The organism is Desulfosporosinus sp., from assembly GCF_014237355.1.
GTDB lineage: Bacteria > Bacillota > Desulfitobacteriia > Desulfitobacteriales > Desulfitobacteriaceae > Desulfosporosinus.
In genome coordinates this window covers 1-53,454 of sequence record NZ_JABZFS010000044.1, presented here as the reverse complement: position 1 = coordinate 53,454, position 53,454 = coordinate 1, and the positions used below count along the sequence as shown (strand labels likewise).

The 53,454-nt window shown below is 41.4% G+C and carries 57 protein-coding genes; 49 read left to right on the top strand and 8 right to left on the bottom strand.

Annotated features, from left to right (window positions below):
* The 19 genes from HGJ98_RS09735 to HGJ98_RS09645 all read left to right on the top strand — a co-directional run.
* On the top strand, positions 1 to 168 hold a 168-nt coding region (locus tag HGJ98_RS09735; protein WP_291350161.1), incomplete at its 5' end, for a DbpA RNA binding domain-containing protein.
* A gap of 182 nt (positions 169 to 350) precedes the next feature.
* Positions 351 to 1,343, top strand: a complete 993-nt coding sequence (locus HGJ98_RS09730; RefSeq protein ID WP_291350880.1) for an NADH:flavin oxidoreductase — start codon at positions 351 to 353, stop codon at positions 1,341 to 1,343.
* Positions 1,344 to 1,357: 14 nt separating this feature from the next.
* Positions 1,358 to 2,206: an amidohydrolase family protein gene (locus HGJ98_RS09725; RefSeq protein WP_291350876.1), complete on the top strand. Its 849-nt coding sequence runs from the start codon at positions 1,358 to 1,360 to the stop codon at positions 2,204 to 2,206.
* A gap of 406 nt (positions 2,207 to 2,612) precedes the next feature.
* Complete coding sequence (locus HGJ98_RS09720) at positions 2,613 to 3,161, top strand: sigma-70 family RNA polymerase sigma factor (RefSeq protein WP_291350875.1); 549 nt, start codon at positions 2,613 to 2,615, stop codon at positions 3,159 to 3,161.
* Positions 3,154 to 4,698: a DUF4179 domain-containing protein gene (locus HGJ98_RS09715; RefSeq protein ID WP_291350874.1), complete on the top strand. Its 1,545-nt coding sequence runs from the start codon at positions 3,154 to 3,156 to the stop codon at positions 4,696 to 4,698. The genes HGJ98_RS09720 and HGJ98_RS09715 overlap by 8 nt, the downstream gene beginning before the upstream one ends.
* A 176-nt stretch (positions 4,699 to 4,874) precedes the next feature.
* On the top strand, positions 4,875 to 5,066 hold the full coding sequence (locus HGJ98_RS09710) for a hypothetical protein (RefSeq protein WP_291350872.1): 192 nt from the start codon (positions 4,875 to 4,877) through the stop codon (positions 5,064 to 5,066).
* Between the two features lie 67 nt (positions 5,067 to 5,133).
* On the top strand, positions 5,134 to 5,988 hold the full coding sequence (locus tag HGJ98_RS09705) for a hypothetical protein (protein ID WP_291350871.1): 855 nt from the start codon (positions 5,134 to 5,136) through the stop codon (positions 5,986 to 5,988).
* A 209-nt stretch (positions 5,989 to 6,197) separates the two neighbouring features.
* Complete coding sequence (locus HGJ98_RS09700) at positions 6,198 to 6,842, top strand: class I SAM-dependent methyltransferase (protein WP_291350870.1); 645 nt, start codon at positions 6,198 to 6,200, stop codon at positions 6,840 to 6,842.
* Positions 6,843 to 7,046: 204 nt separating this feature from the next.
* Complete coding sequence (locus HGJ98_RS09695; protein WP_291350869.1) at positions 7,047 to 7,265, top strand: hypothetical protein; 219 nt, start codon at positions 7,047 to 7,049, stop codon at positions 7,263 to 7,265.
* A 1,191-nt stretch (positions 7,266 to 8,456) separates the two neighbouring features.
* Complete coding sequence (locus HGJ98_RS09690; protein ID WP_291350868.1) at positions 8,457 to 10,439, top strand: DUF2339 domain-containing protein; 1,983 nt, start codon at positions 8,457 to 8,459, stop codon at positions 10,437 to 10,439.
* On the top strand, positions 10,436 to 11,695 hold the full coding sequence (locus HGJ98_RS09685; protein ID WP_291350867.1) for a hypothetical protein: 1,260 nt from the start codon (positions 10,436 to 10,438) through the stop codon (positions 11,693 to 11,695). The genes HGJ98_RS09690 and HGJ98_RS09685 overlap by 4 nt, the downstream gene beginning before the upstream one ends.
* A gap of 936 nt (positions 11,696 to 12,631) precedes the next feature.
* Positions 12,632 to 13,783: a Xaa-Pro peptidase family protein gene (locus HGJ98_RS09680; RefSeq protein ID WP_291350866.1), complete on the top strand. Its 1,152-nt coding sequence runs from the start codon at positions 12,632 to 12,634 to the stop codon at positions 13,781 to 13,783.
* Between the two features lie 87 nt (positions 13,784 to 13,870).
* Positions 13,871 to 14,866 (top strand): dipeptidase, encoded by a 996-nt coding sequence (locus HGJ98_RS09675; protein ID WP_291350865.1) that lies wholly within the window; start codon positions 13,871 to 13,873, stop codon positions 14,864 to 14,866.
* A 580-nt stretch (positions 14,867 to 15,446) separates the two neighbouring features.
* Positions 15,447 to 16,088, top strand: coding sequence for a LysE family transporter (locus HGJ98_RS09670; RefSeq protein ID WP_291350864.1), 642 nt, complete (start codon positions 15,447 to 15,449; stop codon positions 16,086 to 16,088).
* A complete protein-coding gene (locus tag HGJ98_RS09665; RefSeq protein WP_291350863.1) occupies positions 16,085 to 16,492 on the top strand; it encodes an acylphosphatase in 408 nt (135 codons plus the stop codon). Before HGJ98_RS09670 ends, HGJ98_RS09665 begins: the two co-directional genes overlap by 4 nt.
* A 28-nt stretch (positions 16,493 to 16,520) precedes the next feature.
* On the top strand, positions 16,521 to 17,270 hold the full coding sequence (locus HGJ98_RS09660; protein WP_291350862.1) for a hypothetical protein: 750 nt from the start codon (positions 16,521 to 16,523) through the stop codon (positions 17,268 to 17,270).
* A gap of 120 nt (positions 17,271 to 17,390) precedes the next feature.
* Entirely contained in the window at positions 17,391 to 18,077 is a 687-nt protein-coding gene (locus HGJ98_RS09655) for a hypothetical protein (protein ID WP_291350861.1), read from the top strand.
* A gap of 18 nt (positions 18,078 to 18,095) precedes the next feature.
* A complete protein-coding gene (locus HGJ98_RS09650; RefSeq protein WP_291350860.1) occupies positions 18,096 to 18,224 on the top strand; it encodes a hypothetical protein in 129 nt (42 codons plus the stop codon).
* A gap of 112 nt (positions 18,225 to 18,336) precedes the next feature.
* The gene (locus tag HGJ98_RS09645) at positions 18,337 to 18,783 is read left to right on the top strand and encodes an N-acetyltransferase (protein WP_291350859.1); all 447 of its coding nucleotides are present in this window, start codon (positions 18,337 to 18,339) and stop codon (positions 18,781 to 18,783) included.
* Between the two features lie 126 nt (positions 18,784 to 18,909).
* Here the strand turns inward: HGJ98_RS09645 and HGJ98_RS09640 are convergent, their stop codons facing one another.
* Both HGJ98_RS09640 and HGJ98_RS09635 read right to left on the bottom strand, forming a co-directional pair.
* On the bottom strand, positions 18,910 to 19,578 hold the full coding sequence (locus HGJ98_RS09640) for a GNAT family N-acetyltransferase (RefSeq protein WP_291350858.1): 669 nt from the start codon (positions 19,576 to 19,578) through the stop codon (positions 18,910 to 18,912).
* Positions 19,579 to 19,804: 226 nt separating this feature from the next.
* Positions 19,805 to 20,620, bottom strand: coding sequence for a MerR family transcriptional regulator (locus tag HGJ98_RS09635; RefSeq protein WP_291350857.1), 816 nt, complete (start codon positions 20,618 to 20,620; stop codon positions 19,805 to 19,807).
* 161 nt (positions 20,621 to 20,781) lie between these two features.
* Here HGJ98_RS09635 and HGJ98_RS09630 point away from each other — a divergent pair, with 161 nt between their 5' ends.
* Both HGJ98_RS09630 and HGJ98_RS09625 read left to right on the top strand, forming a co-directional pair.
* The gene (locus HGJ98_RS09630; RefSeq protein ID WP_291350856.1) at positions 20,782 to 20,925 is read left to right on the top strand and encodes a hypothetical protein; all 144 of its coding nucleotides are present in this window, start codon (positions 20,782 to 20,784) and stop codon (positions 20,923 to 20,925) included.
* Between the two features lie 181 nt (positions 20,926 to 21,106).
* Positions 21,107 to 21,244: a hypothetical protein gene (locus HGJ98_RS09625; RefSeq protein WP_291350855.1), complete on the top strand. Its 138-nt coding sequence runs from the start codon at positions 21,107 to 21,109 to the stop codon at positions 21,242 to 21,244.
* 172 nt (positions 21,245 to 21,416) lie between these two features.
* Here the strand turns inward: HGJ98_RS09625 and HGJ98_RS09620 are convergent, their stop codons facing one another.
* Positions 21,417 to 22,172 carry an IclR family transcriptional regulator gene (locus HGJ98_RS09620; protein WP_291350854.1) on the bottom strand — a complete coding sequence of 252 codons (756 nt, stop codon included), beginning with the start codon at positions 22,170 to 22,172 and terminating at the stop codon, positions 21,417 to 21,419.
* Between the two features lie 499 nt (positions 22,173 to 22,671).
* On the opposite strand from HGJ98_RS09620, the gene HGJ98_RS09615 reads away from it, so the two are divergent.
* From HGJ98_RS09615 to HGJ98_RS09585, 7 genes are all read left to right on the top strand, one after another.
* On the top strand, positions 22,672 to 23,673 hold the full coding sequence (locus tag HGJ98_RS09615) for a D-cysteine desulfhydrase (protein ID WP_291350853.1): 1,002 nt from the start codon (positions 22,672 to 22,674) through the stop codon (positions 23,671 to 23,673).
* Between the two features lie 217 nt (positions 23,674 to 23,890).
* On the top strand, positions 23,891 to 25,333 hold the full coding sequence (locus HGJ98_RS09610) for a Na+/H+ antiporter NhaC family protein (protein WP_291350852.1): 1,443 nt from the start codon (positions 23,891 to 23,893) through the stop codon (positions 25,331 to 25,333).
* Between the two features lie 271 nt (positions 25,334 to 25,604).
* A complete protein-coding gene (locus HGJ98_RS09605) occupies positions 25,605 to 25,883 on the top strand; it encodes a hypothetical protein (RefSeq protein ID WP_291350851.1) in 279 nt (92 codons plus the stop codon).
* A gap of 279 nt (positions 25,884 to 26,162) precedes the next feature.
* Positions 26,163 to 26,453: a topoisomerase DNA-binding C4 zinc finger domain-containing protein gene (locus HGJ98_RS09600; RefSeq protein ID WP_291350850.1), complete on the top strand. Its 291-nt coding sequence runs from the start codon at positions 26,163 to 26,165 to the stop codon at positions 26,451 to 26,453.
* A 100-nt stretch (positions 26,454 to 26,553) separates the two neighbouring features.
* On the top strand, positions 26,554 to 27,489 hold the full coding sequence (locus tag HGJ98_RS09595; RefSeq protein ID WP_291350849.1) for a cellulase family glycosylhydrolase: 936 nt from the start codon (positions 26,554 to 26,556) through the stop codon (positions 27,487 to 27,489).
* A gap of 249 nt (positions 27,490 to 27,738) precedes the next feature.
* Positions 27,739 to 28,509 (top strand): transposase, encoded by a 771-nt coding sequence (locus HGJ98_RS09590; RefSeq protein WP_291350848.1) that lies wholly within the window; start codon positions 27,739 to 27,741, stop codon positions 28,507 to 28,509.
* Positions 28,510 to 28,603: 94 nt separating this feature from the next.
* Positions 28,604 to 28,840: a phosphopantetheine-binding protein gene (locus HGJ98_RS09585; RefSeq protein ID WP_291350847.1), complete on the top strand. Its 237-nt coding sequence runs from the start codon at positions 28,604 to 28,606 to the stop codon at positions 28,838 to 28,840.
* Positions 28,841 to 28,905: 65 nt separating this feature from the next.
* Here HGJ98_RS09585 and HGJ98_RS09580 read toward each other — a convergent pair whose 3' ends face one another.
* Positions 28,906 to 29,706 carry an EFR1 family ferrodoxin gene (locus HGJ98_RS09580; protein WP_291350846.1) on the bottom strand — a complete coding sequence of 267 codons (801 nt, stop codon included), beginning with the start codon at positions 29,704 to 29,706 and terminating at the stop codon, positions 28,906 to 28,908.
* Between the two features lie 153 nt (positions 29,707 to 29,859).
* Between HGJ98_RS09580 and HGJ98_RS09575 the strand changes: the two genes are divergently transcribed.
* The 3 genes from HGJ98_RS09575 to HGJ98_RS09565 all read left to right on the top strand — a co-directional run bounded on the left by HGJ98_RS09575 (position 29,860) and on the right by HGJ98_RS09565 (position 32,574).
* Entirely contained in the window at positions 29,860 to 30,777 is a 918-nt protein-coding gene (locus tag HGJ98_RS09575) for a helix-turn-helix transcriptional regulator (protein ID WP_291350845.1), read from the top strand.
* A gap of 4 nt (positions 30,778 to 30,781) precedes the next feature.
* Positions 30,782 to 30,979, top strand: a complete 198-nt coding sequence (locus tag HGJ98_RS09570; RefSeq protein ID WP_291350844.1) for a hypothetical protein — start codon at positions 30,782 to 30,784, stop codon at positions 30,977 to 30,979.
* 89 nt (positions 30,980 to 31,068) lie between these two features.
* Positions 31,069 to 32,574 (top strand): hypothetical protein, encoded by a 1,506-nt coding sequence (locus HGJ98_RS09565; protein WP_291350843.1) that lies wholly within the window; start codon positions 31,069 to 31,071, stop codon positions 32,572 to 32,574.
* 312 nt (positions 32,575 to 32,886) lie between these two features.
* Here the strand turns inward: HGJ98_RS09565 and HGJ98_RS09560 are convergent, their stop codons facing one another.
* Positions 32,887 to 33,159: a hypothetical protein gene (locus tag HGJ98_RS09560; RefSeq protein ID WP_291350842.1), complete on the bottom strand. Its 273-nt coding sequence runs from the start codon at positions 33,157 to 33,159 to the stop codon at positions 32,887 to 32,889.
* 338 nt (positions 33,160 to 33,497) lie between these two features.
* Between HGJ98_RS09560 and HGJ98_RS09555 the strand changes: the two genes are divergently transcribed.
* From HGJ98_RS09555 to HGJ98_RS09525, 7 genes are all read left to right on the top strand, one after another.
* Positions 33,498 to 34,130 carry a class I SAM-dependent methyltransferase gene (locus HGJ98_RS09555; RefSeq protein WP_291350841.1) on the top strand — a complete coding sequence of 211 codons (633 nt, stop codon included), beginning with the start codon at positions 33,498 to 33,500 and terminating at the stop codon, positions 34,128 to 34,130.
* 106 nt (positions 34,131 to 34,236) lie between these two features.
* A complete protein-coding gene (locus tag HGJ98_RS09550) occupies positions 34,237 to 35,142 on the top strand; it encodes an AraC family transcriptional regulator (protein WP_291350840.1) in 906 nt (301 codons plus the stop codon).
* 142 nt (positions 35,143 to 35,284) lie between these two features.
* The gene (locus HGJ98_RS09545) at positions 35,285 to 35,569 is read left to right on the top strand and encodes a hypothetical protein (RefSeq protein ID WP_291350839.1); all 285 of its coding nucleotides are present in this window, start codon (positions 35,285 to 35,287) and stop codon (positions 35,567 to 35,569) included.
* A 515-nt stretch (positions 35,570 to 36,084) separates the two neighbouring features.
* Positions 36,085 to 37,518, top strand: a complete 1,434-nt coding sequence (nhaC, locus tag HGJ98_RS09540; protein WP_367142708.1) for a Na+/H+ antiporter NhaC — start codon at positions 36,085 to 36,087, stop codon at positions 37,516 to 37,518.
* A gap of 233 nt (positions 37,519 to 37,751) precedes the next feature.
* Positions 37,752 to 38,006, top strand: a complete 255-nt coding sequence (locus HGJ98_RS09535; protein ID WP_291350838.1) for a hypothetical protein — start codon at positions 37,752 to 37,754, stop codon at positions 38,004 to 38,006.
* Positions 38,007 to 38,303: 297 nt separating this feature from the next.
* Entirely contained in the window at positions 38,304 to 39,212 is a 909-nt protein-coding gene (locus HGJ98_RS09530) for a hypothetical protein (RefSeq protein ID WP_291350837.1), read from the top strand.
* 24 nt (positions 39,213 to 39,236) lie between these two features.
* On the top strand, positions 39,237 to 40,277 hold the full coding sequence (locus HGJ98_RS09525) for a U32 family peptidase (protein ID WP_291350836.1): 1,041 nt from the start codon (positions 39,237 to 39,239) through the stop codon (positions 40,275 to 40,277).
* 123 nt (positions 40,278 to 40,400) lie between these two features.
* Here HGJ98_RS09525 and HGJ98_RS09520 read toward each other — a convergent pair whose 3' ends face one another.
* A complete protein-coding gene (locus HGJ98_RS09520) occupies positions 40,401 to 41,198 on the bottom strand; it encodes a DUF2268 domain-containing putative Zn-dependent protease (protein ID WP_291350835.1) in 798 nt (265 codons plus the stop codon).
* Between the two features lie 166 nt (positions 41,199 to 41,364).
* Here HGJ98_RS09520 and HGJ98_RS09515 point away from each other — a divergent pair, with 166 nt between their 5' ends.
* The 5 genes from HGJ98_RS09515 (at position 41,365) to HGJ98_RS09495 (ending at position 44,893) form a co-directional block, all read left to right on the top strand.
* Complete coding sequence (locus tag HGJ98_RS09515) at positions 41,365 to 42,054, top strand: class I SAM-dependent methyltransferase (RefSeq protein WP_291350834.1); 690 nt, start codon at positions 41,365 to 41,367, stop codon at positions 42,052 to 42,054.
* Between the two features lie 113 nt (positions 42,055 to 42,167).
* Positions 42,168 to 42,335: a Fic family protein gene (locus HGJ98_RS09510; RefSeq protein WP_291350833.1), complete on the top strand. Its 168-nt coding sequence runs from the start codon at positions 42,168 to 42,170 to the stop codon at positions 42,333 to 42,335.
* Entirely contained in the window at positions 42,332 to 42,679 is a 348-nt protein-coding gene (locus HGJ98_RS09505) for a DsrE family protein (RefSeq protein WP_291350832.1), read from the top strand. The genes HGJ98_RS09510 and HGJ98_RS09505 overlap by 4 nt, the downstream gene beginning before the upstream one ends.
* Before the next feature lie 330 nt (positions 42,680 to 43,009).
* Positions 43,010 to 43,402 (top strand): DUF4440 domain-containing protein, encoded by a 393-nt coding sequence (locus HGJ98_RS09500; protein ID WP_291350831.1) that lies wholly within the window; start codon positions 43,010 to 43,012, stop codon positions 43,400 to 43,402.
* Positions 43,403 to 43,591: 189 nt separating this feature from the next.
* Positions 43,592 to 44,893 carry a VWA domain-containing protein gene (locus HGJ98_RS09495; protein WP_291350830.1) on the top strand — a complete coding sequence of 434 codons (1,302 nt, stop codon included), beginning with the start codon at positions 43,592 to 43,594 and terminating at the stop codon, positions 44,891 to 44,893.
* Between the two features lie 803 nt (positions 44,894 to 45,696).
* Here the strand turns inward: HGJ98_RS09495 and HGJ98_RS09490 are convergent.
* Complete coding sequence (locus HGJ98_RS09490) at positions 45,697 to 46,956, bottom strand: hypothetical protein (protein ID WP_291350829.1); 1,260 nt, start codon at positions 46,954 to 46,956, stop codon at positions 45,697 to 45,699.
* Positions 46,957 to 47,027: 71 nt separating this feature from the next.
* Here HGJ98_RS09490 and HGJ98_RS09485 point away from each other — a divergent pair, with 71 nt between their 5' ends.
* The 4 genes from HGJ98_RS09485 (at position 47,028) to HGJ98_RS09470 (ending at position 49,987) form a co-directional block, all read left to right on the top strand.
* Positions 47,028 to 47,837, top strand: a complete 810-nt coding sequence (locus HGJ98_RS09485; protein WP_291350828.1) for a hypothetical protein — start codon at positions 47,028 to 47,030, stop codon at positions 47,835 to 47,837.
* 54 nt (positions 47,838 to 47,891) lie between these two features.
* Positions 47,892 to 48,140 (top strand): hypothetical protein, encoded by a 249-nt coding sequence (locus HGJ98_RS09480; protein WP_291350827.1) that lies wholly within the window; start codon positions 47,892 to 47,894, stop codon positions 48,138 to 48,140.
* Positions 48,141 to 48,347: 207 nt separating this feature from the next.
* On the top strand, positions 48,348 to 48,548 hold the full coding sequence (locus tag HGJ98_RS09475) for a hypothetical protein (protein WP_291350826.1): 201 nt from the start codon (positions 48,348 to 48,350) through the stop codon (positions 48,546 to 48,548).
* Between the two features lie 80 nt (positions 48,549 to 48,628).
* Entirely contained in the window at positions 48,629 to 49,987 is a 1,359-nt protein-coding gene (locus tag HGJ98_RS09470; protein WP_291350825.1) for a DUF4830 domain-containing protein, read from the top strand.
* 473 nt (positions 49,988 to 50,460) lie between these two features.
* On the opposite strand, the gene HGJ98_RS09465 is transcribed toward HGJ98_RS09470, so the two are convergent.
* Positions 50,461 to 51,462 (bottom strand): NADH:flavin oxidoreductase, encoded by a 1,002-nt coding sequence (locus HGJ98_RS09465; protein ID WP_291350824.1) that lies wholly within the window; start codon positions 51,460 to 51,462, stop codon positions 50,461 to 50,463.
* A gap of 132 nt (positions 51,463 to 51,594) precedes the next feature.
* Between HGJ98_RS09465 and HGJ98_RS09460 the strand changes: the two genes are divergently transcribed.
* Together HGJ98_RS09460 and HGJ98_RS09455 are read left to right on the top strand one after the other, a co-directional pair.
* Entirely contained in the window at positions 51,595 to 51,933 is a 339-nt protein-coding gene (locus HGJ98_RS09460) for a hypothetical protein (protein WP_291350823.1), read from the top strand.
* A 142-nt stretch (positions 51,934 to 52,075) separates the two neighbouring features.
* Positions 52,076 to 53,290 carry an FAD-binding oxidoreductase gene (locus HGJ98_RS09455; protein WP_291350822.1) on the top strand — a complete coding sequence of 405 codons (1,215 nt, stop codon included), beginning with the start codon at positions 52,076 to 52,078 and terminating at the stop codon, positions 53,288 to 53,290.
* Positions 53,291 to 53,454: the final 164 nt, after the last annotated feature.

Here is a 53,454-nt window from a genome sequence, read left to right as displayed (position 1 = left end):
CTTTGCAGTATTGAGGGCATAACCCCGGCAGATATCGGAATCATCAATATCCTGGATGTATCAACCTTTGTTGAAATCTTAAACAATAAGGGTGAGTTGGTGCTGCAGAATCTGCAGAATACTCCGATTAAGGGCCGGCTTCGGAAGGTAAGCAAAGCAGACCGGTAAACTCATGAACTAGGGGCTATAACAACGGTTCATACTGAATTAATAAACACTACTCATTCATATTAATTCCCGTTGCAGTCGGGAATATTAAAAAATGTATCAATCGTATTATCGAATACGAGATCAGATAAGACAGGCTTTTTCAATGGGATAACGTTTGAAACTTGAGGAGGGTTCCTTTTATGGCGCATTTACTAGATACATTGCAAGCGGGCTCGTTGACCCTGCATAATCGTCTGATTATGCCTCCCATGGCCACTGCCAAGTCCGAAGAGGACGGTGGTGTAAGCAAGGCGGTTCTCGACTATTATCAAGAAAAATCGAAGGGCGGCTGTTTCTCACTTATCATTGTTGAACATAGTTTCGTAAGTCCAAAAGGTAAAGCGAGCAAGAATCAACTCTCTGTCGCTAATGATCATCTGGTGGAAGGATTACGTAGTTTAGCCCAGGTTATTCACAGCAATGGTTCAAAAGCTGTAATGCAAATTAATCACGCAGGTAGTGCCACCTCTCAGGAAGTCATCGGAGAGATTCCGGTCGCTCCCTCTCCAGTTCCTCATCCTTGGAATGGAAATACTCCTAAAGAGCTTAGCAAACAGGAAATTACCGATATCGTCCAAGCCTTTCAGGATGCTGCCCGTCGTGTCAAGGAAGCAGGCTTTGACGGGGTGGAGATCCATTCTGCCCACGGCTACCTACTTAACCAATTTTTCTCCCCCTTGAGCAACCAGCGAACTGATGAGTACGGTGGAACGATTCATAATCGCCTTCGCCTCCATCTGCAGGTTATCGCAGCAGTCAAAGCTGTTGTGGGCAACGACTTTCCACTACTCTTACGGTTAGGGTCTTGCGATTATAAAGAAGGCGGCATCACGATTGAAGATAGCCAGATAGCAGCTAAAGAATTCGAGAAAGCAGGCATCACCATTCTCGATATTTCCGGGAGTTTCTTAGGATATAAATCTCCGGGGAGTTCCGAGCAAGGCTATTTCTCCCCTCTGTCAGAAGCAATTAAAAAGGTTGTATCCATCCCTGTCATTCTAACTGGCGGCATTACCGAACCCCAAGCGGCTGAGAGATTGCTGGTAGCAGAAAAAGCTGACCTCATCGGCGTCGGTCGGGCGGTATTACAGGATTCTCAATGGGCGAAACAGGCAATTGAAACATTGCGATGAGGGGGAATGGTACTTTGAAAATCATTGATGCGCATTTGCATTTTTCGTGTCGCCCTGGATTTAATGAAACGGCGAAAAATATATCACAAGTGGAATTTAGTGCTCAAGGGCTAAGACAAGAGTTTGAACAAGCCGGTGTTGTAGCTGGAATCATCATGTCAACCCCCAGTCGGGAGCCCAACCAACCTTCGGGGAGTCCGGAAGAATTTGTTTTGGCAGATGGGACTGTAGAAGGGTTACTTTCTTGTGTAGGCGTTAATCCTGAAAGGCTTAAGGAAGATCATAAAGAACTTGATTATATTGAAGGAGAACTTAAAAAAGAGGGAGTGACAGGGATTAAACTCTATCCCGGTTATTTTCCATATTACGTGTATGATTCGATCTATGATCCCATCTATGAGCTAGCTCGCAAATACCAAGTTCCCGTGGCGATTCATTGTGGGGATACACAATCCCCAAAAGGGCTTTTGAAATATTCCCATCCGTTAACGATTGATGAGTTAGCTGTAAAACAAGAGGACGTTACCTTTGTGATCTGTCATATGGGCGTCCCGTGGATGATTGATGCAGCAGAGGTCACCGCCAAGAATCATAATGTTTACACAGACTTATCCGGACTCATCGCAGGGAATAAAGAGCAGGTGATGAAAATTAAAGATAAAAGGCTTTACGTGGAGTATATCCAACAAGCCTTAGTCATTTCGAATTGCTATAATAAAGTTCTATTTGGATCAGATTGGCCACTTGTACCTATTAAACCTTATATAGAATTTATCAAGCATGTTATACCGGAAGAGTATCACGAAGCTGTATTTTATCGAAATGTGCTTACGGTTTACCCCAAACTTAATGAAATTTTGTAAGAGAATGCTACATTTAATTAAGAATATTGTTGAACATGTGCTTCGTCCTTCCAGTTTATTACCGATTAATATATTACACATCTGCAGCAGGCAGGAATGAGAAAAATAGTACAATATTCTTCTTTGAGCCCATATACGATTATATAATGGGACTGGAAGTTATTGTGAATCTGATGGGAATTTACTACTTAATATATACTGGTCTGCATCAAATAGTGATCGTCTCATTTGAGCCTAAGTATTATATGCTTAGGTTTTATATGCCCCACACCGGATCAGCAAGGTGTGGGGCATAGCGGTTATAACAAGATTATTTCTTTGAGTTAAAACTTTTTAGGGCTCAGTAAAGTCAAATAAGCGAAGTCTAAAATCGATCAAACGAGGAATCCGGACAGAGAGGTGAGCAATGGAAGCGCAAACTATTGTTGCAGCAATAAGAGGAGATGATGAGGCTTTTTACGAGCTTATAAATCTTCATAAGCAACAGCTATATCGGATCGCTTTTCGGTATTTGAAGAGTGAACATGATGCCCTGGAGGCTATTCAAGAAATGACCTATCGTGCTTACCGCAGCATACATAAACTTAAGGAACCTAAATACTTTCAGACCTGGCTTATTCGCATTCTTATTAATGTCTGTAACGACGAGTTAAAGCGGCTTAGAGTCCAACTTCCTCTGACTGGTGAGGTTATTCAATATAAACTGACAGCCTTAGATGACTCAACTGAACCGGGAGGAAGGGTAGATTTGCAACGTCTGGATATTCTAGAAGCCCTCGATCGTCTCGATCTCAGATATCGTCAGGTTATTGAACTGAAGTACTTTGAGGATTTAACGATTCAGCAAATTGCTGCTGTTTTAGAACGACCTGAAGGGACGATCAAGACCTGGTTATTCCAGTCATATAAACTGCTTAAAGAATTCCTTCAAGTGAGGGGGGACAGTCGTGTTTGAACGAAAAGAACCATATAAGAGCCATAAAGGGAAAAAAAGGACTTTAAGCCATTCAGAAACGATGGATGAATTAGTTAAGATGGATGAGTTAGATACAATCGACGACTTGGGAGAATTAATGAAGGAGTTTAAAGCTTTTCACGAACTTGATGGTGTTAATCAGGTTCATGATCAACTGATTCAAGCTAAGCCTCGGGTTGCTGACATGCCTATCCCCCATGAACTCGATGATCATATTCAAAAAGGTTTAACTAAGGGAATAAAAGCCCAAAAGGTATGGCGTTTCCGCAAATGGACTACTCTCGTGGCATGTTTTCTGCTGGTCGCCTTCATTACGACTGCTCGGGTTTCTCCCGCTGTTGCGGCTGTATTGCATCAAATACCGGGTCTGGGTTATATTGTTGAACTTATAAACTATGATAAAGGACTTCAATCCGCAGTGGAGAATGATTTTATCTTACCCATAGGGGTATCGGATGAACATGAAAATATCGTGTTTACCGTCGATGGAATCATTATGGATGAGGCAAGCCTAGTCATATTCTACACTGTGGAAAACAAAAGGGGAGAAGGAACCTTTGATTTTTTCGATGTTAGGCTCTTGGATGAAATGGGTGAGCCGCTGAAGGAGATTACTATCGGCCACAGTAGCGCTGGTGAGCCTGATAAGGATGGCGATGGCAAGATTCAGTCGCGAATTAATGTTAACTTTTATGACAATACTGTGATTCCAAATCGACTGTCCTTAAAAGTGAAGCTTCGTGAAATATTCCAAGATGTTCCCTTCGATCCTTCCTCTCAACTTCCTTCAACTTGGGAACTCACAATCCCTGTGGAGAAAGATAAGTTTGTTGGTATGAAGACGGTCTATGAAGTCAACCAGAGTGTAGTTATTGAAGGGCAAAGAATTACCTTTGAAAAGATTACTGTATACCCGACGCGCATGTCCCTGAATGTATCCTACGATCCGGCGAATAGCAAAAAGATCTTTGCCTTTGATGATCTAACTCTCGTCAATGAGGAAGGGGAAGAGTGGGGTAGTATCATAAACGGAGTGAGTGGCAGCTATCCAGATGAGAACCACGTAATCCTTTTCTTCCAGAGTAATTATTTTACCCAATCTAAAAAACTCTTTTTGAGAGGGAAAAGCATCCGAGCTATGGATAAGGAGAGTTTAAGAATTACTCTGGATCCAGAAAAAGAAAGAATCCTTGTTGGCCCGCCCAACCTTATGCTTGATCAGGTCATTAAGAATCCCTCAGAAAAGACAAAGGAACTAATCTTCTCCCTGAAAACTAATCCTTTGTACGATGAAAAACGTGGATTTAGTATATTTCCCTTTGAATTCATGGATGCGCAAGGAAATTCATTCGAGATTAAAGGGCAAAGTACAGCAACCGACTCTGACAAACCAGGGTATGATAAAACCTTAGGGCTAACACTACCGGATAACCAATCTTACCAATCTCCGATCACATTTCAAATTCAGGATTATCCAAGTCGGATTACGGGCGAGTTTGATATTAAAATTAAATAGTATAGTGGAAGTTTGGTGAAAAAGGGGTACAAATCAGACCGCCTCGTTTTTGGGGCGGCCTGAACCCAGGGGGCACATGGGGACGGTTCTCTTGGGGGGCACATGGGGACGGTTCTCTTGTGTCAAATTGAAATGAACGGTAGAATCTGAGAAAAGGGGAGAAGGGGCGTGAAGGGATGCCCAGGAAGCCAAGAAAGAAGAGTGAAACAGGAATCTACCATGTTATAGTACGGGGAATCGGCCAGCAGGATATTATTCACGAAGAAGATGATTTTCAGAGATACCTGTCTGCGTCAGAAACCCTCAATCCCGCGGTATTCGCTAAACCGCCCGACAATATGCAATGGTATCAGGGCAGGACGCATTAGGAAAGGATAAAGGTCCGGGGACAGCGAGTATGTTCCCGGACCTTGCCAACTGGCCGGGTTATGCCGGATGAAAATAGGTCGCTCGGGTCGGGCTGCTTCGCCAACATCCTGCAAGAAAGTTAATTCGTTCGAAGACAGTGTCTTCGTCACCGCAGCACTCCGAGGCTCGCCCACTCGCCGGTGCGGGACTTCGCCAAACCTCAGGGTAGTACCTGATGTGAACTCGTGGCTCCGTCTCCCCGCACCGTCTTGTGGGCTTTTACCGCCTCTCCATGCAATGGGTTCGCTATCTGTGGACGAAGCTGCCCTGCTTGCGGGTCTGGGGATTCTTCTGCATGTCTTTAGGGTCTTTTTTCAGAGCAGCTTTCCATGTCGCCGCTGCGGCACCCTGGTGCTGGCCGAAAGGTTGATGGATGGAGAAAACTATCCGGATCTTCATTTTGTCGATGACCAAAACCAGGTGACCCACCTCACACAGGGCAGCTATTGCTGGACCCTGAATTATACACAGTTTAGAGGACATTACATCTATTTCGGGCTGGCAGGGGTTGAAACACGCCAATACGGAGGTAACCCGGCTCTTGCGGAAAGAGTGGAGGCTTTTTTTCCGGATAGAACCATCAGTGTATCACCCGGCAATAGAGTCATTGAAAACAGAGACCCTAGTGAGAGGGGCAGCCGGATTGATAATCCGCAAGGGTATATAATGTCTGTTCCGGGCAGGGATATCCCGGAAAATTTATTGGTTGTTCTCAACAATGGGGAAAAGAAATCTCTTACAGAAATCCATGTCGATCGCAGTTCAGAGTATAGGCTGGATTATCTAAAGTCTGAGCAGGCGGAGGTCTATAATTCCTTTGCTTTTACTTTTACCCCGATGCTGACTCCCGGGGAATGGGATAAGGGTTATAAGGATGGGTAGATTTGCCTTGAGGGGCAGACGGATTGGAACGGCAATCGCAATGCTCTTTTTTTGCAGGCGGCCGGGCATATGAGTCCCTCGGACTCCTACATCCTTCCTCAGGATACAAAACCCTTGTATCTTTCAGATCATAGCCGCAGACTGGTACATTTCTCGGCAGGTGAGACAGTTACCGTAAAGTTTCCCGGGAAAAGAGCTTCTGGATTGCCATGGCTAGAGTTAAACAAATAAGAGACGATTGCCGGAAAAAATTAATTCCGTATACCCTCAAAGCCTTTGCCGAGCTGCCGGCAATGGAGGGTCCCCAAATTCTGGACATGGGCTGCGGAAGCGGGGTACCCGCCTTAGCATTGCTGGAAACTTATCCCGGCAGGCTTTGGGCTGTGGATACTGATTCAGAAAGCCTGGAATGGCTCAGGGAGAAAGCTCAAGCTCGAAACCTTGCCGGCAGAATAAACATCATCCAGGCATCCTTATTTGATGTCAGTTTGCCTGGGAAATCCTTTGATATCGTTTTAGCTGAAGGGGTGCTCAACGTGGCAGGCTTTGAGAAGGGGCTGACGGCTTTGGTCCGGTTTCTCAAGCCCGGAGGATATCTGATTCTCCATGATGAGTTAAAGGATGATGAAGCAAAGCAGAGGATTTTTGTGGAACATCATTTGGAACTGCTCCAAAGCTTTGAGTTGGATGACAATGTGTGGTGGAAGGATTATTATGCTTGCCTCGAAGATTTAATTCAAAGGGATGAGAATAGTTTGCTGTATGAAAAGGAACTAGGTGAAATCTCTGACATTAAAAACCATCCTGATCAGTTTTATTCCTTATATTATGTTTTGCGAAAATCATTTCTATAGGAATGCACCGGATAATACCTGCCCCAACGGCTGTGTTTATTGTTACGCTAATCATAGTTCGGCTGCCGCCCTGGAGGGTTAAAACTCTCACTGACCGGACAGCGGCATCCTTTGAGGTTCAATAGGGGAGGGGGAAAAATCACGGACAGAAAGGTCAAATCTCATAAGCGGCGGCAGCTCAGTTTGTTTTAGCAGGGATTCAGTTTGAAAAATCTGTTAAGAGGCAGGAAAAGAAAAAGGACCATCGCCTGGGATGATCCTCAAATAAACAAAAGAGATGCGGTGTCAGCCATTTTCGGACTGGATTACCTGAGAAGTATAAGGGACGGTAAAATCAGCTCGCCGCCGGCTGCAAAACAGATCGGCTATCAGCTCAAAGATGTTGACTATGGCTTTGAGAAGTGTCTTCAAGAGGGAATTTAGCAAACCAGACGTCGCCATTAACAATGATCATTTGTCCTTTAATTCCTTATACATTTCATCCCATTCATGTTCATCACGCCAAGGATCATCTTTTGGAATAACTGTAACGCCGGCGTCATTTTGAGTAGTATTAGATCTTGCGATTCTATTTATTAAATCTTTGTTTTTATTAACGAACTCGCAAAGTCTTTATCCACGCTCTTTTGAGGTAATGGCATATTATCCCTCTCCTCATGATCACATTTCTTATCCATATCATACCATCCTTTATATGCTTATATCAATAAGTATTATGCCCATTTAAAGGAAACTAGAAGGTATATATGGAATCGTTTATGTAAGTGATGATTGCAAGTACGGACACTACACATAACACGGCATTACCTCAACTTTGCCAAGATGCATGTGGTTGGGACGCTGCGGTAATGCCTAAACGTTCTACGACATATCGTGCAAAGGCCGCGCCGCGCATTAGACAGAACGGATTCGGAGGCGAAGGAAAAATACAGGGAGACTGCGAGTACGATTGTTGAAAACATGGCGAAGACGCTGAAAGTATGGCCCCCCGTTATCAGGACAAATTTATAAATAATAAGACCCAATCCGAGAGGAGTTAAATCCAGCGGCTACCTGGTCGTAATCCTCCCTACGGAAGAGAAGAGTTCATTGTGGAGAGTATTTTATATGGATAGAGAAACTCTCAAACAGGATGCTCAAGAGGGGAGAGATATGGAACAAATCTAAAAACTCCTGAATTATGCCAGCAAGCAGTTACAGATGTGGAACTGCAGCAGATCCTCGAGGAGCCGCGCAAGGAGCTCTCCTTTCTGTGTGGGGCACTGATATATCTTTGAGAAGCCCAAAATCTATAAAAGGTTTTTGGGCATTTTTTTAACCCACAATAACCATAAAATTTAAGTATTTTGGAGGCTACTGCGGGACCAAATTAGCAAGGAAAAAGGGTATAGCATTCTGACCTAAGTTAAGTAGGTTTGAAAAAAAGACATATAAATAGAAGGTATGTCTAAATCTACATAGAATAGTTAAAATACACCAGAAAATGGCTATTGAAGGATAATATTCTGTAGATCGTCCTTAGCACACCCACTGTCCTGCTTTATTCTTAGCGTTAATTTTTTAGTATATTAGATCAGCCAGGATTTAAAAAAATATGATTCGTGGAGGTAATAAATGTTTGGAGTAAACAAGAAGACCAGGGAAATGATGGAAAGAATGCGGCGCCAGCAGGAGGGAATCATCAACAGTCAGAGACTTCTGGCCGACAGGCTGGAATCCATCGAGAACAAACTGGGGATTGAACCCCCTGCATCCCCTTCTGTCGTTAAAGAATCGCCCCAAACCCAGATACCGGCCAAACCCTTAAGGGAAGATGCTGGGGTACAGGTGCAGATGAAGGTGAAACCGGAGTCAGTATCAGACCTGAAAGCTATACCGGAGCGCATGGGCAGGGAACAAGGGAATATTGAGTTCGAAATAGGCAGGACGTGGTTCAACCGCCTGGGGGCGGGAGCCGTTATTCTGGGACTGGTTTATTTCCTGAAATACAGCTTTGATAACCAGTGGATTGGTCCCACAGGGCGCATTGTCCTAGGTATTATGGTGGGCCTGGTCATGCTGGGCGCAGGGGAAAGGCTGAAGAAGAAATATGTTATCTATTCCCAAGGACTGATAGGGGCTGGGAGCCTGGCCCTATATTTCTCCGTCTATGCCGCCTATAATTTTTATCATCTCATCTCACCGGCCTGGGCTTTCGTTTTTCTCATCGTAGTTATGACCAATGCAGTCTTTACCGCCGTTCGCCATGACTCCCTGACTATCGGCATCCTGGGCATTATCGGCGGTTACGGGGCCCCCCTGCTGATATCTACGGGGACTCCCCTGCCCTGGATTTTCTTCGGCTACTTATGCATTCTCACCTTGGGAATTTTGGGTGTATCCATATATAAGCGCTGGAATTCCTTCCGTCTCATCAGCTTTTTCTTCAATCAGCTGCTGATTTTGGTCTGGTATGTCGGAATGTATAGGAATGAATTCATACTGCCTACATTTATCTTCGTCGTGGTGAATTTCCTGGCTTATCTGGCTATTGCCAGCGGCTACAATATCAAAGTCAAATCTCAGGTTAATTCCGCCGAGACCATCCTAATCTTCCTCAATGCCACCACCTTTTTTATCTGGAGCAGGATTTTCCTGCAGGGTACCATGATGAAAGACTACATGGGCTTTTACGCTCTGGTCACGGCCCTGGCCTACATCTATATCGGACGTCTGGCCTATCGGCTGAACCAGGAAGATAAAAAGCAGGTCTATACCCTCTTTGTCGTAGCAATCAAACTTATCACTGTGGCTTTCTATCTGCAGTTAAGTCACAAATATGTGGGTTATGCCTGGGTCCTGGAAGCCTGCGGGATTTTCTTTTTGGGAAGTCTATTGAAAAACCGTTTTCTGGTCCTGGTCGGTATTATTGTGCTGGTCCTGGGCAATATGGCAATACCCACGTGGTCCAGAAATGAAAATTACATAGCTATTTCCTGGCTAGGGGAAGCTCTGGGCCTGTTCCTAATGGGATATAAGCTGAAAATTCCGGAAATCCGCTTCTGTGGTATGGCCGTCCTGATCCTAGGGAGCATCGCGGCCCTAGGGAATGCCAGCGGTTATCAAATGTATATGGCCAAGGTTTTCCTCCTGAACTGGCCGTCCTTTGCACTTCTTTTGGCCGTCTCTGTCTCGGGAACCATCTATTACCTCTATAACCGCCTGGTCCTGGAGAAAGAGAACTACGTGAAAACAGGAGTAGGAGTATGGGCCCTTATCTTAATATTTTTTTTCTTGACCTTTGAAAACATGCACTTTTTCCAACTCCACCCTTACAAATACTTCCTCTCTCCGGAACAGTTAAGCTTAAGCCTTTTATGGATGATTTATGCCATTGTCCTCTTTAGCTGGGGCTTAAAAAGAAATATCAAGGGGATGAGATATGCCGCTTTAGGTTTAACGTCCGTCACCATAATTAAAGCCTTCCTGATGGATTTGGCCCATTTAGCAACCATTTATAGAATTGTTCTTTTTATCATCTTAGGCTTAATCCTTCTAGGCATCTCCTTTGCTTACCAGAAGAAGCAAAATCTCTTTGGCAGGGGTGAATCACAATGAGGTGCACAGGCCGGGCCGCCGGAAAAACGATAACCCTGGTACTGATGATGGTCTTGATTCTATTTCTAATTCCGATGCTCTATTCGCCTACTATAGTGGCTGCAGGTCCGGAGGATTTTCACTATGTGGGCGAAGTAAGCCCCGGCTCCCCTAATTCCACGGGTTTTTTCATCCTGGAGATTGAGGCTGAACCTAATTCCGTGATGGACGCCTCCGTGCGGGATCTGCGGATTTTCAACAAGGAGGGCCGCGAAACAGGGTATACCAGGCTCGAGGCCCAGGAATCCAGGGAGAGCTTCATACCCCTGCAAATCATCAACAAAGGTAGCATTCAGGGTACGGATCAATACAGCTTTACCATCAAGGATATCCCCGCCGAAGGGGCTGAAATTACCATCAGGCTGGATAAACCTGAATACCTAGTTAAGGCTCATATTTTGGGAAGCAATGACAATAAGAAATGGCAGGAAATTGGGGTCCAGACCCTCTACGGGATTAATGACAGCAATAACCAGTTTTCATTGAGGGGAGTGGAGTATTCCTTTCTTAAGTTCGAGTTTGCCCAGCCCAAAGGTGAGAATTTGAGTGTATTCGGTGCTGGATACAGGAGCTTGAAAAAAGACAACCTGGAGGTTGAATATAGTTCTTTTCCCATTCTCCAGGAGGAGAATGAAAAAACCACCACCCTTACCCTGGACCTGAAATACGCCAATCAAAACAGCAGGACCATGAAGCTCATCACCGAGGAGAAGGGTTTTTACCGCCGGGCTTACCTGGAAGCCAGCAATGACGGCCGGCAGTGGCGAAGTGTTACCTCCTGCTATCTCTACAGAGGAACAGACCAGGGGGATGAGAGCCTTTCCTTGGAACACCCCCTTACCCAGGCCCGCTACCTACGGGTTACCCTGCAGAATGATGACAATCAGCCCGTAAAGTTTTCCCAGGCCCAGGTAGGGCTGGTACCTGTCCGCCTCCTGGTCAAGGACCAAGCGGATAATGGGCCCTTCAAGATATTCTGGGGCAATGAGCAAATGGCCTTCCCCACATATGATGCCCGGGAGGTCTTCCTGCAGAGCAAAATCAGGGAAGACAGCCTTCAGATCCTGTTTTTAAAAAGTTACAGCGTAAACTCCCAGTACAAAGAGGCCAAGCTCCCCCTAACAGAGCGCTTTCCCTTTCTTTTACCCCTGGCCTTAGGTTTGGCTGTCTTGGTGGTGGGGATTATCCAGTTCAGATCTTTTAAGAAAATGAGTTAAGAATACTTCAAAGCCCATGGGAGTTCAGCTTATTTTAAGTAAAGGGCAGGGAGTTTTTCGAGGGTTGCCATGTGACACCCCAAGACGTCTACAAGAAAGAGGGAGCCTTTGCTTCCCCCTTTCCCTGTCTGGGCTTGGCTGATTTTCAAAGTCACTATAGTTGTTAAAAAAAACAAAACAGGCCACCTCGTGTTATGAGCGGCCTGAACCCTGTGAATAGTCAGGGATAAGTTTCATCATTTTGTCTGGAAGATTATGTTATAATACCTGCAACAGGTTGTCGTGGGACGGTTTGCCACACCCTTTTAGAAAGAGGGTGGAAGGATGATCTCAATGGTTGAGGCGATGTATTTAATGATTGCATTTGCTACACTCATTGTTATGATCATGAAGAAAAATAACCGCCCCCGGCTGGATGGCGGTTATTTCTTATAACCTCTAATTCGGGCTAACCGTTTGGTTAGACAACCTGCCGGACTGGCGTGCTTGTGACACGTCAGTCCTTTTATAATATTATACCCATGGACTGTAAATATGCAACCGGGTCACACGGGTAAGCTGAAGAGATAAAAAAATACTGCTAGTTCTTTTTGACTGCCTTTCTTAGGTTGTTTTTAAGTCCTTGATGATAGACGAAGGTGTTCTAATTGGTTGCCGTTTAGTTTCTTTTACTCATTAATCAAATTATTTAATTCCGTGGGAGAGCTTACTTCGTCATTAAAGAAGTTTTTGGGATGGACATTTATATGGAGGAATATGGAATTACAAACAGAATACTAATGTTAATTATTGGTCATTAATTCGCGACACTTTGGAAAATGTAAGCGGTTAGAACGAGTCACAAACCCTAGGTTCGTTATGCTTAAAGACTTAGCTTAAAGGAAAGAAAGGTTGTGATATTGGGTGCGAATCGGCAGGGAAGAATATGTACAAAGAATGAAGAAGGTACAAAAACTAATTGTAGATAATAGTTTAGAAAGTTTTATTGTTTCTTCAGAAGAGAGCATATATTATCTGACAGGCGTAACATTCAAACCATTAGAGCGCCCCTTTTTTATCATTCTCAGAAATACTGGACCCTCAGTTCTGCTTGTTCCAGCACTTGAAAGGGAACACTTGACAGAGGCGCCTAACGTGGGTGAGGTTCATAGTTACTGGGATTATCCTGCACCCGAGGGTTCAGGGTGGTTCGAGAAATTGCAAGATTTATTAAAGGGATTTAATAACGTAGGCGTTGAACCCACACTTACTCAAGAAATTGCTGTTAAGCTCTCGTCTTATAACGTAAAAGTCTTTCCATTTGTAGAAACAGTCAGGTTAATAAAATCTGAGCATGAAGTCGATATGCTTAGGCAGTCGGCTTACTATGCAGATATAGCACTAGCATCCGTTATCAAGGCCGCCTATTTTGGAGTTTCTGAGTTAGAGTTGTTTTCTCAAGGTCGTAATGTTCAAATGCAGATTATAAAGGAGATAGAGTATGACGTTTTAAATACGAATATTCTGGCCGGAGCGTGGCCGGCACCTATGAGTGCCCAGCCCCATAGTGTACCATCTGTTGATGATCGTTTGAAAGAAGGTCCGCACATTGCCTTAACTTTAATGAGAGTCAACGGATATTCTACAGAATGTGAAAGGACATTTTTCCTTGAAAAACCTACTAAACAGGTAATAGAAGCCTACGAAGTTATGAACAAAGCAAGGGAATTAGCCTTTAGAATGGTAAGGCCTGGTATGAACTGCGGAGAAATTGATGTGACCGTTAAAGAATTTTTAACCAGAGCGGGATACGGTCAAAACCTCCTTCATAGAACAGGACATGGCTTCGGTCTGAGTGCTCATGAAGGGCCATGGATAGCCGAGGGTAGTATAAACACACTTGAGAAGAATATGTTCATAAGCATTGAGCCCGGTATATACATTGACGGAGTAGGTGGTATTCGCCATTCTGACACAGTATTAGTCACAGATAATGGGTATGAGCTACTAACAAAAAATCCAACCGACATGGAGAGTCTCATAATTAAGTCCCTAAAACCGTTGAGAAGGTTAAAGGGACGTGTAATGAGGAAGGTCATGGGCATTTAATGAAAGTCTTCGGCAGGTAAACTGCCAAAATGAAAATATACAGAAGTGGGAGTCTCGGAATTGATAAAAATTGAAAGGAGGTATTATATGAATAAAAGTCTTTACGAGGATTCTATAGTTATTGATGCTGCTTGTCCATTGGCCGATGAGAAAGGTAAATATAAATTATGGATGGATGGAGGGGTTACTGCTATTTGCCCTACTGTGGCAATGGAGGAAAATACCATCAAAACAAAACAGAAGATGTCAGAATGGATTCAGGAAATTGAAGCAAATGAAGCTCTTCTACTTCATGTAAAGTCAGTTGAGGATATATATAAAGCTAAAGCAGAAAATAAGTTGGGTATTATCATGCATTTTCAAAATACAAAACCGATTGGTCAGGATATAACGTTGATACCTGAATTTCATAAGATGGGATTAAGAATGGTACAGCTTTGCTATAATGTTAAAAATTATGTAGGTTATGGTTGCACTGAAAAAGTAGATAAAGGACTTAGTTCTTTTGGAGAAAAGGCTATTAAAGAGATGGACCGTGTAGGAATTATCGTTGACGTTACTCACACTGGTTACAGAACAACCATGGAAGCTATTGAGGTATTAAAGAAGCCCCCTGTATGCAGTCATAGTAACGTCTATAAGTTGTGTGAATCCGACCGTAATTTAAAGGATGACCAAATAAAGGCGATTGCCAAAAAAGGCGGCGTTATTGGACTGAATGGTTTTCCACCATTCGTAGCTAAAAAAGATAGGCCAACAGTCGAGGACTTATTAGACCATGCAGATTATATGATAAAACTGGTGGGGATAGATCATATTGCATTAGGAATTGATTATTGGCAGGGAATGGCAGGTATAGCTAGCCTTCCAAAGGCTTGGATTATATATTTATATCTTGTTTTGCAAGGAAGATGGTCGCCTAAAGCATATCCACCTCCACCATGGAATCAGCCTGTTGGTATTGAAACGCCCTCAAAGTTAAGCAATATCGTTGAGCCCATGTTAAAAAGGGGTTATTCCCATGAAAACATTAAAAAAGTATTAGGTGAGAATTGGCTAAGAGTTTTTAAAGAAGTGTGGTAACGCCAGGGCACGGGGGCAGGGCACGGGGGGACGGTTCTCTTGTGTCAAATTAGAATGGTAGAATTCGAGAAAAGGGGAGAAGGGGCGTGAAGGAATGCCCAGGAAGGCAGAACCGAGAGAGTTTCGGTTGAGCGAATAATTAATAATGGGAGCGAAACTAAGGGAATCTTAGGCTTCGCTCCTTTTCACATAAATTGTCTGTGTTAAGTGTAAGGCTTTATGCAGAGTAAGCTATTCAAGATAGACTATCAAGCAGAAGGTCCGTGCTAATAGTGTGTGTGTTTTAAAGAATATTGTAAAAACAAACAGTTGTTGGCAGGGTTTTACAGAATAATGAAGAATTCAGACTATAGAAAGTGTTTTGCAGTTTTTGGAAGGAATTATTGCCGAGCAGTTTCCCCATGAAACCAGGCTGGTATGTAGTTATTTTCAATATTGTTTTTTATTGGTTTAGTAGGGCTCGCGATTTTTTTATTTGTAAGCATCACTAGATTTTTAAAGGATAAGACAAAGAACGATCAGGAATTGCTGCGGAAGATGGATGAACTAATTAAAGTAATGTCCCGAGAACAGCAACATTTTGGAGGAGACGATAAAGAAAGGATTTGCAGATGTGGATTTGGGAATTTTCGTTAAAGGTGTGATCATTGGGCTTTCTATTGCAGCTCCCGTCGGCCCGATTGGAGTTCTTTGTATTAGACGGACCTTGGCCGAGGGAAGACTGGCGGGCTTTGTTTCCGGCATGGGCGCAGCTACAGCAGATGCAGCCTATGGTATGATTGCCGGTTTTGGCTTGACAAGTATAGCAAGTTTCTTAGTTGGACAACAATCTTGGCTGCGGCTTATAGGGGGACTTTTTCTTTGCTATTTAGGGTTTAAGACCTTTCTAACCAAACCATCCGAAGAGACTATAGCTTCTAAGAAACAAGGACTGATCGGGAATTACTTTTCAACTTTTTTGCTGACCATAACAAACCCCATGACGATTATTTCCTTTGCTGCTGTTTTGGCAGGATTAGGGGTTGGGACAAGTCAAAGGGACTATCACTCTTCGTTAATCTTGGTGATAGGAGTGTTTGCCGGATCGGGGTTATGGTGGCTGACTTTAAGTACTGTGGTTAATTATCTAGGTAAGGGATTTAATTCACAAAGATTAGTATGGGTCAACAAGATGTCAGGAATTGTGATTTTCATATTTGGCTGTATTGCCCTGGTCCGTTGACTGGAGAGGATTTCTTTATCCTAAAGGGAGGGGGTTACATTTTGGGGTTCATAGATTATTTGAAAAAAGTAAGAGACGGCTATGTTGTCAATCAAGTCAATCATATTAAGTTTCCTATATTTAAACCATCTCCAATAGTCAGGAATAGGCTCATATTTTCAGGGAGAGTGCAGAAGGTAGGGTTTAGATTAGAAACCTATGAACTGGCGAAAAGGCTGGGCTTAACAGGGTGGGTAAAAAATAGGGCAGATAAAAATGTTGAAGCTGAAATACAGGGGGAAGATGCGAAAATCCTCTTCCTGATTAACTATTTAAAATCCTTAAAAAGAGCCTCTGTTAGTGATGTGGAAATTCAAGAAATGTCCCTGGCAGATGATGAGAAAAGTTTTATGGTTATAAAGTAATCATGAAACTTCATGAGGGGCCTTGGCTATGAATAAAGAGAGTAAAAACTGCTTATTGAAGATTAAACGCTGTTTATATGTTATGATTTTAAGTATGGCAATGTTGTCTTCCTTGCCAGTGACAGCGTCAGCAAATTCTGCCGAGCCGCCGTCACTGGTAATTCTCGTTAAAAATCCGCCGGATGACCTTGCTATTGTCATGGTTTCTAACGAGCATCAAACAGAAGCGTCCGTTCGGAGGGTTGCTTGGGAAGGATATTACGTATATCGTTCCCGGGATATGCAGGCCGATGGCCAGTACAGGTTTAAGGTTGCCACAAAGGGAGAGAGTTTTGAATGTGCCATAGATTCGCCCCTCCAGGATTATAATAACGTATTTACTTTAGATTTAGCCCAAGAGGAGCTTACACCCGGGAAGTATCCATTTCGCCAGGCGATTTTGGTGTCCATAAGGTTACTGCTGACACTCATAATTGAAGGTGTTGTTTTTTGGCTGTTGGGGTTTCGGCAAAGGATAAGCTGGCTTGTATTTCTAACAATCAACCTTGTTACCCAGGGGGCACTGAATCTTTGGCTGAATAACGGGGGTTCACTAATACCCAGCTATTTGTTGATCGCCTTAATCTTCGGAGAGTTCTTTGTCTTTGTGGCTGAACTAATCGCTTTTCCTTATTTTATTAAGGAACATAAGAAGAGCCGCATCATGATTTATGTTATTATTGCAAATTTGCTGAGTCTGATAGCTGGCGGGTATATTATTTCAGTCTTGCCGGTCTAGCAGTGTTGGAGTTGCTTTATTTAAGAGGGATACCTTGGATCATTTCATTAATATTGGGGGCCTGATTCTAATCACTTTGTTAGCAGAAAGGGGCTTTTAGAGCGGGAGGTGGCAGATTGTTTGAGTAAAGATAGTAAAGGATTGTTAAAATACCTAGGTCTTATATTCATATCATTATTACTTACCTTTAAACTGCCGCGAGACTCTTATTCCGTCATCCAATATCTGATTAAGCCCATTCGTTTTGAAAATTCCGTACTTTACCTATCCGGGCTAGGCCCTTTAATATTATTAATTGTCGGTATCAAAGGTTTATTTAAATTAAGATGGTTTGAAAATAGAAGCAGACTATTAGTCATCATAATGGTGTTTGTCGTAATAATGCCTATAATGATAAAATCATTGAATATAGCAAAATCATTTTGCTTTTCCCATTACGAGGGAGTGCAAGCTATAGATTTTAAGGATGCGAATATTCAAATAACAGGTCTGAAGGGGAATGAAGCCACATTCAAGGTAAAGTTGGGGTTGATTGATTACGGATGCGGGAATAGAGATGTTGGGATCAGAATGTATTTGCCGGAATCAATGAAGCCTTTAATCAACGGGAATTTTATTGATTTTAAGGACACATACAATACATATGGACATGGTCGGGAAATAAACATCGTTAAAGAAATCAATGTTCAATTAGCAGAAGGAGCGAACATTGAAGATATTATTGACTCTCATTGGGATTGGGAAACGGTCTATTTTGATTTATATAATGATGATAGCTCTTCGAAGCTTATCTATCATGGAGTATGAAACAGGAGATACAAAGAAATGGCAGCTGTCATGGATAAAAAACAGGGCTTTTATGTCATAGGTAAGCATCCATTTTATATGGGCCAAGAAGAACAGACAGATTATATTTTTCGTAAAGATTTATTAGTAACCGGTGAGGATTTATAAAATGTTAAGCCGTTGCAGCACTTCTTTTTTCTTCAATATATTTGTGTAATTTTAAATACCCCCAGGTTGCCTAAGAAAACCATAATGTGAAAAAGGAAAGGGAAAATAGCGAATGGAAATTGTGAAAATTATTGATAGCGATAAAACAAAGTACATGGAATTGCTACTTATTGCAGATGAACAGGTAAGTATGATAGAGAAATATTTGTATCGTGGTGATATGTTCGCCTTGTGTGATGATGATGTTAAAGCGATTTGCATTGTTACACAAGAGCAATCCGGCGTTTATGAAATTAAGAATATTGTTACCGTTCCTGAATATCAACGGAAAGGATATGGACAACATCTAATCTCATTTATTGCTGATTACTACAAAAAATCTGGTAACGAGTTATATGTTGGAACAGGCGATAGCCCTATGATACTTCATTTCTACGAGAAATGCGGATTTGAAAAATCACACATTGTTAAAAACTTTTTTATAGACAATTACGACCACCCTATGTATGAAAATGGACAACAGTTAGTGGATATGATTTATTTGAAAAGACATTTATAACATTGAGCTTATGCCGCCCAACGGGGAAATGAAAAAACCATTGTTTGGTGGTAGGATAGCTATGTGCCTAAACAAACTACAAGTAACCTAACGGCGGTTTTGAAGACGAGGTAATGATATACTCAATCATTTGTCCGCCTCCTTCTCCGGGACGGGAAGGCCGGCGAGCCTGGCAAATCTGCGCTGGCTCTCAGTGATAAATTTTTCCTTGGGAGGGAACGTGACGTCGAAAGCCGCCGCCTGGTTCTCGTCCAAATGATAAGCCGGACTTTCTAAAAAGCGACCGCTTATCCCTGTTAATGCACCTTCTTTTAGTTCCATGGCCTGGAGGGCGGGATGATATTGCCCTTCGCCCGTGGTGATTCCAAACATTTCAGCAGGGCGAAAACCAAAGCGGTAATAGTATTCAGGATCGCCATAAATCAGAACTGCTTTATATCCGTGTCTCTGTGCGTGGCTGAAGGAATGACGGATAAGTGCCAAACCAATCCCTTGTTTTTGTAGTTCCGGCAGGATGCTTAAGGGGCCAAAGGTGAGAACGAGGTGTTCAATGCCGTCCGCTGAAACAATCTTGGCTTTGGTGTACATGATGTTGCCGGCAATCTTATCACCGAATACAGCCACAAAATCAAGCTCCGGGATGAAATCTGCGTGGCTGCGCAATCTATGAGCTAGAAAATGCTCGTCGCAGCCGGGCACATTGACATTCCAAAAAGCCTCCCGTGTTAGTTCTTCGACAGTTCTGTAATCAGAAGCTTGTTCCGGCCTGATTACCATGCCTTTGCTCTCTGTCATGGTGTGCTCCTTTCTTGTCTTATGCAGCTCAACAATTTTGTATGGAAACAATTATAGTTTACCACTAAATGTAAAGGAAAAATATAGGTGTTTGGTGAAATGCTACGTGTTGATTTATAAGCTCTCTATTTTGTGCAATAAAAGCGAGGATTACAGTTCATTGCTAAAAACCACTACTTTGTTTATCCTAAAGTAGTGGTTTCTTCATATAAAAACCCCGATATTTTTATCTCTTATGCACAGGAAACATGACTTCGGTAAGGTAGTTTTCAGAGCTGTTTTCATTCCAGGGACCTTTGTGGCAGATCTGGCGAGCTGCACCATCTATCTTATATTCATTTTTCTCCACCCATTCGGCTAAAGCGTTGTAAGCGGGCGCAATGTTTTCAAAAGGTCCAGGTACCATCATGGAGGCCATATTGGGAACGGCTTCTGTTTCTCTGAATTTGAACACACCTTGATCTTCTAAGATATTCTCTACACCTATGGCTACTTCTACATCTACATCGGATTCCTTATACTCCATATCGTGATAAATAGCGAATCCGGGAGGAATACATAGCAATTTCTGCTCTTCCATGAAGCCTCCAAGCTTCATCCAGAGCTGACCTTCCATGTCATATTGAGGGATTATCTCTCGTAGGGATACCACTTTGCAGGAAGGTATAGTTTTTATAGTAACTTCGTAGTTCATACTAACACTCTCCATTCCAATCGATACAATCATTTGTTCCAATTTATTAAGCTTCTCATTTTCGTGGGATATGTTCTGCTGGATCTGCTTTTGTTTCTCTTCGAGTTTAAGCAGAAGTCTTTGATGATTGTTGCTAGCTTCTAATATCTCCGCTATTTCAGCGATAAGAAAGCCCATATCTCTAAGCTTTACAATCTTGTTCAAGCTAGATATTTGCTTTGCCGAATAGTATCGATAGCCTGTGAAGCTGTCTACTTGAGCCGGTTTAAGCAGTCCCAACTCATCGTAATACCTGAGCATTCTAACAGAGACAAGGGTAAGCTTGGAAAAATCACCTATCTTAAACATATCTTCACCGCACTCTTTATGTAATTCGAATTACAAGTTTATTCTAAACCCTTACACCATGTGAGAGTCAATAAGTATTTTTGGAAAGTTGAGAGTGTCTAACACTAAAGATAACAAATGTCAACAGAAAGTGATAGGGGAAGTGAAGGGGGACGGGGTTGTTGACAATAACGAAAAGTTGTCAGCAACCCCGCCCTCCTGTCGTATTTTGGGATTCTTGCCATGGTGAACTACCCGGTGTCATGGGAATTATTCACGAAGTATGCTTCATATTTATTCTTGACAATGATATGATTTCGCAATAATGTGAATCTGGCTTCAGAAATATTCTCTGGAATTTATTATGACAAACATATGTAATTCAAGAGTATGTATATCCAATTATTAACAAGATGAAAGGGGGCACACGGGGACGGTTGACGGTTCTCTTGTGTCAAATTAGAATGAGTGGTGGAATTTAGGAAAAGCGAGAAGGGGCATGAAGGAATGCCCTGGAAGCCAAGAAAGAAGAGTGAAACAGGAATCTACCATGTTATAGTACGTGGAATCGGCCAGCAAGATATTTTTCACGAAGAAGATGATTTTCAGAGATACCTGAATACCACAAAAAAGTTATCGCTATAAAGCGGGGGAAGCGTGCAGGATTACTGACTTTCCATTCCACATTGTCAGAAAGGCTTAGACATTGACACGGAAGAACCGTCCCCCTGTGCCTCTAATAGAAAAAAGATCGTAATCCTTTAGGGTTTTGTACCCGTGGATTACGATCTTTTAGTTTTTGATGATATGAGGTTAGTTATATGTTGCAAGATTGTATTACAAAATTTGATATTATTTCAGCTTTATCTTTTAACAAATAAATCCAGCTATTGAGTTTATCTGGGGTTAGCCGAGATTTTGGTGCCGTAATGGATATACATGACCATACATTTCCATTTTTATCCTTTATAGGTACGGCTATTCCAAAGGAATCCAAAAATCTTTCCTCATCACCTATGGCATAACCTTGTCTGCGTATTATTCGATATTCTTCTAAAATAGCATCATGATTGACTAAGGTACTTTGTGTTAGCTTTGTGAAGGTCATTGAATTTAGTAGTTCCTTTACCCTATCAAAATTATGATATGCTGCTAATACTTTTCCGATAGCACTAGCATTCATGGGGAATTTCGTACCAACATTCTCAACATGACGAACTGGCAGTGGAGAATCTATTTTATAAGCAAGAATAGCTGTGTCCCCTTCTCGGATGCCTATTGAAACGGTTTCCTGAGTAATTTCTGCTACTTGAATGAGAATGGGTTTTGCTATTTCCCAGATACCTACTTGGTTAGAATAAATATTACCAAGTCTATACACAGCAGGTCCAATAGAGTATTTTTTACTTCCAGGTTCTTGAAGGATAAAACCTTGTTTTGTCATAACACTTAATATTTTGTGGGCACCACTTTTTACAGTGTTCATTTCATTAGCAATTTCGGTCAGAGTCATTTCAAACGGTTCATCACCTAATCTATTTAATATCCATAGAACTTTTTCTACGCTATTCATGCTAATTAATCGCCTCCAAAAAAACAAATAGACTTTATATTCCAACGGATATCATCTCTACATGATCTATGCCGAAGAGGTGTAAAATTTGCATCTTCAACTGGACAGATACTCACCCCCTTTATTATAGCACACTTGGATCAGTCGCAATCAGACACGAGTTGGGACTTCGACTCACTGTTTTAGTTGTTTGATTTTTGAGATGAGGAGTACATTCGTTTTTTTATTCGTAACAATAACTATGAATAATTTGCTTATTGACAGTTAAAGTACCATTTGGTACAATCAAAGCATAAATTCTCTATTAGAGAAACATATTCTCAGATAGAGAACGAACTTATCCTCTGATTGTCCTGCTGATCCGCGGTGGAAGTTTGACGACTACCGAAAGACGGCATGTAGAAATAGAGGCTATTGTCTATCTGGGATAATTAGGTTCAAAGTGAAGTTCTAATTAAATTTGAAAACGAAATTATAGAGAAATGAGAGGGGAATTATTATGAATCTAGCAAAATTTCCACGGAGACGATATACCCAAGGAGAAACCCCATTAGAGTTCTTACCTAATTTTAGTAAAGCACTTGGTGGACCTAATATTTATATCAAAAGGGATGACCTGTTGGGTCTTACATCAGGTGGTAATAAAACTAGGAAATTGGAATTTTTGGTAGCAGACGCTTTAGCCCAAGGTGCGGATACGTTAATTACCTGTGGAGCAGTTCAGTCCAATCATTGCCGACTGACGCTGGCAGCTGCCGTGAAGGAAGGGTTAAAGTGTAGGCTGGTGTTGGAAGAGAGAGTCAAGGACAGTTATAGTCCAGATGCCAGTGGTAATAACTTTCTTTTCAGATTACTGGGAGTTGAAACAACTAAAGTAGTTCCCCTGGGTTCCAATTTTATGGAAATTATGCAAGGAATTCAGGAAGAGTTAGCTGCTGAGGGAAGAAAAGGCTATATTATTCCTGGCGGCGGCTCAAATGTCATCGGCTCGACCGGGTATGTTGCTTGTGCTCAAGAAATATTGCAACAAACCTTTGAGATGGGACTAAATCTGGATTATATCCTAAGTACAAGTGGTAGTGGTGGAACCCATAGTGGATTATTAGTAGGATTAATTGGCAATAACAGTAATATTCCTATCATTGGGGTAAGTGTTAGAGCTGCGAAAGAAGCCCAAGAAAACATGATCTTCGATCTTGCGCAGAGAACGGCGGCTCATGTAGGGTTCAATGGTGAAATCCCTCGGGAAGCAGTTAACGTACTCGATGATTATGTGGGTGCTGGTTACTCCATACCGACATCCGAAATGGTTGAGGCGGTACAACTCCTAGCAAGAACCGAAGGGATATTACTTGATCCTGTATACACCGGTAAAGCTATGTCTGGACTCATTGGGTTGATCAGAAAAGGCTATTTTAAAAAGAATGATAATGTGCTGTTTATCCATACTGGTGGATCCCCAGCTTTGTATGCCTATCAACCAACTATTCTAGCAGAATAATATTAAGCGAAATTTCTTTTAGTCTAATCAAACTCCTCGGGTTTGATTAGACTAAAGTCCTAAGTTGGTATTAACTAAGCGGAATACTGAAAGGCGGCGATCTATGGACATATTCCAGTTCTTATTCAAAATTCGACACGGCCAATTCTGAATTTAGTAGTCTTACCAATAATTTTGTGAATTATTTATTTAAAAAGGATGATTAGGAGGGGAAAACATGTCCGCACCAGATAAAAATAAAGATTTCGAGTTTGATACAAGCAAAAAGCTTGATATGTATGGTGGGATTTTAGGTGGTTTAATTCCGCTATTTGTTTTGATTGGCATCTTAATATGGCTTTCTGTTGCAGAACGTGGTGGAACGCAAGCTTTCTGGGCTGGTGGTTGGTTGGCCATTGTCGCAGGGTTAATGCTAGCGAAGAATAAGTTCGAGTATAGTCAATCTGTACTCCGAGGATTAGGCGATAAAAATGGAATCGTTATTATCACTGCATGGTTGTTTGCAGGAGTTTTTGGTAAATTAATGGTGGCTGGTGGTTTAGTAGAAGGATTGCTATGGTTCGGGACGAAAGCCGGAGCGACTGGATCAGTTTTTACTTTAATCGCATTTATAGCCGCGTGCCTGTTTGCGCTTGGAACCGGTTCAAGCACAGGTACAGTCCTATCTCTTATCCCAGTAATGTATCCAGCGGGAGTATACCTGGGTGCTGATCCAGCTATGTTGGGTGTTGGTATTTTAGCAGGCGCTGCCTTTGGAGACAATTTAGCACCTATATCGGACACAACCATCGTATCGGCTTATACTCAAGAGGCCACCATGAAAGATGTTGTTCGTAGTCGCTTTCCTCTTGCGATGGCAGCTGCTACCATCTCGGCAATAATCCTTTTGATATTCGGTGGCGGGGGTACTGTGGCTAGCTTACCAGAAATAGCTGCAAAAATTGACCCCTTAGGTCTTGTGATGTTAGTTAGTTTGGGAATTGTTGTAGTCCTTGCTTTGAACGGAAGACATATCATAGAATCATTGATTTGGGGTAACATTAGTGCGGCTTTCTTTGGCGTATTGATTGGTAAAGTTCAAATCTCTACCCTATTTCATATCCCTGCTAAACGAGGAGAATCAACAGGTCTAATTGAACAGGGGATTTCCGGTGTAACAGGAGCAATAATTTTTGCGCTTCTTGTGCTCGCGATAACTCAGGTGTTAGTAGAAAGCGGAGTTATGGATCGGATCTTAAAATCTGCTGAAAAAACAATCGCAAAAACAGTGAAACAGGCAGAATTATCGATAATAGGAGTAACTATTTTGGCTTCTATTCCTATTGCAGCAAATGCACCGGCTGAATTGCTTGTAGGGCCAAGTTTTGTAAAACCTATCGGCAAAAAGTTTAATCTTGCTCCTGCAAGAAGGGCTAATTTAATGGACTGTGCAGTATGTTCGATTTTCTTTACGGTTCCTTGGCATATTGCTGTTATCGTTTGGTATAGCGCCATGTCTACAGCAGCACAAGCTTATAGCCTTCCATTGCCATCTATTTGGTCAGCCATGATGAATCCATATAACTGGTCGTTATTGGCGGTGCTAATTTTCTCCGTAATGACGGGATGGAATCGTAAATTTGAAGTCCCAGTTGCTGATTCAACTAAGGTGAAATCGTAATCTTGTAAGCAGTGCAACTTCTACAATAATAGCGTAATCTCATAGTACTTTTATTTAAGCCTGATAAAAACTTAAGAAGAAGCATGTGAACACAGCTATCTGGTGATGAATATGCTAAGCAACCACTTAACTGAAAAGTTAGGTGGTTTGCTTTACTATGCATTAAGGGGCACAGGGGCACAGGGGCACAGCACAGGAGGGGCACATGGGGACGGTTCTCTTGTGTCAAATTAGAATGCATGGTAGAATTTGAGAAAAGTGGAGAAGGGGCGTGAAGGATTGCCAGGAAGCCAAGAAAGAAGAGTGTAACAGGATTCTACCATGTTATAGTACGTGGAATCGCCAGCAGGATACTTTTCACGAAGAAGATGATTTTCAGAGATACCTGGATACCACAAAAAAGTTATCGCTAGAAAGCGGAGTAAGCGTGCAGGATTACTGGCTTTCCATTCCACATTGTCCGAAAGGCTTAGATATTGACACAGAAGAACCGTCCCCTTGTGTCTTGGAGGCCGGGACCTACAGAAGAAAGCTTAAATTTTTGGCTTAGTGTTAGGGTTAAGCGGAAAAGATTGTGTATTATCAGTTGATGTTCTGAAGATAGAACCGAAGAGAGTTTCAATTGAGGGGATAATTAATAAAGGGAGCGAAACTAAGGAATCTTAGGCTTCGCTCCTTTTTACATAAATTGTCTGTGTTGAGTGTAAGGCACTATGCAGAGTAAGCTATTCAAGATAGACTATCAAGCAGAAGGTCCGTGCTAATAGTGTGTGTGTAAATTAAAGAATATTGTAAAAAGGAACAGTTGTTGGCAGGGTTTTACAGAATAATGAAGAATTTAGACTATAGAAAGTGTTTTGCAGTATTACGAGCTATTGGAAATAGGATGCCAGATTTTCCGCTCATGAGTGACCCAGGTGATAAAAAATTCAGAATTCAGCATGTTAAAGGAATACATAAAAAGAAAGCTGAAATAGCGAAACAAATTGGCGCTAATAGTTACCCTAAATGTGGTAAGGAATTAATCGTGAGAAAGAGTAAATATGGAGACTTTAAGAGGTGTACTAATTATCCGAAGTGTAGGTTTACGATTACCCCTAAGCTAAGCGATGAATTCTGATTTTGGGTAAAAGTGGAAGTCAATAGGGTAAAGGTATCGATAATGTTTATAACAAGGTAAGAAACTAACTGCTGATAATCAGAGAATTATGGGAGACGAGATGATAATAGAGAAACGTATTAATATTATTATAACTGTAGTAATGGTAGTTTCCAGCTTTGCAATTGCATCTTATATTATTTCCTACCATTTTTTGAATAATAGTGAGCAGGATACACCTGAAATTATAGCAAGTCAGCATGAAGCTCTCCCCGATTATCCCATTAATAGAGGTAGTACCCAAATTGGCAGCGTTCCCACCATGCTAAAGGTGTATGAAAATAGAATTACGAACGACGTGAATTCCAATATCCTTCTGAAAGGGCTTATGCCACCTGATCTTATGGTGTTGAACGATCAGAACAGACTGAACAAAGCCTTTTTTGAAAGAATGAAAAGCGCAGGTGCAAATGTAATCAGATTTCCTGTTCACCCTGATTTATGGATAAAAAATGCTGATTATCTGGAAGACTACATTGTTCCCGCCGTATCATGGGCAAATGAATTAAACATGTATGCCATTATTGACCTTCATTATATTGGAAACATCCTTACGGGTTCAGGTAATGAAATGCCGAAGATAGGCATTCATCTCAAGGAATTGTCAGAAGATTTATGGGCAAAAGTAGCAAGCCGGTTTAAGGACTCTCCTAATGTCATTTTTGAAATATGCAACGAGCCAGCTTCTATCAATGCTGAGCAGTGGTTTAACTGTGCACGAAATCTGGTTGAGCTGATACGTAAGCAGGGAGCCGGCCAGATGGTAATTGTGGGCGGAATTCAGTATTCACAGAATTTATCATGGGTAAAAGAAAAGCCAATACCGGATAATAATGTAGCATATGCTTCGCATATATATCCGGAACATAACAGTTCAAACTGGGAGGGCTGGTTTGGTGATATTTCTGCATATAAACCTGTCATTGTAACCGAATGGGGTTTTATTGATGAAAATCGAAATGAGACCAAGCAGCAATATCTTGTAGGAAACAAATAATCCTATGGAATTCCGTTTCTCAACTATCTGGATGAGAAGAATATTGGGTGGGTAGCCTGCTGGTTTGACGATACCTGGGAGCCGGAAATGTTTAAGGATGAGGAAAGCGGCTACACAAATTATGGACAATTTGTTATAGAAGAATTAAAAGGTACATGAAAGGCACAGAAGGCACATGGGGACGGTTCTCTTGTGTCAAATTTGATTACATGGTAGAATTTGAGAAAAGTGGAGAAGGGGCGTGAAGGAATGCCCAGGAAGCCAAGAAAGAAGAGTGAAACAGGAATCTACCATGTTATAGTACGGGGAATCGGTCAGCAGGATATTTTTCACGAAGAAGATGATTTTCAGAGATACCTGGATACCACAAAAAAGGTATCGCTAGAAAGCGGGGTAAGCGTTCTAGGGTATTGCTTGATGACCAATCACGTTCATTTATTGCTAAGAGATGACTATGGCGATATATCAGTGTTTATGAAACGCTTGGGTATAAGTTACGCATACTGGTACAACTGGAAATACGAAAGAATTGGACACGTGTTTCAAGATCGATTTAAGAGTGAATGCGTGGAGGACGACGCATACCTACTAACAGTCATTCGCTACATCCACGAAAATCCCGTCAAAGCATCCATCATCAGCAAACCAGAGGAATATAAATGGAGCAGTTGCACTCCTTATTACAACGCGGATCGAAATACGGCCACATTTCCTGATACCAGTCTAATCTTAAGAATTGTACATAATGATAAGAAAAAAGCAATTGAAGGACTTAAAAAATTCACAGAAGAGGGTAACGAAGACCACTGCTTGGATTGCGATAAGACCAAACGAATCAGCGAAAGCGAAGCATATGAAATCACCAAGGGAATAATGAAAGGTAAACCTGTAACGGCTTTACAGAAGATGGACCAAGATGCACGAAACAAAATACTGAGTCGTTTAAGAAATGATGGATTAAGTCTGCGGCAAATATGCAGGATCACTGGCTTACCATTCCACATTGTTCGAAAGGCTTAGGCATTGACACAGAAGAACCGTCCCCTTGTGTCTCTGTCTCTGAATCAGCCAACACAATATTACATAAGCGTTGAGGGAAGGTGTGTGACTAAAAATGGAAGACAGAGTACTATTCACAATAAATCATATTTTACAAAAGAAGAAGAGAAAGATAACCCTGGAGAGCCGTTTGCGGGAAGACTTATTTGTGGATTCGATAGATATGTCGATGATTATTGGAGATCTGGAGGATGAATTCGAGATAACCATTACTGATGAGGAGTTTGCAAATGTGGTTACCGTCAATGATATTGTAGAAATGCTGAAAGCTAGAGGTTTATCCGATTACTGATCGATTATAAATTGGTATGATTTCATAACCTGTCGTTCCCGGTTCGATCGACGCTGTTTGCGATTTTAAAGAAAGAAGACCGGTTCCTTTCGCTCTCTATACAGATTATTCAGTCGCATTGCAGCTTCTTTGACCGGGCCGGTTTTCATTGTTCTGGCATTTTGCGGACAGTTTTTAATGCAGGCACAACAGGTGATGCATTTTTCAGTATCAATTTGATTGCTGTTTTCTGAATCAATAGCACCAAGAGGACATACTTCTGCACAAATTCCGCAATGCGTACACGTATCACTAACCTCTATAAAATCAACACTCCATAGCTCAGTAATTCCTCCATAGGGATAGTTGCCGGGTATATTTATTGTAGAAATGTGATCGACTGATGAAACAGACAGTAATTTTTCATTAATTTTATGCCCAAATAGTTCTGCATGATTTAAGTCACTTGCATCAGGGCGCCCCTCGGCTGTTGGTGTTTCGGAACTGGAAAAGGAGTGCTCTCCAATATATGCAGCCCCGGCGATCGGTTTACATCTACATTTTACAAGAATGTTTTTAAGCTCAAACAGTGCATTTTCATACGCCCGGTTACCATACACAACGATACATACAGCAGGTGTATTCTGGGCTTTGACCCCATATAGCCATTCTGTTACAAGTGCAGGAACTCTTCCCATATAAACAGGCACTGCAACAACAAGTAATTCATTTTCCGATGTCTGCAGTCGCTGCTTTCTGGCATCCGGTTTGGTGATATCAATTAACTCCACAGTGCCTCGATTGATACCCTGCGCAATACCTTGAATAACTGACTTAGTGGTACCGGTAGGTGAAAAACAAACAAGTTTCATTGATTTTATTTCCATTAGACATCCTCCTCTAATCCGTAGAACTTTTTACAGTTAATATAATGGTTTTTCCTTACAAGTTTTTTCAGAATTATAATAATATAGAACGTATAATGTTAATAGGAGTGAAATTATACTGGTATAAAAAGTAATAGACAGGATTGAGATGTTTTGAGTAATGAAGAATATCGATATAAAGAACTGGGGGATTTTTTAAAAACGCGCAGGGCCAAAATTTCACCGTCACAGGTAGGACTGTCATCAGCAAATCGTCGACGTACTCCCGGCTTGAGAAGAGAAGAAGTAGCACAGTTAGCCGGTGTAAGTATAACTTGGTATACATGGCTTGAGCAGGGACGGCCTATTCATGTTTCTACACAGGTCATAGAAAGCCTGTCCAGAGTGTTACAGCTTGATAAACAAGAACGCATCCATATTCACCTTTTGGCAAATCAGCCGCTTCCGGCTGATATACCGGAACACCAGGGGACTATAAGTCCCATACTTCAACATGTTCTGGATAGCCTAGTACTCTGTCCATCTCTGGTAACGGATCAGCGGTGGAACGTCATTGCCTGGAATGAATCAGCATGCTTGGTTCTTGGTGATCTTAGCAAAATGAATCTTCGCCAACGAAATATTGTTTGGGCGATGTTCACAGATAATAGTTATAAACAATTATTTGTTGACTGGGAATTTCATGCAAAGGGTTTATTGGGTAGATTCCGTTCAACATGTGGGCGATTCGTTGAAGATCCTTGGCTTGGTCAACTTATTGATGATCTTAAAATGCAAAGTGAAGAGTTTAACTTATGGTGGCCTCTGCATGAAATTGAAAGTAATAGTGAAAAATCCAAGCAGTTGAACCACCCCATTGCGGGATTATTAGATTTTGAAGTCAGTAATTTTGATGTTTCTGATAATTCTGGCTTAAAGTTAATTGTACATACTCCTTTACCTGGAACGGAAACAGTTGGAAAAATGAAATCATTATTGGCTGCTATGCCAATTTCAGGGGCACAGGGGGACGGTTCTCATGTGTCATTAAAATACATGGTAGAATTTGAGAAAAGTGAAGAAGGGGCATGAAGGAATGCCCTGGAAGCCAAGAAAGAAGAGTGAAACAGGAATCTACCATGTTATAGTACGTGGAATCGGCCAGCAGGATATTATTCACGAAAAAGATGATTTTCAAAGATACCTGGATACCACAAAAAAGTTATCGATTAAAAAGCGGGGTAAACGTGCAGGATTACTGGCTTTTCATTCCACATTTGTCCGAAAGGCTTAGACATTGGCACAGAAGAACCGTCCCCTTGTGTCTCCCTACATAGCGATTAATTCCGATTAGTCAGCGAATACATAGAATGCGAGGCCTTGATGGCAACCACTTATAAAAGATATCTGAAACTGAATATTGACGGCTCCCGTGTTGGATTGGGGCGTGGCGAGAGTGAAAGCAACTACTTCTGTACGCCCAAGGGGTCGAAAGTGATCGGCTGGGCCGGTGTGGATGGTATCCACTATTGCTTCGTGTATGGCTTTGGCGAGATGGTGTTTACGGTCAGCCCGATGAATACACCGGGAAACTATGTGCATCCGGTGGCAAGAGATTTTATTGACTTCCTGCGGGTCCTGCTGGCTTGCGGTGATGCTGCGGCACTGGAGCAGGTATACTGTTGGGATCAGGCGCAGTTTGACGCCTTCCTGCAGGACAATCCTCTCACCGGTGAACAGCAGGTTGTGCTGGATGCCATTCGGGAGAAGCTGTTGCTAGCGCCTATGGAGCAGCCCTTTTCTTATATCAAGGAGCTTCAGGCCGAGTTTGATTACAGTCGCCTCAAATATACTGAAGATTACTATGAGTGGGTTCCTGTTGAGCCGAAGATACCCGAATGGAAGGTTTACTTTAACGGAAACTTTTGGGGACATCATGGACGTGAAAGAGCTGGCAAGGAAATTTGTCTCGATAGGCAGTTTGTCTGGGACGATGAAGTCTGGCAGATCCCAGCAATTTACACCTGCAGTAAAGGCTTGGTCGTGGACTTTTGCCTACAGGTTCCAGCTGAGAGCATCCGTTCCTTTGTAGACAAGTGGAATCTCTCTATTGAGAAGGATGGAACCGACATTACCGATGAACAGCGGATGCAGATCCACGCAGAAAATCCGCTGGCCATTAATATAAATCCGAAAGTTGTGTTGAACGGAACTGTCCTTTCAGGCTCTCATGGCTGCGGCGTGTCATGGAATCCCTGTTTCCCAGAGGGCAACGGCCTTGAGGCGAAGAGCGTGACCCAGCATTATGCCCTTGATCCTGCCTATGGCTGGGTAATCTGGCGCTCTGCTTTTCTTTGGACGAAGAAACGCAAACCGCAGATCAAGACGCTTAGCGTAACCCTGATGCAGGAGCCTGTCGCTATTTCAGGACCGCACTTCCATGTACCGGCGCTCGGTGAGCGTATCGAGTTTACACACCCGACCACTGGCGCACAGCATACGCTGACCGTGCAGGAATATGAGCGGAAAGAAATGTTCCGTGAGCATTTTGGCAACCAAAATCAGGAGTTCCCGACGCACTATACTGTGATGAGCTATACGCTCGCGCCGGATCTGCCTGATGGTGCATTCACCGTCACTGATTCCATTCCATCCGACCAACCTCGGCAAAAGCTCACCAATCCCAATGAGCCCCAGGCGTCGGGCAGCATTTGCATCGGCATCATTGGTGGCGCAGATGGTCCGAGTGCCATCATTTTCGGAGGCAGCGGCCAAGGCAAGCTCCATGTAGCCTGCTCCGCACTGCATTTTGAGCCGGTGGACCATGTGGAGTGGCGCATGGTGTTTCATGAAAAAAGGCGCGAAGATGTTACAGTGGAGCTGATATAAACCCGATCTAAGAGATTATGTGCATGTGATGAAAGATCACGGTGGAAAAATATGAGCAGTAATGATAGGTTATAGGGAAGACGATATTAAAGCAAGAAAGGAGAATTTATTAAACAAGACGAGATTTCCACTAAACAAGACCATATTCGACACCGCCGATATGGCTGACGCTTATTCCAGTCATTGTGACAGCGATAGTTCTTGGGTATTCCGTGTTTGTAGAATCTAGTTTATCCCCATATGTAAAAGATGAGAGGTGATTTCCTCTCATCTTGTTTTGCTTAGGCCTGCTTCTAATTGTAGGTTGAATAATTACAGGTTAACAACCTTATTCCTAGGTGAGTTCATGTCTGATCTGCGTATGACATAATTTATAACTTTTACGACAGTAGCTGGAGAATTGGTTAGTTTGACAACTCGAAACTCTCTGGATTTTTCACCGAATAACACGTTTAGAATATCCAAAACTTTTCCTTTGGCGGCAAAGAATGTTGCCGAATCACTGGCACCACGCAGTTCTGGCGCCCATAGTTGATCAATTTCCTGACCTAATGTTGCTAGTTCAGAACGGAAATGCAAATACATAAGAACCTCCTTAATTCCCTCTGATTCATGGCGGCTGCCATAGTTGCACTGATATGAACGAAAAGTATACATTAAATTATTTTCTGGTTAGTACAAAAAAGTGTTAAACTTAAACTATCGGTTTGTAAGGTTTTGGTAAGACTAAACACACACGATGTTATTATATGATATCGGAAGGTTTTTGTGAAATACATACAGGCCTGAATTCGTTAATTCTATTTTTTAATCTCCTTTTGATTTGCCATAATACTGCGATGGGAAAGCGAAGGGGCACTATAAGCAATTTTGACAATCTGAATATTGGCTTAGTCATATTGTTTAGAAAGGAAAGGATAACCTTGGAAGAATTAGAGAAACATGCACGATTATTTAATATGATTGCACCTGTTTACAATAAATTCTTTCGTTGGCAGGTCAAGAATTATCGCTCTGTTTTGAATAAGTACGCAGGCTTTTTGAATATTCCTCCCGGTGGTAGAGTATTGGATATAGGGTGCGGCACAGGTGCCTTTACATATTGTTTTGCCGAGCGTGGTTATCAAGCTGTGGGGGTGGACTTCTCCTCATCCATGCTCAGAGCAGCCAGAAAGTCCACCCGGGGGAAATCCATTGAGTTTGAGAAGGGGGATATCACCAAGGGATTAGATTTTCCTGATGCAAGTTTTGACTTAGTTCTCTCATCTTTTGTTCTGCATGGGTTAAGTTCTGAATTGCGTCACAGTATATATGTTGAGGCCGGCAGGCTTTCCCGTAACCAGATCCTTTTCTACGATTATAACCAAAAGCGTCGATTATTTACGGATCTCATTGAATGGGCTGAAGGAGGAGATTACTTTGGATTTGTACGCCACGGGGAAAAGGAAATGAAAAGTCATTACTATGATGTTAATAAAATTGATGTTGGCCCCCAGTCTGCGATCTATCTTTGTTCGTCGCTGAGAAGAGTGCCAGAGCCCAGAAAGGCCGAATGACCTTTTTTATCTGGACTTTAGGAAACAAATCCTCTGTTTGAGCTCAGCAATCCAGGTCAAGAATTACTTCTCCTATTGATTTATGCTATATACGGGAGGTGAGAAAATGAATCAGGTTGAAACTATTATAGCAGTGCAGAAAATGCAGGATTATATTGAGGACCACATATATGAAGAGATTACACTTAAGCAACTCTCAGATGTTGCTGGATATTCTTCATGGCACACAGCGAGAATTTTTAAAGATTTAACCGGAAGAACCCCTTTTGATTATATTCGTGCTTTAAGACTAACCAGAGCAGCACTGGTTCTTCGTGATGAGAAACGAAAAATAATCGATGTTGCTTTGGATTTTGTATTTGATTCTCACGAAGGCTTCACTCGTGCCTTTTCAAAAGAGTTTGGCTTAGCCCCCAAAAGATATAGTCAAAACACTCCGCCTATCCAGCTGTTTATGCCTGAAAGAGTTTTCGATACCTTCCGAGCGATGCATCATGGAGGAATGAATATGATTGAGAAAAAAACAACCAAAACAGTATTCGTGCAAATTATTGAACGACCTGCCAGAAAGGTACTGTTAAAGCGAGGAATCAAAGCAACAGAGTATTTCGCATACTGTGAAGAAGTCGGCTGTGATGTGTGGCCGATGCTTACAAGTGTTAAAGAAGCAATTTATGAACCCATTGGAATGTGGCTGCCGGAAGACCTGATAAAGAATGGTACTTCCCAATATGTGCAGGGTGTGGAACTGCCGCTTGATTACAACAATGCTGTCCCCGACGGATATGAGCTGATTGATTTGCCACCAAGCACGATGATGATCTTTCAAGGAGAACCATATAACGACGATGACTTTATGGAGGCTATCGGCGAAATTTGGGAGCACATTGAAAAATTCGACCCTAATATTTACGGATATAACTGGGCACCTGAAGCAGCACCGAGATTTCAACTTGCTCCGATGGGGTATAGAGGGTATATTGAGGCCCGACCAGTTGTTAGAGTAAATTAATATGCAATAGAGTAGATTGAATTATTTAAAACTCACCATGGGAAACAAAGGATTTTAGGGGCATGAATATAATTAAGGGGATAATAAAAAACCGGGGCGGTAGCCGCGGTTTTTTGTACGATACAAAGCTATTCGACATCGTATGCCGGCTTTTGCCATCATTGGATTAAGAAAAATTTTGGATCAATACAACGCAACAGATACAGAGGCAGAGCAGTTGAAATCAGTACTCATGACGGAAGAATTCACCGTGGTATTATTGGGGATGTTGACTATGACAGAGTATATTTACAACCTCTTAGTCGCACAAGAAATTTGGGCGGCTTTAGTTACGGTTGTATGGTTATCCAGGTTTTGGCGCAGGAGTGGCGTTTGGTTCGATTGCCACCTTGATTTTACTTCCCCTGCTCTTCATCTAATTTTATAGTGTAGTTCTTTCAAAAAGGTTTAAAGTTGAAAAGACCGACGATCTCGGTCTTTTCGTCTGTCATTACAAGCTGAAGGTTTTTATTGACGTCAGAAACTATAACTTTAGGGTCCTCTTTCCCTCATGTCATCCTGAGGGCAGCGAAGGACTTTAACTTGTCTGAAATAGTGAGAAGTCAAGAACTGAATTTATTCGTTAGCTTTAAGCTAGTCTAGGTTATTTAACTTAGGATCTTAGCAGTTGGGGTATCAAGTAGATCGTTAGATGTTAAGGTGTTTTGTTCCATAAATTTCTTAAAGGGACTGTGGGATCAGGTATACTTTTTCTGGCATTGTTAACCGGCCCAAAGAGATTCTCATCTTCGAGGATAACTTTGGGTTCTTGTCCATAACTATATATATTAGTTTACTTTTTGGTTCTTATCATAACTGGTTTTCTCAGTACAGCGGTGGAAAAATATGAGCAGTAATGATAGGTTATAGGGAAGACGATATTAAAGCAAGAAAGGAGAATTTATTATTAAACAAGATGAGATTTCCACTAAACAAGACCATATTTCGACACCGCCGATATGGCTGGCGCTTATTCCAGTCATTGTGACAGCGATAGTTCTTGGGTATTCCGTGTTTGTTCTAGACACTCAGCCTCATTTTTCACTGTTTATCGGTGCAGTAGTCGCTGGATTGTGTGCTCATTTTTACGGGGTTTCTTGGCTAAATATTAAAGAAGGATTTAAGCAGGCGATTGCTCGTACGATTCCGTCGCTGATTATTCTTCTTATCATAGGAATGTTGATCGGGGTTTGGATCGCTAGCGGTATTGTACCAGCGATGATGTATTATGGTCTTCAGTTTATTGTTGCTCGTTGGTTTTTACCCTCAATGTTGTTGCTTTGTAGTGCCATGGCTGTCATTACAGGTAGTTCCTGGGCGACGTTAGGGACAATTGGTGTCGCTGCAATGGGCATAGGAGAAGGCCTAGGGATACCTCCAGCTATGACTGCAGGAGCAGTAGTATCGGGTGCTTTTTTTGGTGATAAAATTTCACCGATGTCGGATTCAACGAATTTGACACCGTCTGTGCTGGGTGTTAATTTATTTGATCATGTAAAACATATGCTGTATACGACTTTGCCAAGCTTTGCAATCTCTCTGGGGTTTTTTACAATTATCGGATTTATGACGTTGGGAAGCGGGCATGCTCCAGATGTATCGGTCTATACAGAGTATATTCAACAGAATTTCGCGATTACTCCTTGGTTATTTATTCCACCTGTAATCGTAATCGTGATGATTTCCTTCAAGATTCCTGCCATTCCGAGCTTAATAGCCGGTGTGTTTTTAGGAGGTTTTGCCTATCTTATATTCCAAGGCGGTAGTTTAGGTGAATTATCGGATATTATTCACACCGGGTTGGTTATGGAAACCCATAATCCTAAAATGGATTTGTTGTTTTCTCGAGGCGGAATGGAGAGCATGTACAGTGTTGTGATATTGGCATTAGTGTCTTTGGCACTAGGCGGGATTATGAACTATACGGGTATGTTGCATAGTGTCGTTTTGAGTATGTCACGTTTGCTTAATACCGTTGGGACTATGACGGCTACAGTGATTGGGACGTCAATCTTTGTCAACATGATTACGGCTAATTCATACCTGGCGGTCATTCTGCCGGGTCAGATGTTTGAAGAGTGTTATAGAAATCAAAAGCTTAAGCTTAAAAATCTGACACGTACCTTGGAAGCCGGTGGAACCCTTACAGGACCTCTCATTCCCTGGAACAGTAGTGGTATCTTTGTCTATCTAACGATTGGAGTTCCTGTAGTACAGTATTTTCCCTATGCTATATTGTGCTGGCTGACTTCAATCATCGTGATAGTTTTCGGGTATTTAAACATTAGCATGGATAAAGCAAAAGCCCCTCAAGAAGAACCAGAAGATCAACAATAAACTGCCCAGAGCAATTCATTGGTAGCATCTTTGTGAGGAACAGAGTCCTTAGAGTTTAACGTGCTGAGGGATAAATCAGGCCGCCTCGTTTTATAAGGCGGCCTTAACCCAGTGAATACTCAGAGATAAGTTGCTGACTCCATACCTTTTGGGAAATTATGGATCAATTCAACATCCCCATACATAAACTAATGTAAAGCTTATTTAGATACTAGGACATGGGGGTGAAGAAATTGTCAGCTGGAGATTATTATTCGCTATGCAACAGATACAGAGGCAGAGCAGTTGAAATCAGTACTCATGATGGAAGAATTCACCGTGGTATTATCGGGGACGTTGACTATGACAGAGTATATTTACAACCTCTTAGTCGCACAAGAAATCTTGGCGGCTTTAGTTACGGTTGGTATGGTTATCCCGGTTTTGGCGCAGGAGTTGCGTTTGGTTCGATTGCCACATTGGTTTTACTTCCCCTGCTCTTCATCTAATTTTATAGCGCAGTTCTTTTAAAGGTTTAAAGCTGAAAAGACCGAAGCCCTCGGTCTTTTCGTCTGTCTTTACAAGCTGAACCTTCGCATTGTTAGTTTCTTATTTCTCTGGAGTAAGAGACTGAATTTATTTTTAAAAGAATCCCATGTATTAATGCCTAAGGGCAATGCAAATTATCCGATAGCATTTGCCCTTTTTTCATGCACATCCGCCCTATGATATAAGGGAACACCTATTAGGCCTAAGCATAGACTATTATTGCTTTAGATTGATCCGGGAAACTGGAGGTGACTACTATGGAATGGGCACTGTCAATTCCCCGAGGGCAGACGTTAACATGGCTAGACGAGCCGTGGGGTACCAAGGAGACTGACCATGATTCTCTGGCGGATGTTAGAGAGGTTTGTGAGGATAAGTTTGGCCCAGTGAAGTTTACCCGGATATATTTTGGGCAGGAGTTTTGTGAAAAGGCACTCCCTAGCCCAAAGGAACTTGATCGAGCCATGGTTTTGGCGGAGCAGCGGGGAATGAAGTTTACTTTGGTCACACCTTATGTGACTGAATCGGGACTTGAAGTAGTTAAGGGTTTACTTCAACGGCTGATGCGGTTACAACCACGGGCGGAGGTCGTAGTTAACGATTGGGGTGTACTTCAGATCATAGCTGAGGACTGTCCTACATTAACCCCTGTATTGGGGCGTTTGCTCAACAAGCTACTGCGAGATCCCAGGATGTTAACTCATTGTAACAAGTCAGAAGGGGAGGAATTGGCGCGTTTTCGCTCGTGTAGTTTAGCTGGGGTCCCCATGCAGGTTTTGCTTAGACAGTATAAAGTCAGGCGAATTGAATTGGATCTTTCCCCGCAAGGGCTGGATAATCATTTAACGGATTGGGGATATGAGTCAACTCTTTATTTGCGCTATGGCGTCATAATGACTGGCCGAATTTGTTTGCTTCATTCCTGGGGGGTTGAGGAGCACCAAAAGTTCAAGCCTTTTTCTGGTGGATGCGATCGCAAGTGCCGCTTCTATTGGTTGGAAATGTCCGATTCCAGTCAACAGGTGAAGAAAAGTAAGGACTGGGTAATTCTGCAAAAGGGAAATACAATTTTCTATCGGGAGGAAAGGGAATTTCTGAAAGAGGGATTAGACATAGCTGCAAGGGTTGGTATTTCGCGCTTGGTGATCCAACGGGAACCGATATAGGGTAAAGAAACTGAGGTGACTAGAATGAAGATTTTGGCCCCGGTTAATTCGGTACACGAGGCTGAGACTCTGGTGAACCTGGGGGCAGAGGAAATCTATTGTGGTTTAAGTACCAGAACTTGGCGAAAAGGCCTGGAACAAGAGCTTTGGTTGAATCGCCGAGAACCCGGTAAAGCCAATCTGGAGAGTCTGGAAGAATTAAAAGAGTTAGCCATTGTCACCCAAAGAGCAGGCGCAAAGGTGTTTCTTACTTTAAATCAGCCGGGATATGCCCCGGAACTTTACACAGATATTCTTACAACAGTTCGGCAGGCTCAGGAATATTGTGGTGTGGATGCCTTTATAGTGGCGGATCCGGGGCTTATATGTTTCCTGAAAGAGGCCCTGCCTGCGGTAGTTATTCATGTTAGCAGCTTAGCGGCAGTATTGAACAGTGCCGCAGTCTCCTTTTTTAGTCAGCTTGGTATACGAAGGATAATTTTCCCGCGTTATGTAGAGATGGAAACCATGAAATCTATTATTGAGCGGGGTGGTGCACATCTGGAGTACGAGGCTTTTGTCCTAAATGATGGTTGTGTTTTTGAAGAAGGATACTGCCATGTCAGTCATGCCTTTGGCGGGGCATTTTGTCATAATCCCGCTTGGGTCTATAAGCCCATTAGGATCGAAGAAGAAGGAAGCGACGATCAAAACAGCCAAAGGGAGAGGCTGTTTCGAGTTAATATGGAAACCTTCAGAGAGCACTTGGATGAATATCGGCGCTGGCTTTGGATTGGAATTAAGAATTTTGGTGGAGTGCCTAGTCCCAAAGGGGATCCTTTAGGGATGTGTGGGCTATGTGCATTGACACAATTAAAGGAAATCGGGGTTATGTCTCTGAAAATTGTGGGTCGTGAGGCCTCTTTGAAGAAGAAGGCCGCAAGTGTCAAGCTGGTTAGGGGAATGCTGGATTTTATCGAAGCTGGTCACTCCCCTGAAGAGGTAAGGCTGCAGGCTAAATCGGTTAGGGGAGTTAATGGTTTATGCGAAAGTGGGTATATGTGTTACTATCGCCGAACGGAATAAATTTTGTACAATAATAGAGACAAGCCAGAGAGATGGGGCTAAATTACGTGGAGTGGTATGATTACATTTGCGAAACTTTAATAGTGGTTATGAAGAAAATAACCGCCCTGCCAAGGATCGCGGTTATTTCCTATACTCTAAATTCGGGCTAACCCCTAGGATCTTAGCAGTTGGGGTATCAAGTAGATCGTTAGTTGTTAAGGTGTTTTGTTCCATAAATTTCCTAACGAAATAATACCCAACACAGTACCCTGCCATTTTGGGATAATTATCTAAGCCATACAGTATGGCATGGTGTTTATGAGCAGTTTTTAATAAATTTTTGTTGGGTTGCACTAGGGTTTTCCATAGTTTCTCTAGCTCATCAACTGAATAATATGATGTCCAAGTTGCTATAAACCCTTCGCCAAATCTTTCGCGGACTGCATTTTCGGCTAACCCTTCCAAAACAATAGTGTCGAGCAATACATAATGCTCTTCACTTTTTTTATATCTAAGTAACCGACATACATGGTTGTATTCATGTGTAAATAATGACCTTATTTCCTTTTCCAAGGTATCTACTGAAATAAATAATATAAGTTTGTCCTTAAAGGCCAGACCTGATTTTCCGTTGAAATCCATTTTGATTTCCGGGTTATAAATATCTGATGGAAAAATAAAGACTGGGATATTGGGCCCTTCCCACATTTTCTGAAGTCGTTGTATTTCATCTTGTACAATTTCCCATACGTTATTTTCTTGCAACTTTTTTACTTGCTCGGTTCCGTTCTTGAAGGGACGATACATACCATGCAGGGTTAAATAATCATAGATTTCCCAGGCTTCAACGCCTTCAAAGTAATCCATTAACTTTTCACATAGTTTAATTGGTTGCTCATATAAATCCTCTAACCACTTGTCTGTCCTAATAACGCTCATAAAGCACCCCTAGCATGCATCTGGTCTAATTAATATGTTGCTTTTAAATGCCAGAAAACTCTCATGGGAGGACCCTAAAGTGACAATTATTTCGCTTGCTCATACTATACTATAGTTATTTAACACAAGGATGTGACTGAGATTGAATTACACCTATCTCGATTGTTTGGCATCCTTCGGAGTTGGGGGGGCTCACCCCGGAGGGCTTAAACTTACAAAACGCATTTTATCAAGGGAGTATATAGATCAAGAAACGTCAATCCTTGACGTTGGATGTGGAACAGGTCAGACATCGGCTTACATTGCAGAAAAGTACCGATGCCCGGTTACTTCCTTGGATAGTAATACTACAATGTTATTGAAAGCAAAACAAAGGTTTTCATCCTTACATCTACCTATTAATGTTGTGCAGGGAAGTGCCGAAAATTTACCTTTTATTGATAGATCATTTAATTTCATCCTATCAGAATCTGTAACTTCCTTTACAAATGTCTCCTCAACAATAATGGAATTTAAAAGAGTGCTTAAGACAAATGGGGTATTACTCGCAATTGAAATGGTACTTGAAGATTCACTTTCTAAGGAAGATTATATTACAATGTTAGACTTTTATGGAGTTTCTCAATTACTAACTCAATTAGAATGGTATAATCTTTTTCATAAGGCCGGTTTTAAACAAATAACTGTAGAAAAATACAAATCGGAATATGATGACAATGATATTGATTCTGCTTCTGATTTTTTGCTTTCGGAAAAGATAGATGACCAATTACTGGAGATATTTGAAAAGCATGTGCATCTTATAAAAAAATATAGGGATAGGCTAAGTTTTTGTATCTTTAGGTGTTGTATTTAATATCACGAGCTGTCATTTATTGTCGTTTCGCTGTTGAATACGGTCGGTAGTCAATTCCACAGAGGTGTTGTAATACTTGATTTTTGAAATAAGAAATCTTTTATTTCAACTACTTGAGCGGTATAATAACGTATAAGCTGGGGCTTAAGCACCGTCCGACGTTCAGCAGCAATTATTTACGTACCGCGTTGGAACTTGGCTTGATCGAGATGATCGTTCCTCTGTTCATTATGGAAAGTTCCCTGAATCTCATTAAGGGTAAGGAGGCGTTGCCGGTATGAATTTGCCCAATAAATTGGTCGTAATCTGGACTAGTGGGGATAGGGAAGTTGCTATTCGAATGGCATTAATGTATACCCTCAATTCAAAGCTCAAGGAATGGTGGGATGAGGTAACCCTGATCGTCTGGGGGCCTTCGGCCAAACTTCTCACGGAAGATCAGCAATTGCAGGAATACGTGGCGAAAATAAAACAGGCAGGGGTGGAGCTTTTGGCCTGCAAGGCTTGCGCCGATAGTTACGGGGTGTCGGAGGTTTTAGAGAATATGGGCATAAACGTAACGTATACAGGTCAGGTGCTGACAGATTTCCTGAAAGACGAAACTACGAGAGTTCTTACAGTCTGATTTTCCTACTCGGCGGAACTTATTTTTGCTAATTTCATCTATAGAACTATCTTAAAAGCAGCCGAAGACGGCAAATGTACATGAAGAAGTTAAGAAAAGATCGCAATAATTCATGCGGCACGAGATTTGAATAATTTAAAACCTCAACCTTGGGAGAATACATAATTTCCTGAGGTTTTCTTTGTGCCAAAGCCTTCGTCCAACAATATATTACCAAAATCTTAAAGAATATAAATGTAGTATGAAGACTACTGGAATATGGGGACGTTACACAAATCCTACGCGGAGAAACTATATTGTTTTTTTCATGATGAAAGGTGGACATTGAAAATGGAATCATCACTCTACCAACAAATAAATAATTTAGAAGGTAGACTGTTACAACCTGAGATTCGTCGATCTAGAGAGGAAATATCAATGCTTCTAGCTGACGACTTTGTTGAATTTGGAAGTTCCGGCTACACATACGATAAATTACAAGTTATCGAGGAATTGCCCCATTCTCCTTCAGTTCCAGTGATTATTGAGGATTTTCAAGTCAAAGTCTTATCGCCATATGTGGTACTAGCAACCTATCGTACAGTAAAGACAAATGAATCTAGAGAAGAAATGAGGAATTCATTACGTAGTTCAATTTGGAAATTCATCGATGGCAGGTGGCAAATGGTCTTTCATCAAGGAACCAGAACATCGGATTCCTGCAAAAAGTTGCGGAATTATTAAAGGAATTATAGATTGTACATGAAGAAATGGCTTTAAGACATGAAACTCTTAAAGAAGGTCATATTAAATATGAACCATTTGACAGAGAGAAAGTATCGGAATGTTTTTATTAAAGGCTTGGATACACTGGCTGTATCTTTTGTCTTATGATTTCTGATGCGCTGATTAAAACCATGAAAGGGTGATGATATGAATCAGGTAACTAAAGGGCAAAAGGCAGATGTTACAAAGAATAGACCGGATATTAAAAATTTGGCGGTTAAACTTAGCTGGCATGTTAAAGGCGGGGGCAATCCTGCCCACTACGAGATTGATTCTGCGGCCTTTTTATTAACCATGAACGGAAATACACGAGATGATCGGGATTTTGTTTTCTATAATAATCCAGCGGGAGGTAATGGAGCGGTTCACCATTCTGTGGCCCATGACGGGGATGGTGAAAAGATAGTCATAGATCTGGCTCGTCTTCCTCAAGATATCTGCAGAATTGCCTTCACGATTACCATTCATGCCGCTGAGGCTAGAGGACAGAACTTTGGCCAAATTGACCAAATAAGAGTAGCTGTCTGTAATAAAGATACTCAGGAAGTCCTTCTGGAGTATAAAGTCAGTGAACAGTTTATGGTTGAAACTGCCCTGGTACCTGGCGAACTATATCTTCACAACGGAGCTTGGAAATTCAATGCCATAGGAAGCGGCTTTAAAGGAGGGCTTGAAGCCCTATGCAATAATTTCGGAATTGAGGTTGAGCCAGATAATGCGGCAGCTGCCCCGGAACCGTTGGTTGTAAACTTATCCAAAATCAGCTTGCTCAAAAAGAAAGTAAGTGTGATTCTGGAGAAGAAAAAACTTACCAACGTACTAGCTAGGGTTGGGTTAGTACTCGATATTTCCGGTTCAATGTCCAAGCTTTACAAAGGTGGAACTGTACAGAATCTTGTGGACCGGATTACCGCTGTTGCCAGCTACTTTGATGATGATGGAATGCTGGACCTCTGGATCTTTGATCACCGCTTTCACCGCCTGCCTGCAGTTACGGAGAAAACACATGAGGGTTACATTGAAAGAGAGATTCTGAACAAAGCCAAAACTGGTGGTTTTAAGGGAAAGATCTTCGGCAGGAATGACGAGCCGCCGGTTATCAGGGATGTTATAGGTTTTTATACGGAGGAACAAAAGCAAAGGAGCAACCTTCCGGCCTTTATCGTGTTTATTTCAGACGGAGGGATTAACAAAAACAGAGAGATTAGAAAATTGATCACTGACGCTGCTATCCTGCCGCTATTTTGGCAATTCATAGGAATTGGGCGGGAAAACTATGGCATCCTAGAAAAGCTAGATACGATGGAAGGTAGAGTCGTGGACAATGCTAATTTTTTTGCCTTGGATGATCTTGACCGGATATCGGATGAACAGTTGTACGAAAGGCTATTGAATGAATTCCCCCAGTGGCTTAAGGAAGCAAAGCTTAAGAAAATTCTTAGTATCTGATAGGGGCACAAGGGGGGCACAGGGGGACGGTTCTCTTGTGTCAAATTAGAATGGACGGTAGTTTTGAAATAAGGGGAGGGGCGTGAAGGAATGCCCAGGAAGCAAGGGAGGGGTGTGAATGCCCAGGAAGCAAGAAAGAAGAGTGAAACAACGAAGAAGATGATTTTCACACGGAAGAGGGTAACGAAGACCAATGCTGGATTGCGATAAGACCAAACGAATCAGCAAAAGCGAAGCATATGAAATCACCAAGAGAATATGAAAGGTAAACCAGTAACGGCTTTACAGAAGATGGACCAGGATGCACGAAGCAAACTATTGAGTCGTTTAAGAAACGATGGATTAAGCCTGTGGCATGCAATGCAGAGCACCAACGCGCGCCCCCAGATTCAGAGGCCGTCAGGACGTCGGCCCCAAAGACTTTACTCTTCAATGTCAGATATTCATACTTTATACTTTTTATATATGTATCGATAAACAATGACCAATGCAATTATTCCAAGTGAACATAACAAGATGACAAGTGCTATTCCAACTGCATACCCGAGTATTAATCCTAGTATACTTGCAATTATAAATGCAAATCCATATATCATCCACATTAGTCCATTTGCTATATTATACGCTCTAATATTTGATATTTCTTCTGCCTTAACCTCTGTGCCAGACCAAAAATGCATTGGGGTCTCTTTTTTCCATGCAAATATCCTAATCCAATAAAAATAAGAGCACAGAACAATATAATAATTGAATATATTATGAACCCTTCCATTTCTCTCACCTCTTGTACAACAAGATTGATACTAATTCACATTCCCCATAAGCATTTCGGTAAGATCCTTAACTAACTTCCCTTGTTCGTCACAAATCTTTACTCTGACTATATCATTCTCTAAAGTGAAATAAAGAATATATTTGCTTCTGAAATCATCTTTACCTAAAGGGACTGTGGGGTCAGGTATACTTTTTCTGGCAATGTTAACCGGCCCAAAGAGATTCTCATCTTCGAGGATAACTTTGGGTTCTTGTTCATAACTACATATATTTAGTTTACCCCTATGGTTCTCATCATAACTGGCATAGACTAATGAATAATCCTGATTGTAGGTAGTTGAGGAGATAGCAGGCACCGCGCCTAGAGGATCGGTATTAAACGGAATAGTATCCAATTTAAGCATATTCGGGTAATCAGATCTATTTCTTCTAACCATAAAAATATTTAAGGTTTGATCATTAGGTGAGCTAGGGGGGGCATCGTTCAAACACATACCGATAAAACCATATCCATCCTCGATAGCTTGTGCCTGAACAACCTTGGTTACAAGCGGTTTATTATAGATGGTTAAGGGCATACCATCAAAAGCCATGGAGTAGAGGTCAATCCCGTTACTAGTAAGTGAGGTATAGGTAAGGGTACGGTCTAGGGTGTTGGCATTAATTATTTGATAGGGTTTTCGTAAGAAGGTCATATCCTGGTTGGGTAGGTTATTTGTTTCAAAAAAAGGAAAGGCCGCTTGCTCAAAATTCTTTACATATAATAAATTATCATTGGCTTTAGAGTAGTAGAGACTACCTTTGAAATCCATACTATTAGCCTCATCAAAACCATTGATAGGTATGTGTTCCTGTTCGGCTTGCAAATTCTGCTTATCATCCCTGGTAATAGTAGTTTTAACCACGCCATCTCTGTAAGCTGTAATTATACTCTTACCTGAGAAAGGACTCGCAAACAAAATAACATCCTCAAGATATTGGTGAGTCGGAAACTCAGCTAAGAGTGTACTATCACCGGTAGCAACATCCAAATAGGATAAGTAAGAATAGCTGATATTATCTTTGAGATTTGTCGCTAAAACTAAGACAGCGTTTTCAGCTAATATAAAATCATCTAGCCAAACAATAGTTTTAATTTGGCCGAACTTTAAAGAAGTCAATTCAAGAAAAGGTTCCCGAAAGTCGGGTTTAGGAAGTGCCTTGTAGGTGGAAATTTGAGTGAAAACAGTAGCCAATAATACGACAAGCGTAAATAAGAACATAAAGTATTTCTTCATATCCTGGCCCAATACCCCCCTCCATAATATGGTATAATAATTAATTATATCACAAATTTAGCTGGCTAAATGGAGGAAAGCGAATGTCTATAACTGATAAATTAAACGAACAGTTTAAAACTATTCATTCGGTTATTTGGATTATTTTGCTGCCCGTAGTTTTAGATATTGGAGAACTCAGTCTTTATGAAGGAATTTTCAAGAGTGAATACCAGCCTATTTCCAGACTATTCAACTTAAAGATAGGGTTTATTTCAGCCCCACCTAGTATTCGATATATCTTGGAAGATTTCCCTTCTCTGATCTTTCAGTATAATTATTCAAGCCCTTTTCAAGGAGTTATAAATCAAGTCAACCTGACCAACATGTTACTTCTTCTATCGATTATTCTAGTCACAAGTTTTTTGAACAGTGGTTATATGTCTGTTATTAGTCAAGCAGGGTATAAAAGGGTAACTTTCAAAGACTTTTTCAGAGATGGTAATAAATTATGGTTTAAGTTTTTTATCCTTACCCTCTTGGAAGTTATCCCCATCCTCTTGATCTTAATAAAAAGGGAATTTGGTTATTTTAGTTTGGGATATATACCATTAGTTTACGTCAGATACTCAATGGTTGTAGATAAAGTTGGGCTAATCGATAATTTTAAACTTGGAATTAGTTTCTTGTTTAAAAACATAGGTTTAACCATCAAGATGGCCTTTTCTTTTGGGGTTTTGTTTTCTCTTGTGGGGATATGTATTCACCCTTTAGCAGCCATGGGCTTCAATGGCATAGTCATAGGAGCAATTATCACTGCCTATTTTGGAGCAGTTACCAATAAAGCTGTGCTGGAGATCTATCGAGAGGTATCCGAAGAACAAAGCGATAAAACAAAGTGGGTAAAGGTTTGATTTTGATGGGCTCATCAACTAGTCCAGATAGAACATTTAAGGGTGAAGAATAAGATGAATAAGAGAGTTTGTGGAAATGTCTCAGTTAAATTGAATTGGAAAGGTGAAATTGCAGCTATACAACCCAGAACCAGAGTCTGGAGATATCTTATGGATAATCGAACCCACTATCACCTGGGGTATAATCTCTTTATCGCAGGGGATAGCAATGAGGGTAAAAAACTGTTTTCGGTTGCAATTTCTGAAAAACAGCAGCTTAAGGGTTTATTTCGAATAGGTGACGTACTTGAAGGTACGGCCTGAACAAAACAATATGAAGAAAGAGAATTTGCAGACTATTATAGAGCCGGCTCGTTGAAATGTTTGCGTAGAGCATCCACGAGCCTTGAAAGACTACCACCGCCTTGGATAATGCTGCCTCCATCAATGCAGACTTATGAAGAAAGAGGGGCCAGGCTATTAAGTAAACGTTTGTGGGAATCAAAATGTTTTCAATGTATTTGGGCCAATATGGCTAATGTTGAAATTCAATGGGATTTTGATAAGAACATAAAAAAATATCGATTTGAAACCTTTTGTTATGGACCTAAGTCCTGCAAATTTTATAAAATAGGTAGGCCTCGGTTAGTTCCCTACAAAAATAAAGGGTCAGCTATTGATGACGGGTGTCTGGATGAGATTTTTACCGAAGGTAGAGATGACGAGGAATAAATACCAACAGTTTGAGTACGGCCTAGGAACTCACTTTGGCTGAAAAATTCCTAAAAATATTAGGCTAAATGAGGTGTGCAATGATTAAAAAAAGTTTTGCAGTATGGATTATCATCAGTATGGTTTTTACTTTAACAGGTTGCTCTGAAGAAACAAAAATAAAGAGCGAGATAATATCAGAGGAAATATCAATTGTAAATCAGACAGCACAGAAAAAAATCAACGAGATAGATAATTCCGCTGTACCCAATTTTGAAGAACTATATAAGAATACAGTTGAGATAGATGTGAATTTTGACTCTAAGGGTATGTTTGGAACATATGAAGCAAAAATCGAAGATAACAAAATGCTGTCGGATATTTTAAGGTTGATCGGCAAAAGCCAATTAATTAAGGACGAGTCAAAAATTAATAAGATGAGTGGTATGGCAACAAAGAACAATAGTTTGATACTTGTAGCAGGAAATGGGAGCAAAAAGGAAATCAAATTTGCCTTTGATGACCCAGCCTTTGCAGTGGGGTATTTGGAGATTGATGATCACAAATATGACCCTGGTTTTGATTTCTTTAGATATATAAAGGACTTTACAGAATATAGACAGTTTGATCCAAACATAGACAATCAGGTTGGAGAATTATTTGAAAGATATAATTGGACGATTGACTATCGAGTCAATACATTGAATGTGACACTCCCATCTAACCTGAAACACGATGCGGGAGAATATCCTGTCAAGATATACTGGGCTTACAATAACGAACTTTCCAAAAGTATCGGCCTGGACTATAGTGAATACCTAGGGAAGGAAGTAGAGGTTGATATTTACAGGCTTAGGGAGCCCTTGCCTGAGTATATGAATCCAAGAATGAATTCACGAGGAATCGTTTTGAAATACAATAACAAAATCGTTGGAGCATATATTGATGCGGGGAGACACGACTGCTTTGCCTGCTCACTTGATAGAAAAAGCTTAACAGATATCACCAATAAAGAATGGGATCATTGGATTAGTGATTATATCAATTATAATAATGAACTAGAAATAGAATTATCTAAAATGAAACCAGAGGACATCATAAAACAATATTATAAAGCGATGAATAGCCAAGATCAAAAAATGCTGTTTGCCTGTTTGACTCGAGAGAATCTATGTAATTACTTGGCTGCAAATATGGATAATAATCTGCTGATGAACGCTGGTTATAATAATGTCTTTATGGATGGCGAACAGAATGTAAAATCGGCAAAAGTTATTAGTTTACGAGAAGTAAGCGGCTTTGGTAATCCAAAGGGGGCTGTGGAGTATGCAGCAACAATAGATTTAAGATTTAAAAAAGAGATTACTTCAAACAGCGGGAAGCAAACCAGATTTATTATTCTTAAAAAGGGATCGGATAAAAGTGGTTGGAGGATTGATAGTGAAGGAACAGGACCTTAAATAATATGTAAGAAGAAATATTGGAGATATATTACTTGAAAGATTCATTTAGGTTGACAAATAAATATTAATGCGTTGGTTGAGATAGAAAATTCACACACCAACGCATTTTATTTTTGAGTATGAAATAGGGCGGATTTGGAAAGTAAACCCGCCCCTTCCCGAACCGTACGAGCGACTTTCACGGTATCGGCTTTCCATATTCCAAAGAGTTATCGTCGTTTTGGCTCATTAAGCTGAAACTTGTCAGCTTCGACATTGGCAAAGCAGTGAAGATCACTGCCTGGATTGCGATAAGACCAAACGAATCAGCGAAACCGAGGCATATGAAATCACCAAGAGAATAATGAAAGGTAAACCGGTAACGTTTTGCAGAAGATGGACCAGAATGCACGAAATAAAATATGGGGCCTTCCATTGCACAGTTGTCCGAAAGGCTTAGACATTAACACAGAAGAACCGTCCCCATGTGTTTATGCCTCACTTCTCAGACTATTGATAGCCTGCTCTGCCCATTGGGAATCATTAAGGATTGCCCTTCCTACCCCAATAAGGTCTGCTTTTTGCTCCGATAGCAGATGTTCTGCTGAATGGACTTCGGTAATTCCACCCGTGAGAATCACTGGAATGGATACCACTTTTTTAATAGCTTCACTGAGTGGAGCGAAAAAACCTTGTCCGGTTAACCCTGGTACAATATATCCTGAGAAGCCTCCGGAAATGTCAAGAATGTGGACACCCGCTCTCTCAAATTCTTGAGCAGCAATTTGACTATCCTCGATGGTAATTCCTCCTTCTCTAAAATCTGAAGCACCTAAGCGTAAAAGTAGGGGGAAATCATTACCTACAGAGGCGCGTATCGCTTCTATGACTTGCAGGTGTAGGCGAATTCGGTTATGAATATTACCACCATAATCATCGGAGCGTTTGTTGGTTAGCGGAGAGAAAAATTGATGGAGAAGGTAACCATGAGCTGCATGGATTTCTACGCCATCAAAACCTGCTTCCTTCGTGCGTCGAGCTCCATTTTGAAAGGCTCTAATGATAGTGGCAATTTCCTCCAAGGTAAGTTCGTTTGGCATAGTCTGTCTGCGTGGATGTGGTACCGCTGAAGGACCGACGGGAACAGTACCGGTTATTTCCTCAGTAGTATTGCTTCCTGCATGATTGATTTGCATCACGGTCTTGGACCCATTACGGTGGATGATATCTGCCAACTCCTTAAGGCCTTGAATCATGCTGTCATCGGATACTGAAAGCTGTCGGTCACTTGCTTTTCCATCTGATTGAATAAAACTGTGTTCGATGATAATAAGCGAAAGGTAGCCGCCTTGGGATTTTTCGGTGTAATAGTCTAGAATTGATGGATTCACTTTTCCATCAGGATCTGCCTTTGCGGTAGCCATTGGTGGCATAACCAAGCGGTTCTTAAGCGTTAACGGACCTGTTTGCAGGGGTTTTAGTAAGTACGACATTTTTCTACCTCCTCGTATAATGAGCGCAAAAAGCGATTGACATAGTGGTATTATTTGTTGATATTTCTTAAATATGAGTCAGGCACAGGGGCAGGCACAGGGGGACGGTTCCCTTGTGTCAAATTAGAATGCATGGTGGATTTGAAAAAAGGGGACAAGGGGCGTGAAGGAATGCCCAGGAAGCCAAGAAAGAAGAGTGAAACAGAAATCTACCATGTTATAGTACGGGGAATTGGCCTGCAGGATATTTTCCAAGAAGAAGATGATTTTCAGAGATACCTGGATACCACAAAAATTATCCCTAAACAGCGGGATAAGCATTCTAGGGTATTGCTTGATGACCAATCACGTTCTGCGGCAAATACGCAGGATCACTTGCTTTCCGCTCCACATTGTCCGAAAGGCTTAGATATTGACACAGAAGAACCGTCCCCTTGTGTCCCTTGTGTCCCCTGTATTCAGACTATATAGGGTTGAGTACTGGGGGAGCTTAGGGAATACATAACTTCAAGTTGTTTAGCAAAAGCTACAATAGAATTTAGTAAACAATTTTTTTTTATAGAAGATATCAGATTATTGATTTAACTTGATTTTAAGGGAGTCGGTCATTAGTATGCAGATACAGTATGTACAAGGAGATTGTATTTTTACGAGAATTAGCCCATTGACTAAGCAGTATGAGTATTTAACAGACGACATCGAGACCGATGTGATTATAGTAGGTGGAGGTGTAACTGGAGCAATTTTAGGGTATTATTTCTCTAAACGCAATATTAAGGCTGTTCTTTTAGAAAAATCAAGAATTGCTCATGGGAGTACTAGCATCACAACGTCACTTCTTCAATATGAACTTGATAGTAATGCGATGGAGTTAAAGTCCTATACCTCCATCGCCAATATTCTAAGGTCGTATGAGTTAGGAATAAAGGCATTAGATGAAATCGAAGAGTTTATCGCCGAATATGGCAATACTTGTGACTTTAAACGAGTTGATAGCTTGCTATACACAGCTAAAGATCAAGAAAAAGAGGAAATTGAACAAGAGTATAAGTTTAGAAAAGAAAATGGATTTCCAGTAGAATTCATTGATCAGGAGACTAATCCGTTTTCATTTGAGGTTAAGGGTGGTGTATTAAGTAAAGGTGGAGGAGCTCAATTCAATCCTTATAAATATACACATGCTTTATTGGAGGTAAGCTGTAAAAATGGGTTAAGAGTCTATGAAAACACAGAAGCGGTGGATGTAAAGTATAATGAGAAGGTAGTTACCGTAGAAACGGTCTTTGGCCACAAAGTTAGAGGTAAAGTAGTTATCGTGGCATCTGGGTACAACACCCATCTTTTTACAAAAAAGGTCTTCGGAACTAAAACAACCACCTTTAATATTGCTACAAGGCCAATCAATAATTTAGAGAATATCTACAAAGGAGTCGTAGTTAGAGACAATGAAGACCCTTACCATTACTTCAGAACAACAAGTGATAATAGAATCATCATTGGCGGAGAGGATATTAACTTTCTGCCCGATATATTGAATGAAGAATTATGCATTAAAAGTTATGATAGGTTAGAGCAACGCCTGAAAAACCTATTTCCTAAGTTAAATATTGAGATCGAGTATCGATATTGCGGGGCTTTTGCATCCACTGATGATAACGTGGGCTTCCTAGGGAAAGATCCGAAAAATACAAAATTATGGTACTGCTTGGGATATGGAGCCAATGGCATTTTATTTGCGGTGTTAGGTGGAATGATGCTCAGCAAATTATATTTGGGAGAGGTGGATGAAGATCTCAAGCTTTTCGAAGTAGATAGGTTTGGCTCATAAGCCACTAGTAGTTGGGTTAATTTTTCTGGCAATGTTAACTGGCATAGACTAATGAATAATCCTAGAAGATTGGTGTTAAACGGAATAGTAAGTGAGGTCCTCATTCTCTTTTGAAAAGCGTGGTCAAGGATTGTCGCCCTTGACCACGCTTTATTACTTATTGA

What these genes read in the sequence shown, in the direction of transcription:
- HGJ98_RS09730 (WP_291350880.1), top strand. Translation starts at nt 351, where the DNA reads ATGGCGCATTTACTAGATACATTGCAAGCGGGCTCGTTGACCCTGCAT.
- HGJ98_RS09720 (WP_291350875.1), top strand. Translation starts at nt 2,613, where the DNA reads ATGGAAGCGCAAACTATTGTTGCAGCAATAAGAGGAGATGATGAGGCT.
- HGJ98_RS09710 (WP_291350872.1), top strand. Translation starts at nt 4,875, where the DNA reads ATGCCCAGGAAGCCAAGAAAGAAGAGTGAAACAGGAATCTACCATGTT.
- HGJ98_RS09705 (WP_291350871.1), top strand. Translation starts at nt 5,134, where the DNA reads ATGAAAATAGGTCGCTCGGGTCGGGCTGCTTCGCCAACATCCTGCAAG.
- HGJ98_RS09700 (WP_291350870.1), top strand. Translation starts at nt 6,198, where the DNA reads ATGGCTAGAGTTAAACAAATAAGAGACGATTGCCGGAAAAAATTAATT.
- HGJ98_RS09690 (WP_291350868.1), top strand. Translation starts at nt 8,457, where the DNA reads ATGTTTGGAGTAAACAAGAAGACCAGGGAAATGATGGAAAGAATGCGG.
- HGJ98_RS09685 (WP_291350867.1), top strand. Translation starts at nt 10,436, where the DNA reads ATGAGGTGCACAGGCCGGGCCGCCGGAAAAACGATAACCCTGGTACTG.
- HGJ98_RS09680 (WP_291350866.1), top strand. Translation starts at nt 12,632, where the DNA reads ATGAAGAAGGTACAAAAACTAATTGTAGATAATAGTTTAGAAAGTTTT.
- HGJ98_RS09675 (WP_291350865.1), top strand. Translation starts at nt 13,871, where the DNA reads ATGAATAAAAGTCTTTACGAGGATTCTATAGTTATTGATGCTGCTTGT.
- HGJ98_RS09660 (WP_291350862.1), top strand. Translation starts at nt 16,521, where the DNA reads ATGAATAAAGAGAGTAAAAACTGCTTATTGAAGATTAAACGCTGTTTA.
- HGJ98_RS09650 (WP_291350860.1), top strand. Translation starts at nt 18,096, where the DNA reads ATGGCAGCTGTCATGGATAAAAAACAGGGCTTTTATGTCATAGGTAAG.
- HGJ98_RS09645 (WP_291350859.1), top strand. Translation starts at nt 18,337, where the DNA reads ATGGAAATTGTGAAAATTATTGATAGCGATAAAACAAAGTACATGGAA.
- HGJ98_RS09640 (WP_291350858.1), bottom strand. Translation starts at nt 19,578, where the DNA reads ATGACAGAGAGCAAAGGCATGGTAATCAGGCCGGAACAAGCTTCTGAT.
- HGJ98_RS09635 (WP_291350857.1), bottom strand. Translation starts at nt 20,620, where the DNA reads ATGTTTAAGATAGGTGATTTTTCCAAGCTTACCCTTGTCTCTGTTAGA.
- HGJ98_RS09625 (WP_291350855.1), top strand. Translation starts at nt 21,107, where the DNA reads ATGCCCTGGAAGCCAAGAAAGAAGAGTGAAACAGGAATCTACCATGTT.
- HGJ98_RS09620 (WP_291350854.1), bottom strand. Translation starts at nt 22,172, where the DNA reads ATGAATAGCGTAGAAAAAGTTCTATGGATATTAAATAGATTAGGTGAT.
- HGJ98_RS09615 (WP_291350853.1), top strand. Translation starts at nt 22,672, where the DNA reads ATGAATCTAGCAAAATTTCCACGGAGACGATATACCCAAGGAGAAACC.
- HGJ98_RS09610 (WP_291350852.1), top strand. Translation starts at nt 23,891, where the DNA reads ATGTCCGCACCAGATAAAAATAAAGATTTCGAGTTTGATACAAGCAAA.
- HGJ98_RS09600 (WP_291350850.1), top strand. Translation starts at nt 26,163, where the DNA reads ATGAAGAATTTAGACTATAGAAAGTGTTTTGCAGTATTACGAGCTATT.
- HGJ98_RS09595 (WP_291350849.1), top strand. Translation starts at nt 26,554, where the DNA reads ATGATAATAGAGAAACGTATTAATATTATTATAACTGTAGTAATGGTA.
- HGJ98_RS09590 (WP_291350848.1), top strand. Translation starts at nt 27,739, where the DNA reads ATGCCCAGGAAGCCAAGAAAGAAGAGTGAAACAGGAATCTACCATGTT.
- HGJ98_RS09585 (WP_291350847.1), top strand. Translation starts at nt 28,604, where the DNA reads ATGGAAGACAGAGTACTATTCACAATAAATCATATTTTACAAAAGAAG.
- HGJ98_RS09580 (WP_291350846.1), bottom strand. Translation starts at nt 29,706, where the DNA reads ATGGAAATAAAATCAATGAAACTTGTTTGTTTTTCACCTACCGGTACC.
- HGJ98_RS09570 (WP_291350844.1), top strand. Translation starts at nt 30,782, where the DNA reads ATGCCCTGGAAGCCAAGAAAGAAGAGTGAAACAGGAATCTACCATGTT.
- HGJ98_RS09565 (WP_291350843.1), top strand. Translation starts at nt 31,069, where the DNA reads ATGGCAACCACTTATAAAAGATATCTGAAACTGAATATTGACGGCTCC.
- HGJ98_RS09560 (WP_291350842.1), bottom strand. Translation starts at nt 33,159, where the DNA reads ATGTATTTGCATTTCCGTTCTGAACTAGCAACATTAGGTCAGGAAATT.
- HGJ98_RS09550 (WP_291350840.1), top strand. Translation starts at nt 34,237, where the DNA reads ATGAATCAGGTTGAAACTATTATAGCAGTGCAGAAAATGCAGGATTAT.
- HGJ98_RS09545 (WP_291350839.1), top strand. Translation starts at nt 35,285, where the DNA reads ATGCCGGCTTTTGCCATCATTGGATTAAGAAAAATTTTGGATCAATAC.
- HGJ98_RS09530 (WP_291350837.1), top strand. Translation starts at nt 38,304, where the DNA reads ATGGAATGGGCACTGTCAATTCCCCGAGGGCAGACGTTAACATGGCTA.
- HGJ98_RS09525 (WP_291350836.1), top strand. Translation starts at nt 39,237, where the DNA reads ATGAAGATTTTGGCCCCGGTTAATTCGGTACACGAGGCTGAGACTCTG.
- HGJ98_RS09520 (WP_291350835.1), bottom strand. Translation starts at nt 41,198, where the DNA reads ATGAGCGTTATTAGGACAGACAAGTGGTTAGAGGATTTATATGAGCAA.
- HGJ98_RS09505 (WP_291350832.1), top strand. Translation starts at nt 42,332, where the DNA reads ATGAATTTGCCCAATAAATTGGTCGTAATCTGGACTAGTGGGGATAGG.
- HGJ98_RS09500 (WP_291350831.1), top strand. Translation starts at nt 43,010, where the DNA reads ATGGAATCATCACTCTACCAACAAATAAATAATTTAGAAGGTAGACTG.
- HGJ98_RS09495 (WP_291350830.1), top strand. Translation starts at nt 43,592, where the DNA reads ATGAATCAGGTAACTAAAGGGCAAAAGGCAGATGTTACAAAGAATAGA.
- HGJ98_RS09485 (WP_291350828.1), top strand. Translation starts at nt 47,028, where the DNA reads ATGTCTATAACTGATAAATTAAACGAACAGTTTAAAACTATTCATTCG.
- HGJ98_RS09480 (WP_291350827.1), top strand. Translation starts at nt 47,892, where the DNA reads ATGAATAAGAGAGTTTGTGGAAATGTCTCAGTTAAATTGAATTGGAAA.
- HGJ98_RS09475 (WP_291350826.1), top strand. Translation starts at nt 48,348, where the DNA reads ATGGCTAATGTTGAAATTCAATGGGATTTTGATAAGAACATAAAAAAA.
- HGJ98_RS09470 (WP_291350825.1), top strand. Translation starts at nt 48,629, where the DNA reads ATGATTAAAAAAAGTTTTGCAGTATGGATTATCATCAGTATGGTTTTT.
- HGJ98_RS09465 (WP_291350824.1), bottom strand. Translation starts at nt 51,462, where the DNA reads ATGTCGTACTTACTAAAACCCCTGCAAACAGGTCCGTTAACGCTTAAG.
- HGJ98_RS09460 (WP_291350823.1), top strand. Translation starts at nt 51,595, where the DNA reads ATGGTGGATTTGAAAAAAGGGGACAAGGGGCGTGAAGGAATGCCCAGG.
- HGJ98_RS09455 (WP_291350822.1), top strand. Translation starts at nt 52,076, where the DNA reads ATGCAGATACAGTATGTACAAGGAGATTGTATTTTTACGAGAATTAGC.